Here is a 55,303-nt window from a genome sequence, read left to right as displayed (position 1 = left end):
GCTGGCGGTGGTCAAGACGGGCGCTGCCTTCGTGCCCCTGGACCGCAATCTTCCGCACAATCGCAAGGACTATATTGCCCGCCAGTGCCAGGCGCGCCTGGTGCTGTCGACCCATGATCAGGACACCGCGCCCCTATTGACGTGTGACGTGCGGACCCTCAATGGCTTGCTCGCGGCCCCTCCTGCCGCCACGTTCGAGGCCGTCGAGGTGCGGGGGGATGACGCGATGTATGTGATCTTCACCTCGGGCACCACCGGCGATTCTAAAGGGGTGATCATCGAGCATCACTCGGTCATCGAGTTGATGTTGCAGCACAATCAACACTTGCAACTGGATGCCTCCAGCCGCTCGACCTTGATGGCGGCCGTGGGCTTCGACCTGTGCCAGGCGGAGGTCTGGTCCAACCTGGTGGCGGGCGCGTGCCTGTATGTGTTGGACCAGCAGGCGCTGCTCGACGGCGACGCGTTCCTGGACTTCTGTGCAACGCATGGGATTACCCATGGGTTTGTTCCCACCCTGAAAATCTATGACGTGGTCAACGCCAGGCAACCCGCTGGCCTGCAGCTCAAGTATCTCTATACCTGTGGCGAGAAACTGCATCCGGTGGCGGTGGACCATTTGTCCTACTGCTTGCTGGACTGCTATGGCCCTACCGAAACCACCATTTTTGTCACGTCCCGCGTGGTGCCTGACAAACGCTTGCGGCGACCGGCGTCCATTGGCTGGCCCATTGGCGGCTGCGCGATCTACGTCCTTAATGAGTATCTGCTTCCTGTTTCTGCGGGAGAGGTGGGGGAGTTGTGTATTGGTGGACCGTGCCTGGCCCGGGGTTACCTGAATGCTCCCGAACTCACCGCACAGCGTTTTATCCAGTGCGAGGCCCTCGGCTGTCGGGTGTACCGCAGCGGCGATCAGGGGCGATTGTTGGACGATGGCAGTCTCGAGTTCCTCGGCCGCATGGACGGACAGGTGAAGATTCGCGGCTACCGGGTGGAGGTGGGTGAAATCGAGGCACGCCTGCTTAAGGAGCCGCAGGTCAACAACGCCGCCGTGGTGGTGGACGACTGCGGCACCCAAGCCGACAAACGGCTGGTGGCGTTTGTGGTGCGGCGCGACCCGCACACTCATCCACAACAGCTGATTGCCAGCCTGCGCCGTAGCCTGGAGGCGGATCTGCCCGAGTATATGTTGCCCGAGCACTATCAGTGTCTGGACGCGCTGCCCAGCAATGCCAACGGCAAGACCGACAAACCGGCCTTGCAGCATTTGCTGCACCACCAGCCGCCCGACACACTGGTGCTTGAGCGCTTTGCCCCAGGTGCCGAACAAGACCTGGCGCAGTCCTGGTTCGAGTTGCTGGGGCACGGCAATTTCACTGCGCATGACAGCTTTATGGCGGTGGGTGGGCATTCGCTGCGCGTTGCATTGCTCGCCAAAATGCTTTCCCAGCGGGTAGGACTGAGGGTATCGGTGCGTGACATCTACGAGCACATCCATTTCAAGGACCTGGCCGCTGAGTTGCGCCGCCGCACGGCTGAGCCCGATAGCGACACAGGTGAGACGAGCAATGCATTCGAGCGCGATGTGTTCCTTGATCCTGGCACACAGTTTCGCAGGGACTTCGACGCCGCCCAACTTACCGATCCCGCGCATATGCTGCTGACCGGCGCCACCGGGTTTGTCGGCATTCATTTGCTGGAGCGGTTGCTGGCCACCAGTACTGCTGCGATTCATTGCCCACTGCGCTGTGAACAGCCGGCGGATGGGCTGGCGCGGTTGCAGCAGATCAGCGAGCGATACGAAGTGCCGATTGCCGCGCGCGACTGGGCGCGGGTTACGGTCTACCGCTGTGACTTGCCCCAGGCCAAACTGGGGCTGGACCCCACCGTTTATGAGTGGCTGTGTGCAACGGTTGACGTGGTGGTGCATTCGGCCAGCGCGGTTAACTTCATCATGCCTTACTCCTACCTGCGTACCGATAACGTCGAGGGGCTAAGGCGCGTTCTCAGCTTTTGCAGTGCAGGCAAAACCAAGGCATTGATGCTGATGTCGACCATCTCCATCTACAGCTGGGGGCATCGTTTTACTCAAAAGCGCCGCGTGTATGAGGCTGATGATATCGACGAAAACTTGCCGGCGATCCGCCGTGACCTGGGTTACGTGCAAAGCAAATGGGTGATGGAAAAACTCGCTGACCTGGCCTGCGCGCAAGGCTTGCCACTGATGACCTTTCGCCTGGGCTACGCCACCTGTCACAGTCGCACCGGCCTGTGTGCCCATTACCAATGGTGGGGCCGGTTCATTCAAACCTGCCTCCAATACGGCGCTATGCCGGACCTGCGTAAAATGCGCGAAGGCTTGACCACCGTCGACTACATGGCTGGCGCTGTTGCCCACATCGCCCGTCAGCCCGACGCCTTGGGCAAAAAGTTCAACCTGTGCCAACCGTTGCATACCGACCCCGACCTGAAGCAGTTCTGTGCGCGGGTGGCGCATATTTATGCGCGCAAGCTGGAAGTCATACCGTTCAAGCGCTGGGTGGCGCTGTGGGAAAACGATGGGGACGCTTTGCTGTATCCCTTGCTGGGAATGTTCAAGGATGACATGTGCCAAGGCGAAACCATTCTGGAACTGTATCAGCACAACTATGCCTGGGATCGCAGCAATACCCAGGCATTTCTCAGAGACAGCAGCCTTCGTCCGGTGCCATTTACCGACGATATGCTGGGTCGTTATTTGCAGCGTTTACGGCGTTAGTCCACGCACACTGTGCCGTCGGTTTGACCTTTTTTTGCCGTCGCCGCGCGGTGCAAGGGCAATTGAACTACTTTGATTGACGAGCGATCCCCACCCGGTAATGACTCATGCGCACGTTATGGAAGCGGTATGTGGCCCTGCTGGAAAACGACCTGAGCACGCAAATTTTCGACAACGTCAAAAACCTGCTGGTGTGTGCGCTGTTGTTTGCGGCGGGCACCAATACCCTCGTGGGGCAGCAGGACCTGTTTATCGGGGTGTTTGCCTCCAGCGTGGCAGGGTGGGGGCTGATCCTTCTGTCGACAGTGCTGATGCTGTTGAACGTCAGCGATGGCATTCGTCGGCTGGCCAAGCTGCGTTATCACCTGGCATTGCAACTGTTGCTGATCCTGGTTTATCTGGTGGTGGCCGAGCGGGTGGTGGAGATTGTGTGGGGCTTCCGCGCCCATTGAAGTATCCTCCGCACCCCGCTTTCCACTGATTCAAAGACAGATGACAGGACAAGACATGCAGGCGCTGCTGGAGTCGATCCTCGACGAAGTGCGCCCCCTGATCGGCCTCGGCAAAGTTGCCGACTACATTCCCGCGCTGGCCGATGTACCGGCCAACCAACTGGGTATTGCGGTGTACGGCAATGACGGCTCGGCCTACCGCGCCGGTGACGCCGATACGCTGTTCTCGGTGCAAAGCATTTCCAAGGTGTTCAGCCTGGTGCAGGCCATCGACCACGGCGGCGAAACCATCTGGGAACGCCTGGGCCACGAGCCTTCGGGGCAGCCGTTCAACTCGTTGGTGCAACTGGAATTCGAACGCGGCCGCCCGCGTAACCCCTTCATCAATGCCGGCGCGCTGGTGATCTGCGACATCAACCAATCACGCTTTGCCGTGCCGATCCTGTCGATGCGCGACTTCGTGCGGCGCCTGTCGGGCAACCCGCAAATCCTGGTCAACAGCGTCGTCGCCGACTCCGAAGCCCAGCACGGCGCGCGCAATGCGGCCATGGCCTACCTGATGAAATCCTTCGGCAACTTCCACAACGATGTGGACGCGGTGTTGCACAGCTACTTCAACTACTGCGCCCTGCAGATGAGCTGCCTGGACTTGGCCAAGGCGTTCAGCTTCCTCGCCAACGAGGGCACGAGTGCCCACAGCGGCGAACAGATCCTCACCGCGCGGCAGACCAAGCAAGTTAACTCGATCATGGCCACCAGCGGGCTGTATGACGAGGCGGGCAACTTTGCCTACCGCGTGGGCTTGCCGGGCAAGAGCGGGGTAGGCGGCGGGATTGTCGCGGTGGTGCCGGGGCAATTTACCGTGTGCGTGTGGTCGCCGGAGTTGAACGCGGCGGGGAACTCGCTGGCGGGGATCAAGGCGTTGGAGTTGTTGAGTGAGCGGATTGGGTGGTCGGTGTTTTGAGATCGTTCCCACGCGCGTGGGAACGATCATCTGAGTGTCATGCCGCTGGATGGGCGTCATCCAATGCTTTGTCCACCAACAATTGCACACCTTCCAGCATTCGGCAGATGCCCAACGCTACATTGCGTTGCGTACCGTCGACTTCAAAGGCCAGGTGAGTGGCGATGTCGGTGATGGAGGATAGGTCCTGGGACGCGTTGACCAGCAGGGTTTCCGTGCCCAGGTCGGGGCGCACGGTGAAGAGTTTTTCTGGGGGATTGGGGGTGTCTTTAATCATGGTGAAGCTCCGTCGACAAGTGGAGCCGCCAGCGTTCGCGGTCAAACGAAGAGGGTGGCAGCTGTACGCGGGTTGACCGACCGGTTGTCAACGAACCCGGCATACCCGAAAGTATCCCGCGCACAACTGCCGCGACACGATACCTCAGGCACAAAAAAAACGCCTGGGATAGGTGCAGGGCGTAGCAGTTCGTTAACAAGGCCGGACGGTCAAATCCGGTCGCTGAATTGGCAGCGACGGCGGAGAGGTTAATCAGCGACGTTCCGAGCGACAACCTGAAACAGTCGTGGGATAAGTCCTAGGGACCTCATGGCCAGACGCTACATCCTGTGGCGAGCGGGCTTGTCCCGCGTTGGGCTGCGCAGCAGCCCCAAAACCAGGCGCAGAGGAGTGCCTGATACACCGCATTCGTCTTCATCAGGGGCGCTTCGCACCCCAACGCGGGACAAACCCGCTCGCCACAGAGGTCCCAGTTTGCTGCGCGACAGCGCTAAGTCGAAGAGGTAGTGGGGCCTCCCTCGCCACAAACGGCTATTCAGCGTCCTTTTTTGCGCGTCTTCGACCCTGGCAAAATCATGCCCACCTCCTGCTGGTACCGCCGATACCGCTCACCGAACAACGCCACCAGATCCTTTTCTTCAAAGCTGGCGCCAATGAAGAGGTAAACCGTCATCCCTGTCGCAAACAACAGGTGCCCGGCCGTCATGTACGGCGTTGCCCAAAAGGCGATCAGGAAGCCCAGGTACAGCGGGTGGCGCACGATCCTGTAAAACAGCGGAGTCCTGAATACTGGCGCCTGTGGTGTGGTTTTGCGCCAACGGTCGATGGCTTGCTTGAGTCCGAACAGCTCGAAGTGATTGATCAGAAAGGTCGACAGTAGCGCAATGCCCCAGCCCATCCAGAACAAGCCGATCAACAGGGCCTTGGCCCAGGTCTCTTCGACCTCCCACACCGTAAGCGTGATGGGTTGCCATAGCCAGAAGATCAACCCGAGCACCAGGCTGCTGAGCATTACATACGTGGAGCGTTCAACTGGCGCAGGCATGAATGCCGCCAGCCACTGTTTGAAGCCTTTACGCGCCATGACCGTGTGCTGGACGCCGAACAGCAGGATCAGTGCGCAGTTGATCAGCACGGCGATTGGCCACGCGAGGAGGGGGCCATCGTTGATGTTCTTGGGCACCGCCACGCTGCCGACGAAGCCGATCAAATATAAGCACGTGATGAGGAACACCACGTAACAGCAGGCGCTGTACACCAGTCCGATGGCACGGGCGGTGCGGTTATTGTCGAGGTGCATGAGCATGCCTTTCCCACTGGGTGAATGGGCAGCAAACCTGCAGGTCAGCCGTTTCGTGGCTAAGCCTAGCGGGTTTTGCGTGCGCGGTAAGCGGGGAGAATGGACAGCTCTTAGCGTTGCGGGCAGTAGGATTCAGCTGATAGTGGGCTGATTCGGCAAGTCATACGGCATTTCCCGAAGCTGTTCCGGACCTGGGTGTATGCAGGGCAGCAAGGGGCCCTCATCGGGGCATAGGTGTCTACACAACGTTGGTTCAACGCTGAACGCCCGGCAGATAGGGCAGTTGTGGCGAGCGGGCTTGTCGAATCGTCGCACCGCCCGCGTTGGGGGGCGAAGCGCCCCTGATGAAGACGAATGCGGTGTATCAGGCACTCCTCTGTGCCTGGTTTTGGGGCTGCTGCGCAGCCCAACGCGGGACAAGCCCGCTCGCCACAGGGGGATTTTTCAGGGTTTGAAAAGTTGTGTAGATACCCATGCTTATCGGGGTGTAGCCCCCTCCCACATTGAATTTTCAGTGTCTTGGAAATAGGTATCCGCCCAAACAAAAAATGCGCCCCTGAGGGCGCATTTTTTTGTTCGGTCAGCTATCGCCTATCAGGCAATTGCATCCCAGGCTCGATCACCGTGCTCGTCCTTGATCCGAGTCGGCAGGCCCATCACGTCCAGCGCCTTGAGGAACGGCTCCGCCGGCAGTTCCTCGACGTTGGCCATGTGTTTCACATCCCACTCGCCACGGGCGACCAGCAGCGCGGCGGCTACCGGTGGAACGCCTGCGGTGTAGGAGATGCCCTGGCTGTCGGTTTCAACGTAGGCTTCTTCGTGATCCGCCACGTTGTAGATGAACATCTCACGCGGCTGGCCATCCTTGGTGCCTTTGACCAGGTCGCCGATGCAGGTCTTGCCGGTGTAGCCCGGGGCGAGCGAAGACGGGTCGGGCAGCACGGCCTTGACCACTTTCAACGGCACCACTTCCAGGCCTTCGGCGGTGGTGACCGGCTTCTCGGAGAGCAGGCCGAGGTTTTTCAGCACGGTGAACACGTTGATGTAGTGTTCGCCGAAGCTCATCCAGAAACGCACGTTGGGCACGTCGAGGTTTTTCGACAGCGAGTGCACTTCATCGTGGCCGGTGAGGTAGAGGTTCTGCGAACCCACGACCGGCAGGTCGTCGGTGCGTTTGACTTCGAACATGGTGTTGCTGGTCCACTGGCTGTTCTGCCAGCTCCACACCTGCCCGGTGAATTCGCGGAAGTTGATTTCCGGATCGAAATTGGTGGCGAAGTATTTGCCATGGGAGCCGGCATTGACGTCGAGGATGTCGATCGAATCAATGCGGTCGAAATGCTGTTGCTGCGCCAGCGCGGCATACGCGTTGACCACACCCGGGTCGAAGCCCACGCCAAGGATGGCGGTGATGTTCTTCTGTTTGCACTCTTCCAGGTGGTTCCATTCGTAGTTGCCGTACCACGGCGGGGTCTCGCAGACCTTGCCCGGCTCTTCGTGGATGGCGGTGTCGAGGTACGCAACGCCCGTGTCGATGCAGGCACGCAGTACCGACATGTTGAGGAACGCGGAACCCACGTTGATGACGATCTGCGATTCGGTCTCGCGGATCAGGGCCTTGGTCGCTTCCACGTCCAGGGCGTTCAGCGCGAAGGCCTGGATGTCGGCGGGAACCTTGAGGCTACCCTTGGCCTTGACGCTGTCGATGATGGCCTGGCATTTGGAGATGTTGCGCGACGCGATAGCAATACGACCGAGTTCGTCGTTGTGCTGCGCGCACTTGTGGGCCACCACCTTGGCGACACCTCCTGCACCAATGATAAGAACGTTCTTTTTCAATTGCTTTATTTCTCCTATATCCGCCAGCTTACGAAAGGCTGGACAGGTAGTCGTCGTAACCAAATTCACGAACCACTTCGACTGTACCGTCGAGTTGTTTCACTACGATGGACGGCATTTTCAGGCCGTTGAACCAATTTTTCTTGACCATGGTGTAGCCCGCGGTGTCGATGAACGACAGCCGATCGCCGATGGCCAGCGGACGATCAAATTGATACTCGCCGAAGATGTCCCCGGCCAGGCAGGATTTGCCGCAGACCATGTAGGTGTGTTCACCCTCGCTTGGCGCCAGCTTGGCGTTGAGGCGATAGATCAGCAGGTCCAGCAGGTGGGCTTCGATGGAGCTGTCCACGACGGCGAGGTTTTTGCCGTTGTAGAGGGTGTCGAGCACGGTGACTTCCAGGGAGGCACTGTTGGTGATCGCCGCTTCGCCGGGTTCCAGGTAGACCTGCACGTCGTACTTCTGCGAGAACGCCTTGAGGCGCTGGCAAAAGGCGTCGATGGCATAGCCTTCACCGGTGAAGTGGATGCCGCCGCCGAGGCTGACCCAGTTGACCTTATGCAGCAGCGCGCCGAAGCGTTCTTCGATGGTGTTCAGCATCTGGTCGAACAGGTTGAAGTCGCCGTTCTCGCAGTTGTTGTGGAACATGAAGCCGGAGATCTGTTCGATCACGCCTTCGATCTTCACCGGGTCCCATTCGCCCAGGCGGCTGAACGGACGCGCCGGGTCGGCCAGCAGGTAGTCGGAGCTGCTCACCTGCGGGTTGACGCGCAGGCCGCGGGTCTTGCCTTCGCTGCGTTCGGCAAAACGCTGCAGCTGGCTGATGGAGTTGAAGATGATCTTGTCGCAGTTATCGAGCATCTCTTCGATTTCATCATCAGCCCAGGCCACGCTGTAGGCGTGCGCCTCACCTTCGAACTTCTGGCGACCGAGCTTCAACTCATACAGCGACGACGAGGTGGTGCCGTCCATGTATTCCTGCATCAGGTCGAACACCGACCAGGTGGCAAAGCACTTGAGCGCCAGCAGGGCCTTGGCGCCGGACTGCTCGCGCACGTAAGCAATCTTCTGCATGTTGACCAGAAGCTTCTGTTTATCGATGAGGTAGTACGGCGTTTTGATCATTTTTGAGAGCCTGCGGCGGTGCCTGCCAAAAAAGGACACGCATTGTGCCCGCACTTGGATCGAATCGAAAGGTTAGCCGGCGGATTTCGCACGCCGGTTTTTCAAGCATAGCCCCGGAGTATGACTATCTAAGGATATGCACCGTCCCACATTTTGGCCTATGTGACTTTGTTGCATTGCCATCAAACCGTCATCTTCCCACCACCTTCCTGCCACATTCCGCCGTTACTGTCCTCGCCAATGAGATCGATCTCAAGCGAGTAAACATGACTGACCTGAAAGACGTCGCGCGACTGGCCGGAGTATCCCGCGCTACCGCCGCCCGCACTTTTGCCTCCCCCGACCAGGTGCGCCCGGCGACCCGTGAGCAGGTGTTCGCCGCCGCCCGTGAGTTGGGGTTTCGGCCCAACCTGCTCGGCCGCCAACTGCGCCTGCAAACCACCCAGTTGATCGGCGTGGTAGTGCCCAACCTGCTCAACCCGGTGTTCGCCGAGCAGTTCCAGGCCATGGAGCGTGCCGCACGCTTGCGTGGCTACAGCCTGGTGCTGGCGACCACCGACTACAGCAGCGAGCGCGAGTACATCGTAGTGGAAGAACTGCTGCGCCAGCGCGTCGATGGCCTGGTGCTGACGGTCACCGATGCCGAAAGCAACAGCGTGCTCAGCAGCCTGAATACCGAACAAACCCCGTTCGTGCTGGCCTATCACCAACCGAGCAACCCCAACTACAGCGCCGTGTCGGTGGACAACCGCGCGGGCATGGCCTTGGCCACGCGCTACCTGCTGGAGGCCGGTCATCGACGCATCAGCATGGTCGCCGGCCCCGCCTTGCAGTCCGACCGCGCACGCCTGCGCTATGCCGGTTACTGCGACGCGATGAAGGAATACGGCCTCAACAGCCGCGCGGTGATCGAAATGCCCGCGCATACCCAGGCCGAATTCGCCGCCATCGAGCCGTACCTCAACGGCCCCGACGCCCCCAGCGCGCTGGTGTGCTCCAACGATTTCCTGGCCATCAGCTTGATCGCCGAGCTGCGCCGCAATGCCTGGAATGTACCCGGGCAGTTGTCGGTGATGGGCTTTGACGGCATCGCCCTCGGCACCCAGATGCACCCGACCCTGTGCAGCGTGGTGCAGCCCATCGCGCTGCTGGCCAGCACGGTGATTGACCAACTGCTGGCGCAGATCGCCGGGAATGACCCGGTTTCCCATTGCCTGCCTTGCCATATCCGGCCGGGCGAAAGTACCCAACCGTTTGAGGAGTCCCTTGATGCGCGCATTCAGTAAAACCCTGGCAGCCGTGCTGCTGTGCGGTATGGCCAGCCTGGCCCAGGCCGCCGACACCGCGATTTGCTACAACTGCCCGCCGGATTGGGCCGACTGGGGCACCCAGCTCAAGGCCATCGCTGCCAGCACCGGTGTGCAGGTGCCGCTGGACAACAAGAACTCCGGCCAGTCCCTGGCGCAACTGGTGGCCGAAAAGGCCGCGCCGGTCGCGGACGTGGTGTATTACGGCGTGACCTTCGGCTTGCAGGCGCAAAAGGCCGGCGTGGTCGATGGCTACAAACCCAAGGGCTGGGAACAGATTCCCGCCGGGTTGAAAGACCCCGCCGGCCAGTGGTTTGCGATCCATTCCGGCACCTTGGGCATCATGGTCAACGTCGATGCATTGGGTGGCCTGCCGGTGCCGCAAAGCTGGGCCGACCTGCTCAAGCCGCAATACAAAGGCATGGTCGGCTACCTGGACCCGTCCAGCGCCTTCGTCGGTTACGTCTCTGCCGTGGCGATCAACCGCGCAATGGGCGGCGACCTGGACAACTTCGCCCCGGCCATCGACTACTTCCAGAAACTGGCGAAAAACGCGCCCATCGTGCCCAAGCAGACCGCTTATGCGCGGGTGCTGTCCGGCGAGTTGCCGATCCTGGTGGACTACGACTTCAACGCCTACCGCGCCCGCTACAAAGACAACGCTAACGTCGCCTTCGTGATCCCCAAGGAAGGCAGCATCAGCGTGCCTTATGTGATGAGCCTGGTGGCCAACGCGCCGCACCGCGCCAATGGCGAGAAGGTGCTGGACTTCGTGCTGTCGGACCAAGGCCAGGCACTCTGGGCCAAGGCGTACTTGCGCCCCGTACGCCCGGTGACCATGCCGGCCGACGTCGCCGCGCAGTTCCTGCCCGACAGCGATTACGCCCGCGCCGGTGTGGTGGACTATCAGAAAATGGCCGCTGTGCAGGAAGCCTTCGCCGCCCGTTACCTGAACGAGGTCAAGTAAGTGGCTGCATCGGCAAAACAGGCGGCCTGGGCGCTGGCCCCGGCCTTTGCGGTGCTGTTCGCGTTCTGGCTGCTGCCGCTGGCGCACTTGATGGTGCTCGGCGCCGACAGCCGCGACAGCCACGGCAGCGGCTATTGGCAGGTGCTCAGCAGCGCGCAGTACCTGGGCAGCCTGGCGCAGACCTGCGTGCTGGCCATCGTGGTGACGTTCACCGCGTTGTTGATCGGTGGCATCAGCGGCGTGTTTCTTGCGCGCCAGCAGTTTTTCGGGCGCTCGGCGTTGGTGGCGTTGCTCACGTTTCCCCTGGCGTTTCCCGGGGTGGTGGTGGGCTTCCTGGTGATCCTGTTGGCTGGGCGCCAGGGGCTGCTGGCGTCCCTGGGCCTGCAATTGGCCGGTGAGCGCTGGATTTTTGCCTACTCGCTGGCCGGGCTGTTTGTCGGTTACCTGTACTTCTCGATTCCGCGGGTGATCCTCACGGTGATGGCTGCGTGCGAAAGCCTCGACCGCAGCCTGGAAGAAGCCGCGCATTCGCTGGGAGCAGGGCACTGGCGGGTGGTCTGCGACGTGATCGTGCCGGGCCTGGCGCCGGCGTTGGCGTCCTGCGGCGCGATCTGCTTCGCCACGTCCATGGGCGCCTTCGGCACCGCGTTCACCTTGGGCACGCGCCTGAATGTGACGCCAGTGGCGATCTACAATGTATTCACCAACTACGCCAACTTTGCCGTCGCCGCCGCGTTGTCGGTGGTGCTCGGCGCGGTGACCTGGGCGGTGTTATTGCTCACGCGACGCCTGGTGAAAAATGCGGGGACTGTCTTGTGAAACGCTCATCGCTGTTTGTGATGCAACTGCTGTTCACCTTGCTGGTGTGCGCGTTCATGTTGGTGCCGGTGCTGATGTCATTGCTGGCCGGGTTGACGCGCAATTTCTTCGTCGGCGTGTCCAGCGGCCTGACCTTCGACTGGTTGATCCAGGTCTGGCAGGCCTATTCGCCCACCGTATGGCTGTCGTTGCAATTGGCGCTGGCGTGCGCGGTGTGTGTCTGCGTGATCGGCGTGCCGGCGGCCTATGCGCTGGTGTGCATGAACAACCGCTTCAGCCGTGCCTTCGAAGAACTGATGGTGCTGCCGGTGGCGATGCCGGGGCTGGCCAGTGCGCTGGCGTTGCTGCTCACCTACGGCCAGTTCGGCACGTTTCGCAGCAGCTGGTTGTTCATCCTGGTCGGCCATGTGTTGTTCACCTTGCCGTTCCTGGTACGTCCGGTGATGGCGGTGATGCAACGCCAGCAACTGCCGGTGCTGGAAGAGGCGGCGGCCAGTCTGGGCGCCGGGCCGATCAAGCGCTTTTTCAGCGTGGTGGTGCCCAACTGCCGGGCGGGGATTCTGGCTGGCGTGCTGATGGTGGTGACCTTGTCGTTGGGCGAATTCAACCTGACCTGGATGCTCCACACACCGATGACCAAGACATTGCCCGTGGGCCTGGCCGACAGCTACGCCTCGGCGCGCCTGGAAATCGCCAGCGCCTACACCCTTATCTTTTTGCTGATGATCGTGCCGCTGCTGATTGCGTTGCAGGCCATCAGCGCTCGTTTGTCCCGTGGAGAGCGTCGATGACCGCTATCACTATTCGCCTGCAAGGCTGTCGCAAGGCGTTCGCCGACGGCACCGTGGCTGTGCATGACTTGAACCTGACCGTAGAAGGCGGTGAAACCCTGGCGATCCTCGGCCCGTCCGGCTGCGGCAAGACCACCACCTTGCGCCTGATTGCCGGCCTGGAACGCCCGGATGTGGGCCAGGTTTTTTTCGGCACCGACGACGTCACCCGCCTGCCCATCGAGCGCCGCGACGTGGGCATGGTGTTCCAGAACTACGCGCTGTTTCCCAACCTCGACGTGGCCGGCAATATCGTCTACGGCTTGAAGATTCGCGGCATGGCGCCGCTTGCGCGGAACAAGCGCTGCGAGGAACTGCTGGAGCTGGTCGGCTTGCAACAGCATGGCAAGCGCAGCATCCATGAATTGTCCGGTGGTCAGCGTCAACGCGTGGCCTTGGCCCGCGCCTTGGCGCCGCGCCCTAAAGTGCTGTTGCTGGACGAACCGCTGGCCGCCCTGGATGCGCAATTGCGTGAGCGCTTGCGCAGCGAGCTGAATGAGCTGCTGCGCAGCCTCGGTATCACCTCGGTATTTGTCACCCACGATCAGGGCGAAGCCATGGCCCTGGGCGATCGTATCCTGGTGATGGAGCACGGCCGCGTCGCGCAACTGGCCAGCCCACGGGAGATCTACCAGAAACCGGCCAATGCGTTCGTCGCCGGTTTTGTCGGCAACCTGAATGCCTTTGCCGTCAGCTCGCGAACAGCCCATGGCCTGAAAGTCTGCGGCGGCGAGTTGCCGTGGCAGGCCGCCGACGTGCCCAACACGGTGTACTGCCGCCCCGAACACCTGCGGGTGATGGAGAGCGAAGGGCACTTGCACGGCCATCTATTGGCGCAGTTTTTCCAGGGCGCCCAAAGCCGCCTGCTGGTGGACGTGGGCGGCCCGCAACCGCTGCTGGTGGACAGCAGCGACAACCACCTGTACGCCGTCGGCGCGCCCATTGCCCTGGCAATCGCACCGCACATGTTGTTCACCCTGAATGCTTGAGAATTTGCTTGTGAACCGTCCGTTTCTTGTTGCGCAAATCAGCGACCTGCACCTTAAAGCCGGCCAGCGCCTGACGTATGGGGTGGTCGATACCTTGGGCGCGCTGCGCTGTGCCGTCGACCATTTGAACGCCAGTAAGCCTCGGCCCGATATCGTGGTGGTCAGCGGTGACCTGGTGGACTTCGGTCGCGCCGATGAATACGCCGTGCTGCACCCCGAACTCGCGCGCCTGCACATGCCGTGCTACCTGGTGCCCGGCAACCACGACACGCGCGGGCCGTTGCTCGAAGCATTCCGTGATCACGCCTATTTGCCGTCGTCGGCAGAGGGGCCGTTGGACTGGGTGGTGGACGAGCATCCGCTGCGCTTGATCGGCCTGGACTCGACTATTCCGGGTGGGCACGGCGGCCAGCTACTGGACAGCCAACTGCACTGGTTGGACGCGCAACTGGCACGACGCCCGGACGCGCCGACGTTGCTGATCCTGCACCATCCGCCGTTTATCAGCGGCATCGGCCATATGGACCGCGAACCCTTTATCAACGCTGCGGCGCTGGAAGCAGTTGTGTCTCGCCATCCGCAAGTGGAACGCCTGCTGTGCGGGCACCTGCACCGGCCGATGCAGCGACGCTTTGGCGGCAGCTTGAGTTGTGTGTGCCCCGGCACCTCCCATCAGATTGTGCTGGACCTGCAAGACGCCGCGCCCGCGCATTTCAACCTGGAACCGGCGGGGTATTTGTTGCATCGCTGGGATGCGCAACACGGCTTGATCAGCCACAACGGCGTGTTCGGGGATTACCCGGGGCCGTATCCGTTTTATGACGCTCATGGATTGATTGACTGAGGTTTACGGAGGTTTCACTTCACTCAACCAGCTAACTAAGCAACTGAGTAACTTAGCAACTAGGCAACTGAATAACCGTTAACGCCGCGGCCAACGTCACGTTTGGCCGACGGCATCCTGCTGCCCATTTTTTGCGCCCGGAACTTGGATTCCGCGCCGGAGTTCGTCCTGATGAAAGCCACGTTGAATGTATTAAGTGTATTGACCGGCGGCCTGGGCATTGCCCTGAGCCCCTTGGCGTCTGCTGACTTTTTGAGCGACAGCAAAGCCAACTTGAGCATGCGTAACTTTTACTTCAATAACGACAACCGCGACGGCACGGCGGCACCGTCGAAGACCGAAGAGTGGGGCCAGGCCTTTATCCTCAACTACCAGTCGGGCTTTACCGACGGCACCGTCGGCTTTGGCCTGGACGCCATCGGCATTCTCGGCGTGACCCTCGACAGCAGCGCCGCGCGCCATGTCGGCAGCTCGATGATCCCCACCGAAGACGGCAAGGCCACGGACAACTGGGCCCGTGGCGGCGCCACCGCCAAGGCGCGGTTTGCCAAGACCGAAGCGCGCTACGGCTACCTGCGCCCGAACCTGCCGATCCTGGTGAGCAACGACGGCCGCCTGTTGCCGCAGTCGTTCGAAGGCGGGCAAGTCACCAGCAAGGACATCGACAACCTGACCCTGGTCGGCGGCCAGCTTGAGCACACCACCGGTCGCGGCTCCAGCGACCGCAGTGGCCTGGCAGCGGCGGGCGGTACCCAGGAAAGCAATAAATTTACCTACGCCGGTGCGGACTACCAACTGACCAAGGACCTGATGGTCCAGTACTACTACGCCAACCTCGAAGACTATTACCAACAACACTTCGCCGGGTTGATCCACGTATTGCCGTTGGGCGAATACGGCTCATTGAAAACCGACCTGCGCTACTTCAAGACCAGCTCCGACGGTAAAAACAGCAGCGCCGCCGGCCGTGCCGAAGGCTACAAGCTGGGCGGCTATACCAAGAACGGTAACGGTGAAATCGACAACAACACCTGGAGCGCCGCGTTCATCTACTCCCTGGGCCCGCACGCGATCACCGCCGGCTACCAGCAAGTCTCGGACGACAGCAACTTCGCCCAACTCAACCAGGGCGGCCTGGTGAACAAAGGCGAGGGCGGTGCCAGCCTGTACCTCTACACCGACCGCACCGTGCAGACCTTCATCCAGGCCGGCGAACGCACCGCCTTCGCCCAGTACGCCTACGACTTCGCGTCGCTGGGTGTACCCGGCCTGAAGGCCTCGGTGATGTACCTCAAGGGCGAGCACATCCTTACCACCAGCGGCAACGACGCCAGCGAGTGGGAGCGCGACATCTCGTTGGATTACGTGGTGCAGAGCGGCACATTCAAGAACGTCGGGTTCGGCTGGCGTAACGGCGTGTCACGCAGTGAAGTAGCGCGGGACCAGGACCAGAATCGGGTGTTTGTGAGTTATTCGATTCCGTTGATGTAGCACCGCTGAGCCCCTCACCTCTGTAGGAGCGAGCTTGCTCGCGAAAAACGTCAACGATAACGCGCCTGTTCAGAATGCCAGCGGTGTCCTTGGGTTCTTCGCGAGCAAGCTCGCTCCTACAGGGGGGCTTGCTCACGCCACCCGGTTCCTGCCCGCGCCCTTGGCCTCATACAAGCGCATGTCCGCGCGCTTGAGCAATGCCAGGGAGTCGCGGTCAGAAGGCTCTGCCACGCCCACGCCGATACTCACCGTGACCTGGCCCACGGTCGGGAACTTCGCGGCCGCCACGGCCGCGCGGATTTTTTCGGCGACCACGTCGGGGCTGTCCGGCTCTTCGACTTCCGGCAGCAGCACGGCGAATTCTTCCCCGCCATAACGCGCGACGAAGTCGGTGGCGCGCGTGGTGTTTTCTATCAGTGCCGCGAGTTGGCACAGCACATCATCGCCAACGGCGTGGCCGTAGGTGTCGTTGACGCGCTTGAAGTAGTCGGCATCGATCAGCAGCAGGGCAAAGGTGCGGCCGGTACGCTGGAACAACAGGCTGTTTTCGGCGAGTTTCTCGTCGAAGCGGCGCCGGTTGAACACGCCGGTGAGGGCGTCGTGGGTGGCCAGCTTGAGCAGGTCGGCGTTGGCCTGGGTGAGGTCGGCGGTGCGTTGCGCCACGGTAGCTTCCAGGGACGCGTTGGCTTCTTGCAGTTCGCGTTCCTTGGCGAGCAGCGAGTGCATCATGCCGGTGAGCGATTGCCCCAGTTGGGCGATCTCCAGCACCGGGTGTTCCTGGGGAAAGACCGCGCCGGGCTGATGGTCCTGCACCTGTTTGGCGGACCTGGCCAGGCGCTCGATGGGACGGCTGAGTGATGAGGCAAGGTAATACGCGGCCACGACAAAGCTGATCGCGGCCAGCAGCCCGAGCACCAGCAATTTGTCCAGCAGGCTGCGCGCCGGTTGCAGGGCCACGTCCAGCGGCTGGCGCACCATGATGTACCAGCTCACCCGCGCGTTGGACGGGCTGGGCACGGCGACCGAGGCGGTGACGTAGCCGTTGCCTGTGAACCAACCGGTTGGCGTCACCAGTTTGTCCTTAGGCATTTGCTCACCGGCGAGGACTTCGGGGTAGAGCACCTTGCCATCGAAGTCGACAATCAGCGCTTCAACGTTGGGTATGGCGTCTTTTTGCGTTACGGCGGAATCGACGATCTGTGTCACCCAGCGCCAGTGGGCATGAGCGCCCAGCACGCCGATCGTCTCGCCACGGGCATTGTGAATCGGTGCGGCAAAGTCGATAAAGCGCAGCGGCTCGCCATTCGCCGCGCCGGGCAGCAGTTTGGCCAGCAACACCGCCTCGTGGGGATCGCCGGTGTACTCGCCGCGCAGGCCGGCCTGGAACCAGGGGCGTTGCTGCACCGATTGGTTGACCAGCAGCCCGTTGACCGCCTGGCGCACACGCCCCTCGGCGTCGGCAACCCCCATCCACGCGTACTCGGCGCGCGATTGCGTGCGCAGTTCCATCAAGGCCAGGATATCCGGCGCATCCAGGTCACCACGGCGAAACAGCGGGGCCTTGCTGAGCAAGGACACTTCCAACTGCCGTTCGCGCAATTGCACAGCCAACAGTGCCGCCGTCGAGCGCGCAGTGCTCAACAGCGTGTTGCCACTGGCCTGTTTCATCTGCTCAGTGGCGATGTGCCCCACGTAAAAACCCACGCCCATCAAGATGAGCAGCGATAACCCGGCAAACCACAGGGTCAGGTGACTACGCAGGCTGGCTTTGATCATGAGTGCTCATTTGAAGGGTTATTTCGGGCCATGGTATGCGTAATAGATAGGCCGCGACCAGCGGTGGGTTGACCTGATCAGGGCTATCAACATGAGAAAATTTTGTGATCGTCTGGAATAAAATGAGTTTGTCTCACTATGCTCGTGTGTCGACAATGGCTGCCATTGAATACCTACTCTGGAGTTGTAAGTCATGGCAGTCGCTCATTCCCTCGGATTTCCGCGCATTGGACGCGATCGTGAACTGAAAAAAGCGCAGGAAGCGTTCTGGAAGGGCGAACTTGACGAAGCCGGCCTGCGGGCCGTCGGCCGTGAATTGCGCAAGACCCACTGGGATCTGCAGAAACAGGCCGGTATCGAGTTGCTGCCGGCCGGCGATTTTGCCTGGTACGACCAGGTGCTGACCCACTCGCTGATGTTCGGCGTGATTCCCGAGCGTTTCCGCCCGGCCGACGGCAACGCCACCCTGCACACGTTGTTCGCCATGGCCCGGGGCGTCAGCGACAGCTGCTGCGGCGGTGCCCATGCCCAGGAAATGACCAAGTGGTTCGATACCAACTACCACTACCTGGTGCCTGAATTCAGTGCCGACCAGCAGTTCCACCTCGGTTGGGACCAACTGTTCGACGAAGTTAAGGAAGCCCGCGACTTGGGTCACACCGTCAAGCCGGTGGTGATCGGCCCGCTGACCTACCTGTGGCTGGGCAAGGCCAAGGGCGGTGACTTCGACAAGCTCGACCTGCTTGAGCGCCTGCTGCCGTTGTACGGCCAGATCTTCCAGCGCCTGGCCGACCTCGGCGTGGAATGGGTGCAGATCGACGAGCCGATCCTGGTCCTCGACCTGCCGCAGGAATGGAAGAACGCGTTCGAGCGTGCCTACAACCTGATCCAGCGTGACCCGCTGAAAAAACTGGTGGCGACCTACTTCGGTGGCCTGGAAGAGAACCTCGGCCTGGCCGCGAACCTGCCGGTGGATGGCCTGCACATCGACCTGGTGCGTGCGCCGGAGCAGTATCCGACCATCCTCGACCGCCTGCCCGCTTATAAAGTGCTGTCCCTGGGCGTGGTCAACGGCCGTAACGTCTGGCGTTGCGACCTGGAAAACGCCCTGGCCACCTTGCAGCACGCCCATGAAAAACTCGGTGATCGCCTGTGGGTGGCGCCATCCTGCTCGCTGCTGCACAGCCCGGTGGACCTGGGCCGTGAAGACCAGTTGGATGCCGAGCTGAAAAGCTGGCTGGCGTTCGCTGTGCAGAAGTGCGCCGAAGTGGCGGTGCTGGCGCAAGCCGTCAACCAGCCTGAAGCGCCCAACGTCCTCGCCGCCCTGGCCGAAAGCCGCGCCGTGCAGGCTGCCCGCGCTGCCTCGCCGCGTATCCACAAGCCTGCGGTACAGGCGCGTGTGGCGGCGATTACCCGCCAGGACAGCCAGCGCCAGTCGCCGTTTACCCAGCGTATCGAGCGCCAGCGTGCCGGCCTGAACCTGCCATTGTTCCCGACCACCACCATCGGCTCGTTCCCGCAGACCGCGTCGATCCGCCTGGCGCGTCAGTCCTACAAGCAGGGCAAGTTGAGCCAGGCCGAATACGTCGAAGCCATGCACAGCGAGATTCGTCACGCCGTCGAGGTGCAGGAAAACCTCGGCCTGGACGTGCTGGTGCACGGTGAAGCCGAGCGTAACGACATGGTCGAGTACTTCGCCGAGCAGTTGGACGGCTACGTGTTCACCCGTTTTGGCTGGGTGCAGAGCTACGGTTCGCGTTGCGTGAAGCCGGCGGTGATCTTCGGCGACCTGAGCCGCCCGAAGGCGATGACGGTGGAGTGGATCCGCTATGCCCAAGGCCTGACCCGCAAGGTGATGAAGGGCATGCTGACCGGCCCTGTGACCATGCTGATGTGGTCGTTCCCGCGCGAAGACGTGAGCCGCGAAGTGCAGGCCCGCCAACTGGCCTTGGCGATTCGCGACGAAGTGGTTGACCTGGAAGCCGCCGGCATCCAGATCGTGCAGATCGACGAAGCCGCGTTCCGCGAAGGCTTGCCGTTGCGCCAGGCGCACTGGCAGGGGTACCTGGACTGGGCCACCGAAGTGTTCCGCCTGTGCGCCTCGGGCGTGCGGGATGAAACCCAGATCCACACGCACATGTGCTACAGCGAGTTCAACGATGTGATCGAGTCCATCGCGGCCATGGATGCCGACGTGATCACCATCGAGACGTCACGCTCGGACATGGAGCTGCTGGATGCGTTCGAAGCTTTCGCGTACCCCAATGACATTGGCCCAGGCGTCTACGACATCCACTCACCACGCGTGCCGGATGCCTCGGAAATGGCCAACCTGCTGCGCAAGGCCGCCCGGCGGATTCCTGCCGAGCGCTTGTGGGTAAACCCGGATTGCGGGTTGAAGACGCGGGGGTGGCCGGAAACGGAAGCGGCGTTGATCCATATGGTCACCGCAGCTCGCCAGCTACGGGCTGAGTTGGCTTAACACCGTACTAAGGGTGGGAGGGGGTAAGCCCTCCCACATTTAATCCATGTCAGGTCAGAGGTATTTAAGCCAGGCCAGGTCGCGCCGCCGCGCTTTGAGCGCGGCGAACCAGCGCACCGGCGGGTAGAGCGCCAGGGGTAATACCAGGGCCATCAGCCACACCGCGCCCATGCTGTCGAAGCCAAAGTAGTTGCCATGGTTAAGGCCAAACAGCGCCACACAGGCGACATACAGCACTTTCAGCACATACAGGTGCAGCAGATAAAAGAACATCGGCACCGAACCAAACACCGCCAACACGCCGATCCAGCGTCGATGCCCCGCGCGTTCAAACGCCAGCAACAGCAACAACCCAATTCCCAGCGTCAATGCCAGGAACAACAGCGAAGGCGGGTACTTGGTGACGTTGAAAAAACTCATCAGCGTCTGCATGCCGCTGTCATACGTCTGCCAGGGCTTCTCGCCGTAGCCATTGAGCGCACGCAACAGCACAAACCCCACCAACGCACTCACACCGCCGACCAGCAAATAGCGCTGGCGCACGGCAGGCAGCGTGGCATTGGCAAACCACGGGCCCAGGCCGTAACCGAGGGCAATCACGCCGATCCACGGCAGCACCGGGTAAGTCGTGCGCAGGCGCAGGGTGTCAGACACGTCAATCCAACTGCGTTCATGCAGGATCGTCCACGGAATATGCAGCGCCGAGCCTGGATCGAAATGCAGCCCATCCAGCAGGTTGTGCCCGCCGATGATCACCAGCGCCAGCACGATCAACAGCGGGCGCGGCAACCACACCAGGGCGGCGAGGGCGAGCATGCTGATGCCAATCGCCCAGATCACCTGTAGATAGATCACGCTGGGCGGTATCTGGAAGGTCCAGGCGAAGTTGACCAGGGTGAGCTCCAGCACCACCAGGAACAACCCGCGCTTGAACAGGAACGCCGACACATCGCGGCGGCCCTGGTATTTCTGGCCGTATAAAAATGCGGACAAGCCGGTGAGCAGCACAAACACCGGCGCACACAGGTGGGCGAGGGTGCGGCTGATAAACAGTGCGGGTTCGGTGCTGTCGATGCTCATGGGATCGCTGACTTGCCGATGCAACAGGAAGGTCTCTCGCACGTGGTCGAGCAGCATGAACAGGATCACCAGCCCACGCAGGGCGTCGATGGAGAGCAGGCGTTGGCGCAGGGGAACGGCATCGGTCATGGGCGGAATCACAGGGCAGGGTGGAAAATTGGCGTTATCTTATAACAATAAGCAGCCGCTTGCCGCGACGCTCTAAAGCCCGACGCAAATCAATGTGGGAGGGGGCTTGCTTCCACATTGATTCGCCCAGATCGTGGATTCTGATACCGTCAGTGAAATCGTTTTCGTAGGCCCTCAGCATGAGCACCCCCCAAGCCGTCATCGACTTCTGGCAGCACGCCGGTCCCAAACGCTGGTTCGCCAAGGACGATGCCTTCGACGCAAACTTCCGCGAGACCTTCCACGCTACCCACCTGCAAGCCGCCCGGCGTGAGTTGGAAGGCTGGCTGGATTCAGCCGAAGGCGCCTTGGCCTTGCTGATCCTGCTCGACCAATACCCACGCAACGCCTTTCGCGGCACCGCGCACATGTTCGCCACCGACCCGCTCGCGCGCCTGTATGCCCAGCGCATGGTGGACGCCGGGCTCGACCAGCAGGTTGAGCCGGCATTGCGGGCGTTCTGTTATTTGCCGTTCGAGCACTCGGAAGACCCAAAAGACCAGCAACGCTCCTTGACCCTCAACCAGCAGCTGGATGCCAACACTTACCGCTGGGCCAAGGAACACGCGCAGATCATCGAGCGTTTCGGGCGTTTCCCCCATCGTAATGCGGTGCTGGCCAGGGTCACCACGGCTGAAGAACGCGCGTTTCTGGACCATGGCGGGTTTGCCGGTTAACCCGGTATTCCGCCCAGGAATGCCCCCATAAAAACCGCGCATTGTCTTTCTTGGCGTGCATCTCGTAGCGTAGGGCTTCACCCAAGGAGCCCGTTATGAACCAGCCCCCGTTGCGCCTCTACGTTGATTCGCTCTACACCAGCCCGTACGCGATGTCGGTGTTCGTTACCCTGCGGGAAAAAGGCCTGGCCTTCGACCAGGTCACCCTGGACCTCGACGCCGCGCAGAACCAGACGGCCGACTTCGCCCACCTGTCCCTGACCCAGCGCGTGCCGACCCTGGTAGAAGGCGATTTTGCCCTGTCGGAATCCTCCGCGATTACCGAATACCTGGACCAGGCCTACCCCGAGATCAGCGTGTATCCTGCCGACCCAAAACAGCGGGCGAGGGCGCGACAGGTACAGGCGTGGCTGCGCAGCGATTTGCTGCCGATCCGTCAGGAACGCTCGACGATGGTGGTGTTTTACGGGCAGAAGATGCCCCCACTGACCGCCGTGGCTGAAGCGGCTGCTGCCAAGTTGATCAATGCGTCGCAGGCGCTGCTGGCGGGTAATCCGCCGTACTTGTTCGGTGAGTGGTGCATTGCTGACGTGGACTTGGCGGTGATGCTCAATCGTCTGATTCTTAACGGTGACAGCGTGCCCGCCGAGCTGGTGGCCTACGCACAACGCCAATGGCAGCGGCCGTCGGTGCAGGAATGGGTCAACCAGCCACGTCCTGCGCTGTAGCGTTTGCAGTCATTTGCGCCACGCGCCGGTCCAGGTCTTCCCAATCGGCCATGCCCAGCACCCGGGTGGTGTTCAAGCCACGCAGGTAACCGCGCAATTGCTGGGCACTGGCGTGCACCTGGTCGGCCTCTGACGCCTCATCCAGCAGCACCTGTTCATAGTCGACCAGGTAGTCGGCGACCCGCTCACGAAACTCCGGCAAGACGGCTTCGCGGATGCGATCGAAGGTTTTTTGGTGGGGCTTCATGGCGGGATCCTTATAGATTTTATGTGAGCACTATCGCTTCAGATAATAGTCACCATCACGCAACGCAAGTTCTGTTTTTGCAGGGAAAGCGCAAAATTGCCCCATCGAGACGCTGTTCAAGGAAATGCGCGATGAGGACGATTATTCAGCTTGGTTTAATGATTCTGATGCTCGCCACGGTGGTGGTGAACAATGCAGCCATCGCCGATGAACTGCGTGCAGGCCATTTGCTACCTATCGTCGGTAGCGTAAACTCCCTGCAGCATGCGCAATCGGTGGGCGTGTTGTTAAGCGATAACACCCGCGACAACCTCAGCTACCTTGAACGCTACCACGACATGGCCATGAACGGCGCCAAGAATGCCCTTGACGGGCGTATCCGCGAGGCGTTCGTCAACAGTTCCGACCCGGAACTGGCGATTGATTGGTTGATGAGCTCGCTGCAGGGAACCTTTCTGTCGGTGACGGTCTACGACAACCTGGATGCCCTGGTGCAGGCTCACCCGGATGTGGTGGTGATGCTCGATACCCATAACCAACTGCTGACCCAGCGTAACGATCAGGTCGAGGCGCGTTTTATTGCGCGGTTCTATGACGCCGATCTGCAATACATCGCCAAGGCCGAAGGCTCCGTGCGCAAGCAGCTGCCATCGGTGTGGGTGCACGACAAGGCCGCACCGGAGATTGCCGCGCGGATCGAGCAGCAGCGGGATGTGCAGCTCGACGCCCTGAAGCAGTTCGATGCCTCGCTCAAGGCGCTGGTGCGTGCGGGTTGATGTGAACCTTTATTTTTATACTCAGGATTTTTTCATGCGCTCTTTTTTTGTACCGGCCGCGGCCCTGATGCTGGCCGGTTGTGTTTCCGCCCCCAACGACCCGACCTTGATCCTGCAAACCAGCAAGAGCCCGGAAGTCTATGTGCAATGCGTGCTCCCCAAGCTGGAAAAACACGGGATCACCTCCACCGTGACACAGAACTCGCGCCACGCCAGGCTGGTGTTGACCAGCAAGATTGCCGCCGATGACGTGCTGGAAGTCTACAAAGCCGGGGACGGCGGCAAAGTGTTTTTGTATGAGCGCAAGCCGCTGGCGTCGACCATCACGCCGTCGCGGCTTGAACAGGTTGCGCAGGACTGCAGATAACCAATGTGGGAGGGGCTTGCGCCCTCCCACATTTATGTCTGCATAAAGCCTAAGGTCTGGCTTCGTTGCTGAAGCTGTTAACGGTTTTGACCAGCCCTTGAGCTGCCAATGCCACCAACTCCCCACCTTTCTCCACCGTCGCCAGCGCCGGGTCAGAGCCCATGCGGCCGTCGGGGAAGCGTGCGCGGAAGTCCAGGGCCTCACGGATCGGCCCGGTGTTGGCGATTTGCGGGGAGTAGTCGGCCGACTTGATCGCGTGCGGGTACGCCCACTGCGTCACCGCAATCTCCGAAGGCGTCGCATGGCTGCCATGGCCCACCGGGAATTGGCGGTGCGCCAGGTCAGTGACGCCTTCCAGGTCCCACCAGTTCACCAGCTTCAGCGCAAACCCTGCAGGGCGGCGGCCAAAGCTCGCCTCGGCGTACAGCTCGGAAAACGCCGCTTCAATCGTGGCGATATTGCCGCCGTGACCGTTCAGAAACAGGATCTTGTCGAAACCATGCCCGGCCAGCGAGCGCACCCAGTCGCCAATCGCAGCGATAAAGGTGGAAGGGCGCAGGGAAATGGTGCCGGGAAAGCCCAGGTGATGCTGGGCCATGCCGATATTGAAGGTCGGACCGATGAGAATGTCGGCGTGCTTTTGCGCCTCATGGGCGATGATTTCCGGGCACATCCAGTCGGTGCCCAGCAGGCCGGTGGGGCCGTGTTGTTCGTTGGAGCCGATGGGGATCACCACCGTACGGCTGCGTTCCAGGAACTGCCCGATCTCGATCCAGGTCGATTGATGTAGAAGCATGCGAAGCTCTCTTTTATCTGTGGGGACAGGCTAACCGCCACGGATTGTACGACTACTCGCCACCTGTTGGGGTTTGCAATTGAGGTACGTCGAGGACTTCAACCAGCGCTGGTCGGGGTACCACGAAAACATGAACTGCCCATCCTTGAGCTTGTCCACTACCTGGCGCGCCACCTGCGGACGCACGGCCGGGCAACCCTGGCTGCGGCCGATGCGGCCTTCGCGCTTGCTCCACAGCGGGCTGACGTAGTCGGCGGCGTGAATCACGATGGCGCGGTCGCGGGCCTGATCGTTGAACCCCGGCTCCAGGCCGTCCATGCGCAGCGAGTAGCCATGGGTGCCGAGGTAGCTCTCCTGGGTGCGGAACAGGCCCAGGCTGGATTGATGGCTGCCTTCCAGGTTTGAGAATTGGGTGGCGAAGTTTTCCCCGGATTTGGCGCCGTGGGCCACCAGGTCGCGCAGCACCAGGGTTTTCTTGCGTAAATCGAAGATCCACAGCCGACGGGCGGTTGAAGGCTGGGAATAGTCAATCACGGCCAGGCGCTCGGAGCGTTCCTCGCCATTGTTGACAGCGCATTGCACGGCGTTCAGGGCGCTTTTGAGTACCGTGGGATTGAGTTCTGGAGCCGAGCGCGCCAGGCTGCTATACAAGGAAGGAGGGTTGCCATTGGCGGCGAGCGTAATAGTGCTCAGTAAAGCCAGGCCCACGGTGACCAAACCGAGGCGGCACATAAAAGTCAGCATCTACAGTACATCCCCCCACTGTGGATTGGAGCAAAGCTATTGTTCAAAAAACACGCATGTTACTTGAGCATTTGCCTGCTCGTTGCACCATTGGTCGCCGTAGCCGACGTGCTGCCGGTGGAGCCGTTGCCGGTCACCACGCCGGCGCCGGTCGAACTGGCCCCCGTGCAACAGGCGCTGGCGCAACTGTCCAGTGTCTGTCCCGGCCTTGCGGCGCAGATAGACGCCGCCGCGCAATTGCGTCTGCAAGCGTTCTACCAGCAGCAGGGTAATGGGCCGCTGTGGTCCGCCGATGGGCGTCGCGAGGCACTGCACACCCAATTGCAGCTGCTTGCCGACGACGGCCTGGACCCCACCCACTATAGTCTGCCTGCGACGGATGCCACGGCCAATGTGCTGTGCAGCGACATCGACATCAGCCAGCACTACCTGCAAGCCCTGCAGGATCTGCATTACGGGCGTCTGCAGCAATCGCGCTTCGAACCGTTGTGGCATTCACAGCCGCCGACCCGTGATCCCAACACCGAAGTGCTCGCATTCGCTGCCCTCGGCCTGCGCGACATGGCCCAAGCCTTCGACCAGGCGCGACCCAGCGCCGATCTTTATCGCAGCCTGCGCAACGCCTATGCCAGCGTCCGCCTGCAACCCTTGCCGCATTGGGATCCGGTCGGCAGCGGCCCGTTATTGCGTCCCGGCATGGACGACCCGCGCGTCCCGGAACTGGCCCGTCGGCTCCACAGCGGTGGCTACCTGTCTGCAGAACCCAAGGGCGCTGGCAAACAATACGGTCCGGAACTGGTCACGGCGGTGAAGGCCTTCCAGCTCAGCCACTCCTTGCAGTCGGACGGTGTGATCGGCGCCGGCACCGTGGCCGAACTCAATATCAGCCCGGCCATGCGCCGCGAACAACTGCGCATCAACCTCGAGCGTTTCCGTTGGCTGGCCCAGGACTTGGAGCCCGAAGGCGTGCTGGTCAATGTGGCCGCCGCGCAACTGAGCGTGTACCAGAGCGGCATCCCGGTGTGGCAAACGCGCCTGCAAGTGGGCCGCGCCGAACGCCAGACGCCGCTGCTCAAATCTCGCATCACCCGGCTGACCCTCAACCCCACGTGGACCATCCCGCCCACCATCATGCGCGAGGACAAACTCCCGGCCATCCGCCTCAACCCCGAGTACCTGCGCCAGCAAAACCTGCAGGTGCTCGACGCCGAAGGCCACCCGCTGGCGCCGGAAAATATCGACTGGGCGCGCCCCGGCAACATCCTGCTGCGCCAGGAGGCCGGCCCGCGCAACCCGCTGGGCAAGATCGTGATGCGCTTTCCCAACCCCTACTCTGTATACCTGCACGACACCCCCAGCCAACCGCTGTTCACCAAAGGCCCACGGGCCTTCAGTTCGGGTTGCGTGAGGGTCGAACAACCGTTACTGCTGCGCGACCTGCTGGTCAGCCCGGCCGAACGCGCGCGCACCGATGAACTGCTCGCCACCGGCGTGACCCATGAATTCAGACTCGCCACCCCGGTGCCGGTGCTGTTGGGCTACTGGACGGTGCAGGTCGATGGCCAGGGTGACCTGGTGTATGCGCCGGATATTTATGGGCGGGACTTGGTGTTGATGAAGGCGATGGGGAGTGTGCTCTGAGGCCCCCATTGCAGAAGCGGTTGATTGTTTCGTTAAGCCGAATCAGTTTCCCCTGTGCCTTTACCTCTGGATGAGACCTTATGCAGACCTCGCTGGATCATCTGGTTATTGTCGCGCCCACGTTGGAAGCGGGTGACGAGTTCGTGAGTCAGCGACTGGGTGTGCCACTTCAACCAGGTGGTTGTCATCCGCTTATGGGAACCCACAACAAATTGCTGCGACTGGGCCCGGATTGCTACCTGGAAGTGATCGCGGTTAATCCTGCGGCCCCGCCTGTGGATCGGCCGCGGTGGTTTGACCTGGACAGGCTGGCGCACAATGCTTCTGCTCGGCTGGCTCATTGGGTCGCGAAGACCGACACCTTGAAAACGCTTGACCCGATGCTGGCAACGCTCGTCGGCCAGGCGCAGCCGATGAGTCGAGGGGAGTTGCGTTGGGATATTACAATTTCAGCAGACGGCAAACTGCCTTTGGAGGGAGCCGCGCCCAGTTTGATTAAATGGAGACAGCCGGCACACCCTGCGACGATGCTTGAAGATAAAGGCTGCTTATTGCAAAACCTGGATATTTTTCATCCTGCACCCGAGAGGATCTATCACCTGCTGGATGCCATGAATTTTTCCGGGCCGGTGCGACTTCATCGGTGCGACAGCGTCGAGGCGTCACGTTTGGTGTCTTGTATCCAAACGCCAAGCGGCCTCATAAGTTTATAAGGTGCGTCTAGGGTAAACCCCAGGGCCAGGTGTTCATTTCGGCGTGTCGGACGCAAGGTTCAGGTGTGCCAGAATCATTGCGACTGACTCGGCCGCCCCTGAAAGTGTGGTGTCGATTGTCAACGGCGTTTTTTTCCAACGCTCATATTCATGCGTCGATACCGATTGCCAAGTCGGCGGGGCCAACCCAGGAATGTCGCCCGTACGGGTTTCCACCCGGCGCCGGTGTTCCTGCGCGTCTGTACACACCACCTGAATATTGAACAGCGCCACGCCTGCTGTCGCGGCCGTGGCTGTCCAGGCTGCCCGGCTTTCCTGTACCGGGTTCACGCAATCGGCCACTACCCTATGACCCAACTGCAAGTTACTCAGCGCCAGCGCATTCGCCACGCCGTAACCGCTGGCACCGACATCACCCGCCAATACGCCCGCGTCGCGAATCGCCTGTTCGATCACATCGATGCGCAGGTAAACCGCACCGGTCTGGCGCGCCAACTCGCGGGCAATCGTGGTTTTGCCGGTGCCGGGCAGGCCGCTGAAGACGATAAGCATGTGTGGAGTTCCGTTCTGTTTTTAGATTGAGGCGGGGTTACTGCTATTTGGCGGGCTTGCACCCGTGGTCTTCGAGGTGGAAAAGCTCACGAGGCTGTTGCTTCATTCATAGGTTTCTCGATCACGATGGAACTGAGGGATACGACCGTTAAGAGAGGCCAGATAACGCCACCGGAGGGAGCGAATCGACGAGGCGGGCTGTCGACGCAGCCAGGTCATAATCGCTTCAGCCGCGATAGCTAATGCAAGTTGCTGGCCTGGGCATTTATGCCTTCCCGCGCCAAAGCTGAACGTTCTTCGCCGAGTGCGTTTGAGCAAGAAGCTATCGGGGTTTGGGTTAGCAAACGGATCTCTATTGGCAGAAGCCAGTAAAACTAAAACGGTATCGCCCGCCTCAAGGACGTTATCCCCAATCGTGCATCGCTTTACGATGAATCGGCGGGTGTTTTGCACAGGCGAGTCGTAGCGTGCCACCTCTGCCACCAAGTCTGCAACGCGCAGCGGCGTCGCGCGTATGTCTTCAACCAGTTCAGGCTGCCGATGAAGCGCTACGAGGGTGTTGCCGATCAGGCCGGCGGTGGCTTCGCACGTCTGTGATAACAGGCCGATCAGGTTGGCGATCAACGCCTTTTGATCGCTCCAGCCGATGGCTTCGCATCCGCGCAGGATATGGCTGAGGAAGTGGTTTCCTTCATCAGCATTGCCCAGTAAAACGCTGAATAATTGGCTTAGCCGAGTGGCCGCCTCATTGGCTGCACCGAGTTGAATGTCGTTGCTTAATGGCGACAGGCACGCGACGAAATCCCGTGTCAGCTTCGCAACCTCGTGCTGCTGGCTGGATGGGATACCTACCAAGGTTGCAATGACACAAACCGGCAACGTGAACATCAACTCATCCAGGTTTTTCCCGCTGTTATCGAGGGCTTCTGCCACGTGCGACACGACATCTGCGATGTTTTTCGTACCTATGGAATTCAAGGCGGGTTCGATAGCCTGCCTGGGGCATAGGTGCTGCGGACCGTCGTTCATGCGCATCAAACGGCCGAAAATCATCCCGGCACTGCTTTGTGCAATGGTAGGCGGAACCGCTTCGTTCATTGGCCGTACTCTGCAGTCGGGATGCCCCAGAACGGCCTCGACAGCGTTGGCGCTACTTGCAATCCATACACGAAGATCTGCATCGAATAGCAAGCCGTTTTGCTGCCTGAGACCTGAGTAATAATCATAGGGGTCAGCATGGGTAGCTGCATCAAGCGGTGTCATTGCGTGAGTCCTGTTCACAAAGAACGGCTACTATCCATCACCTTTCATGGCGACGATTCGTCCAGGAACGAAATATGGAAGTTCAAAGCAATGACACCGCCATTTCCAGAGTGGCCAGCGCTATTGCCGAACCTGCAAGGACAAAAATGTTGTGTTCGCTGATGGACGGCCACGCCCGCACCAGTACCGAAATGGCTGTCATCGCCGATGTGAGTGCATCCACGGCGAGCGCGCATCTGGCAAGACTGAGGGACGACGGGTTGGTCAGGCTGCACACGCAGGGCAGGCATCGCTACTACAGCCTCGCGGACACACACGTCGCCCAGGCCATCGAGGCGCTTATGGTGATCAGCCAACAGGTAGCGACACGGTATGTTTCAACGACCCCAACCCGATTGCAGTTCGCGCGCACCTGTTATGACCACATGGCAGGTGCATTGGCTGTACGCCTGCACGACCATTTCATGGCGTCAGGCTGGTTGATCGTGCCAGCCGCCGAGGACGGCCTGTACACACTCACGGTGAGTGGCGAGAAAGCGATGGCCGATCTCGGTATCGAGATAGAAAAAGTCAGTGCCCAGCGACGTCGCTTCGCCTGCCCATGCCTGGACTGGAGTATGCGCCGCCCGCATCTTGCAGGAGCACTCGGAGCGGCTTTCCTGCAGGTGTTCATCAGCCGCAAGTGGGTGACTCAAGACCTTGACAGCCGGGCGCTGGCATTGACATTGAGCGGGCGCAAGGCCCTGTCGGGTCGATTCGGAATGGTGTTTGAAGAGCAAGAAATGGAGGTGCCTTTTAGTGCGAAACCTGAAACGGCCCGGATACTAAAGACACGACAGGACGCTTTCCCATGACCTTGCCGTTCACAAAAATGCACGCCCACGGCGACGACTTCATCATCATCGACCGCCGTGGCCTGGACGACCCTGTCACCCCCGAGGTCGCGCGCCAACTGGGCAATCGCCACACCGGCATCGGCTTCAATCAATTGGCCGTGGTGCTCGACTGCGAAGACGCCGCCGCGCGCGTCAAATTCTGGAACCCCAACGGTACGCCGCTCGCAACCTGCGGCAGCGCCACGCGCGGGGTGGCCGACCGCTTGATGCATGAAACTCGCAGCGATTCGGTTGTGCTGCGCACCGACCGGGGCCTGCTGACCTGCGTGCGGGTAGCGGATCGCCAAGTGTCGGTCAACATGGGCGAGCCGTCGCTGGACTGGGCGGCGGTGCCGCTGGCCGAGGCCATGGATACGTGTACGTTACCGCTGGCGGGCAATCCGGCGGCGTGCAGCATGGGCAACCCCCATTGCACGTTTTTCGTGGAGGACATTGCCGCCATCGATGTGGCCGCTGTCGGTCCGGCCCTGGAAATTCACCCGTTATTCCCGGCCAAGACCAATGTGCATTTTGTGCAGGTGCTCGACCGTGGGCATATCCGCCTGCGCATCTGGGAACGTGGCGGCGGCGTGCCGTTGGGGTCCGGTTCGTGTTGCTGCGGCGCGGTGGTCAATGGCATCCGCCGCGGTTTGCTGGATGCCACGGTGCAGGTGCAGTGCGACGGCGGTACGGTCACGGTGTGTTGGGACGGGCAGGGCGGTGTGGTCTTGACCGGCAGTGTGGAGCCGGTGATGCAGGGCAGCGCCTACCTGCCCTGAAATGTCACCGTAAAGCAGGTGCCGTTGGTGGCGCAGGAACTCACCGCCACATCGCCGCCATGCACCTTGGCCAACTCCCGCACGATATACAGGCCCAGGCCCACACTGCGCACGTCGCTGCCCTGGTCGGTGCCACGGGTCATGGGCTCGAACAGCCCGTCCAGCAGCGCTTCGGGGATCGCCGTGCCGTGGTTGTGCACCGACACTGCGCAAGCGCCATCCCCCAGGCGCGAGGTAATGGTGATTGGCCGTTGCAGGTCGCCATACGCCACGCTGTTGGCGACCAGGTTGCCGATGATTTGCTGCACACGGTCGGCATCAAGGTTCGCGTCGCCATGGCCTTCGGCGTGATGCTCCAAGGTTGCAGCGGGGAATGCGACACGCAGCTCATCCACCGCGCGATGAATCACCCCGTGCAGGTCCAGTGGTGCCGCCTTGATGGTGATGCCATGGCCGACCCGCGCCTGGGTGAAGTCCAACAGATCGGCGATCATGCGTTGCGCGCGCTCGGACGACTGGCCGATATGCCCGAGCAGTTGGCGCTCCTTGGCCGTGCGCTCGCCACGGCTGAGAAAGTCCGACGCCATGCGGATCGCCGTGAGCGGATTTTTCAGGTCATGACTGACAATCGCGACCATCTGCTCGGCAAATAGGGCGCGCCGCTGAGCGATGGCATAGGCCTCGTTCAGATCGGCCTGGGCTTGTTGCAGCGCAACTTCGGTGGCGGTTTTTTCCTGCAACAGCGCTTCGGCCAGGTTGCGCGCGTTGAGCAGCTCGCGTTCGTACTTGTCGCGGTCGGTGGTGCCGAACAGCGCCAGGTCGTACACCACGGCATCGGCGTGCTCACGTTTGTTGCCGTTGAGCAGGACGGTCAGCTTTTGCCCGTCGCGGTGCAGCATGTCCAGTTTCACTTCGGTGACGCTGCCGTGCATGCGCAGCATCGGCGCCAGGTGGGTCTGGTGGAAAATTCGCCCGCCGATGGTCAACAAGTCCTGGAAGCGCCGGCCACACAGCTCGGCGACACTGAACCCCAACCACTCGCTGAAGCGCGCGTTGGCCTGCAGGATCGTGCCGTCTTCGCTGGCGACGGCCAGGGCGCAGGCGGCGTTGTCGAACAATTCAGCCGGCACAGGCAATCGCCCAGGGCGCGAGGAAATCCTGCATGGCTGCCGCACAGGCCTGCGGTGCGCTCATGTGCGGGCAATGGCCGACGTTGTCCACCAGGCAATAGGTGCTGTTGGGCAGCACGCTGTGCAGGTATTCACCCACGGCTACGGGGGCGATCAGGTCGTCACTCGATTGCAGGATCAGCACCGGGGTCGTCAGGCCGATCACGTCCTGGCGGTTGTCCGACAGAAAGGTTACCCGCGCGAACTGCTTGGCGATGTCCGGCTCGGTGCGGCAGAAACTGTCGCTGAGGGTTTCGCTCAATGCCGGTTGCTCGGGCGCGCCCATGATCACCGGGGCCATGGCGCTGGACCAGCCGAGGTAGTTGCTGTCGAGGGTGTCGAGCAGGTCGTCGATGTCGGCGCGTTTGAAGCCGCCCACGTAGCCGTCGGCGTCGATATAGCGCGGCGACGGGCCGATCATCACATGGGCTGCGACACGGCCGGGGACCAGGCGGTCGGCGAGGGTGCCGATCATCGCACTGACCGAGTGCCCGACCAGAATCACCGGGCCCTCGGCAAAGGCATCGATGATCTCGTTCAAGTCGCGGGCATAGCCGTCCAGCGCACTGTACTTGGCCTTGTCGAAGGCGCCGAGGTCGGAAAGACCGGCGCCCACCAGGTCATACAGCACCACGCGAAAGCGTTTCAGAAACTGCGGCGCCAGGTCGTTCCACATCGCCTGGTTGCAGCCAAAGCCATGGGAAAACACCAGGGTCGCGGTGCCGTCGCCCAGGACGTTAACGTTGTTGCGGTGACGTAGGTCCATGGGCTTCTCGGTTATGGCGTTTTGCTATAAATGCGCGCAGTTTAGCATCGCGCGTGATCACGCGTTATAGCTTGGATAAGGTAAAGTCGACACCTTCAGGAAGAAACTTCAGGTAACAAAACATGATGCGGTGGTTGCGGCAATCCGTCTTGAGTCTGCTGGTGTTGATGTCTACCGGCCTGTTTATCGTGGCCCAGGCGGACACCTCGCCCATCGGCGTGGCCCTTGACCAGCGGGTCATCGACCTCACCAACACCCTCGATGCCGACACCACCACCCGTCTGAAAGACCAACTCGCCGCCCTTGAGCAACGCAAAGGCGCCCAGGTGGCAGTGTTGCTGGTGCCCACCACCCGTGGCGCCAGCATCGAGGACTACGCCAACCAACTGTTCCGCGCCTGGAAGCTGGGGCGCAAGGACGTCAACGACGGCATCCTGCTGGTGGTGGCCAAGGACGACCGCAAGGTGCGCATCGAGGTGGGCTATGGCCTGGAGGGCACGGTGACCGACCTGCTGGCCCATCGGATTATCGAAGAGCACATCACCCCGGCGTTTCGCCAGGGCGACTATGCCGGTGGTGTGGCCCAGGGTGTGAATGATCTGGTGGTGCTGGTGGACGGTGGTGACTTGCCCCAAGTCGCCAAGCCAGACCTTAACCCCCAGATCATCGCGCTGTTGCTGGCATTTATCGCGGGCGCCATCGGCGGCGTACTGCTTGCCGCCGGCAAGCTGCACTGGCGCCGTGCCTTGATCGCCGCAGTGGCGGTTACTGTGCTGCTGGCGGTTTTTGGTGGCGGCCGCGACGGGTTGATGTTCCTGCTGGTGATACCGCTGGTCATGCTGATCGGCGGCGCGATATTCGGTGCATTGTGGCTGGCGCGCGCGGTGTTTTATTGCGTTATCGGGCTGCTGGTTTACATCCTGGGGTTGGTCGTGGTGAATCATCGGTACGCCGACGTCGACTTTATCTATTGGCTGGCGTATCCCCTGGGCGCGTTGCTGGTGCTGGGGTTGTACCTGGTCCTGTTCGCGGTCATGAGGATGGCGTGGCAGCAAAGTCGCGTGGGATTTATCGCGCGGTTGCTGGCGGCGGTGGCGGTGTATGTGGCGGCGGGAATGTTGATGGAGCTTGGGCGCAACAGCTGGCTGTTTGCATTCCCTATCGCGTCGTTTGCGGCGCTGTTTATCTTCATCAAGACCAGCGGCGGGTCGGGGTCGAGTTCGGACTCAGGTTCAAGCTCGAGCTCAGATTCAAGCTCAAGCTCAGACTCCAGCAGCTCTTCCGGCGGCGGTGGTTCCAGCGGCGGCGGCGGGGCTTCGGGGAGCTGGTGACGGCGGGCTTTTTGGAGAGGGGGCAAGCCCTAATGCCCGTCAGTTAAGCTTACATCGCCTCCTGTAGGAGCGAGCTTGCTCGCGAAAAACGTCAACGATAACGCGTGCTTCCTGAATGAACGCGGCGCCCGTGAGTTTTTCGCGAGCAAGCTCGCTCCTACAAAAAGCCTTGTCTCGTTTACAGCCGCTTAGACAGAAACACGCGGCTGCTGCCCTGCGGCGCACAGGGTATTTCCCCGAACCGCACCCAGCCGTACTTCTCGTAAAAACCCGGGGCCTGGAAACTGAGGGTGTACAGCACGGCATTCAGGCAACCCCGGCGTCGGGCTTCATCCTCAAAGGCTTGCAGCAACCGGCTGCCCAGGCCTGTGCCGCGCAGGTTCTCGGGCAGGTGGAACAGGTCGAGAAAGGCCATGCCCAGTGTGGTTTTGCCGGTGATGCCACCGACGATCTGCCGGGTGTCGGGGTCTTTGATCAATACCGTCAGTGGCAGGCGGTCGTTGTAGCCGGCGATACCTTCGTTGAACGCCGCGAGGCCGTTGCCGAGAATGCGCTCGGCGTCGGGGTTGGGTTGGTCGCTGATTTCTATAAGCGCTGCGGTCATCGCAAAACCCTCCGTTGGTTAAAGCGTCATCAGCATTTCATGCCACGCCATCCCGCCATGCTCCGAGGGTGAAGGGCGCACATAGGTGTAGCCCATGCGGGTGTACAACGGCACATGCTGTTCCTTGCACATCAGGTGAATCGTGCGCTTGCCCATCGCGCGCATGCGCTGCACGAACTCGGTCATCAGCACCTTGGAATACCCCTTGCCCTGATGCGCCGGGTCGACCACCACCGACATGATCACCACATTCGGCGCCTCGGCCGAATGCCCCACCAGTTCCTTGAACGCCTCGTCCGACATCACCACTTCATGGGCGCAGCCGCCGTTGATAAAACCCACCACCTCGCCATCGGCCTCAAGGATCAAAAAGCCTTGCGGGTATAGCGCAATGCGCGTGGCGATCTTTTCCAGGGTCGCGGCTTCGTCGCCCTCGTAGGCGGTGATTTCAATCGCGTAGCAACGGGCAGCGTCGGCGGGGAGGGCGTTGCGTAAGGTGAGGGCGGGCATGGGCGTTTCCTGGGGCGTTGAGCGAAAGGCCACATCATAACGGCCTCGCTGGGACTCTGCGCTGAACACAGAACAAAATGTAGGAGGGGGCTTGCACCCAATGCCGGTCAGTTAAGGGACAGAACGGGCAACCAGTCACCTGTGGCGAGCGGGCTTGCCCCGCGTTGGGCTGCGCAGCAGCCCCAAAACCAGGTGCAGTGGAGTGCCTGATACACCCCCTTCCTCTTCATCAGAGGCGCTTCGCCCCCCAACGCGGTCGGTGCGACGATTCGACAAGCCCGCTCGCCACAGATTTACCACTCGCCGTCGGGGTTGCAGTTGGCGTGTATTCCGATGAAAAAACCGCTGCCGCGCTGACGCACCGACTGTAGGAGCCGGCTTGCCGGCGAAAAGCCCGAGGGCAATGCGCTTATTCAGAATGGCCGCGTCATCGTTGACGATTTTCGCTGGCAAGCCAGCTCCTACGGGTGGGCTTGTTCAGTGGAAAAAGTGGGTTCGCAAGGTTGCGATCACTTGTGTAACGGACGGCCCGTGGATCGGTGGAGGCATCAGGCTCTCACCAAACTCCCGCCACACAAACAGCGTCAGTTCCGCGCCATCGGTGAGCGTTTTTGCCAGGTCCTGCGAACCCAAACCCTGCAACCGCCGATAGCGCTCATCCCGCCAGAATGCTTCCTCCACCCAGTCATACACCGGGATGAAATGAAAGTGCAGCGGGAACCCCGGCATATGCCCATAGCGGCTGATATACAACCACTTGGGCTTGAGTTGCGCGTCCATGACCCGCTGGGTTTTTGCCAGCAGTCCACCCAGTTCGGCCAACGCTGCCTCCGGCATATCGGCGAGGGAGTCAATCGGCGCCTTGGCGCCCAGCATCAGGTAACCCGGCAGCTTCGAAGCCAGGTGATGGTTGAGCAGCCAGTGCTCGGTCTCAAACAGGATGTAGGCGGGGTCGATCTGCATCAGTGCGCGTCCTTGGGAGCAGGGTGGGCAGGATAACAAGCACGCGCGCCTGTATCCCACAAAACCACGGGATCTGTGTCTATCGCGCACGTTGTCGGGTGGATAGCCTCAGGCCACGTTAACTGACGACCGAGCACGCCATGGAACTCACCGCTGTCCCGTTTGGCATCACCGACTGGTCCACCGTCGAACCCGAGCTTCACCCCGGCGTTACCGGCAGTGCCTCATGGCGCACCTGCCACTTCGGCACCACCCGCGTGCGCAGAGTGGATTACAGCCCCGGCTACCTGGCCGATCACTGGTGCACGCGCGGGCATGTTCTGCTGTGCCTGGAAGGCGAGCTGCACACGGAGCTGGAGGACGGCCGCCAGTTCACGCTGACGGCCGGGATGAGTTACCAGGTGGGCAATGACATGGAGGCGCATCGTTCCTCGACGAGTGTCGGGGCGAAGCTGTTTATCGTGGATTGAGGAGTGATCTTTGTGGCGAGCGGGCTTGTCCCGCGTTGGGCTGCGAAGCAGCCCTGAAACCTGCCGACGAGGTCTGTTTGAAGGAACTTCATGATCTTATTGGGGCTGCTTCGCAGCCCAACGCGGGACAAGCCCGCTCGCCACAAAAACAGAAACAGCCACAGAAACAGGCACAACCCCCCAATCCGCTGCATCAATGCATCTTGCTATGGTCCATGCCATCCAGCCCACGCGCCTTGGCCTGAACCTCAACGGTCTGCTTCTCGCCCTTGGCGTTCTCCACGGTCAACGTCAGCGGCACCTGGTCGCCTTCCTTGATCTGACCGGTCAGGCCCATCAGCATCACGTGATAACCGTCCGGGTCGAGCTTGACCGCCTTGCCCGCCGGCAGGGCCACCGAGTCCACCGGACCCATGCGCATCACGTCGTCCTTCATGCTCATTTCATGGATCTGCACGTCCTTGGCCACCGGCGAGGCCACGCTGAGCAGCTTGCTGTCGCTGTCGGCGGTCACGGTCATGAACGCGCCGCTGGACGGTTGGCCCGGCACCGAGGCGCGCACCCAGGCGTCGGTCACTTGCACCTGGGCGCTGGCGTGGGCGGCGAAACCCAGCAGGGCGAGGCTGAGGGTGAAGCGCTTGAGGTGTTGAACGGCAGTCATTAGCAGACCTCCATGACGGTGAGCAGGTCTTCTGCGCACTCTTTAGCGGTAAGGGATGCCTGCAAACCCAGGCGCAGGTTGCCACGGGTGTCGAAGACAAAACTGGTGGCCGTGTGGGACAGGGTGTAGGTGTCGCCGGCGGGGATCTTTTCATAAAAGATCCCGAACTCCTTGGCGGCCACGGCGATTTCTTCCGGGGTGCCGTACAGCGCTTCAAAGCTGGGGTCGAAGGCCTTGACGTACTTGTCGAGAATCTCCGGCGTGTCGCGTTCCGGGTCCAGGGTGATAAAGATCACCTGCATGATCTCGCTGTCACGGCCCATCAGCTTCTTGGCCTGGGCGGCGCGGGCGAGGGTGGTCGGGCACACGGCCGGGCACTGGGTGAAACCGAAGAACACCACCGGCATCAGGCCGCGGTAGGAACTGAGGGTGACAGTGTCGCCCTCGGTGTTCTTGAGCTTGAAGGTGCGGCCCATGATCTTGTCGCTCAAGTCCTTGCCGTACTTGAAGTTCAATTTCGGGCTGTTGTCACAACCGGCCAGCAGGCCCAGACCCAACAGGCCCATGCCGGTCAGGACCTTGCGGCGGGTGAATAACGTACTCATCAACTGTGCATCCTGTGAAACGCCCGCATTGCGCGAAATCAACTCGGCAGGCTTTGAAAAGGAGTAAAGAAGGAGGGCGCCAAGTCTACCAACCCTGGCCAGCCCGCGTAATCTGCGACGTTCTGCCACAGGGGCACGCCGCGCTTCATCCTTTTGCGGCTCTGATGGTAGAGTCGCCGCCATGAAATTGAGCCACCCCGACCGTTCCCTGATCGTCTGGACCCTGTACTTCTGCGTGCTGATGAACCTGTTCGTGTGCGGTTTGGGCCATGGCCAGATGATGGGCCAGCAGCTCAACGGGATCGGTGGCGCGTTCTGCGCGGTGGATGGCAAACAGGCGCCACTTTCCGACAAAGGGCTGGGCGCGCCGTCTTCCAGCAACATCTCGAACTACTTTGCCTGCCCGGTGTGCAACGCCTTGACCGTTGCGCTGGTGTTCCTGATCGGCCTGGCCTGGCTGTTAGGCCTGGGGCAAACCCCGCGCCCGGCCCATGAACGGCGCAACAAGGCACCGCCGCGTTATTCCTGGCCCTCGGCCAACCCCCGCGCATCCCCCGCATTCTGACGTGTGCCTTGGGCCCCCTGTGACCAGGGGGCGTTCTATCGTCACGACTGTGAGTGCGCTTTATGAACCATCACTTGCCTGCAGGCGCCAGCCGCCTGGTCAGCCAGGCGTCCCGTCGCCCGCGCGCGGAACCGGCACGCCCGGACTACCCCAGCAATGCCCGCTGCTTTGTGCACCTGGATGCGCGCCTGTTGCCGTATTGGCACACCCTGTTCGACGTCTGCCCAATGCTGCTCAAGCTCGACCCGCCCGAAGGCCTGAACCTGTTTCGCAGCTTTATGACCTGGGCCTATCGCAACCGCCCGGCCCAGGACTGGACGTATCACTTGAGCGTCTGTCGTTGGCTGCTGGGCTCGGCGTATCGCGCGCAGATTGGCGACGAGCCCATCGAGGCCTTCATGGCCGCCGCCGCCGCGCGCTGGATCAGTACCGATCAGAGCCCTGCGCTGGGCATCGTCCTGGCGTGGCGCGGGTCGAAGGTGTTCGATTGGAAGGACGCTCGGTTCGCGGCTGCCGAACAACAGGTGCTGCCCGCTCCAGCGTGGGAGTTTGCCTGGAGCCCGCTGACGCACCTGGGCGAATTCAACCGCTGGTTGCCGCTGCCGTGAACCGCGCTTGATCGGCATCAAGGCCACGGCCTGCGCAAGTCCGCACACTGAGGGTCCTCACTGGCCGGTCCCTCTGCGAGGCCTCCATGCTCTACCTCCTGTTGCTATTGGCCCACCTGTTCGCCGCGCTGATCTTTATCGGCACGGTGTTTTTCGAGGTGCTGATCCTGGGGCACCTGCACCAGCATTTGCCGATTCGGGTGATGGTGCTGGTGGAGCAGGGCGTCGGCCGGCGCGCCCGGGTAGTGATGCCGTGGGTGTTGCTGGTGCTGTTCGGCGCCGGGCTCGGCATGGTCTGGCTGCGTTACCTGCCGGCGTTGGCGGCACCGTTGGCGTCCTCGTTCGGCACGTTGCTGGGCCTCAAGTTGATCCTGGCCGCCAGCGTGTTGCTGCACTTTCTGGTGACCATGGCGCGGATGCGCTGGGGCAAGGTCAGCGCGCGCTATAGCCGCTTCATTCACCTGAGCCTGTTCGCGCACATGGTCGCCATTGTGTTGCTGGCCAAGGGCATGTTTTACCTCAGCTGGTAACGACCTTGATGCATATCAAGGTGCGCCGACCAGTCGCACCGGACAATGCACCACCGCCGCCCGCTCCGGAGTCCGCCATGCGCACCCATCTTCATCCCACCCGCTTTCGTCAGGGCCAGGGCGTGCTGGACCTGGCGTGCGATGCGGACACGCGCCGCTTCCATGGCGGTGTCGGTTCCCTCGACCTGTTGCGTGCCCTGCGCGACAGTCGCCAGCGCCAGCGGCCCCTGGCGTTGAACCTGCAGTGGCCGGCGGTCGACGGCGGCGCCGACTACCTGCGCAGCCTCACCGAGGAAATCCAGTTGATCGGCTGCCATCTCGGCCCGCGCCAGCCGGTCGAGCACTTTCACCTGCGCGGCACCACGCCGACCATCGAGCAGGTGTGTACGTTGCTGGAACACCTGCACAGCCGCTTCAACTTCCTCGACCACGACCGCGGCGACTACCGTATCGACCTCGACCCCTGGCACACCGACTGGGCCACCATGGGCCTGCTGCGCGACCAGGGCTTCAACCATGCCAGCATCGGCGTGCCCGACGTCAGTCGCGAGGGACCGCTGTGCCAGGCGCGGTACCAGGACCCGGCGCCTATCGAATCGCTGGTGGATGCGGCGCGCACCTTCGGCTTTCGCTCGGTGAACATCGACCTCGGCTACGGCCATGCCTGGCAGACGCCGGCCAGTTTCGAGTTGAAACTGGCCAGCCTGATTGCCCTGGAGCCGGATCGCCTGCAACTGTTCGATTACGCCCAGCCACCGGTGCGCTACCAGGGCCGGCAACCCCAGGCGTTTTGCAGCGCGGCGGATAAGATCGTCATGCGCCGCAGCGGCTTTGAACACCTCACCGCCGCCGGGTATCACTACATCGGCCTGGGCCAGTTCGCCCGCGCCGACGATGACCTCAAACAGGCCCAGGAGCGCGGTCGCCTCAGCTGTAACTGCGAAGGCTTTACCCTGCACGGCTACTGCGATCACATCGGCTTTGGCCTGGGCGCCATCAGCCAGATCGATACATTGTGCGCGCAGAACACGGCGGTTCTGCCGCACTACCGTGAGCAGCTGGCCAGTGGTCAACCGGCCACGTGCCGAGGCTGGTTTCGCGAGGCGGCCGACCCGGTGCGCCTGCATGTCGCCGAACGCCTGGCCTGTGACCTGGAACTGAATATCCAGGCCGTGGAGCGCCGTTACGGCCTGGTGTTCAGGCGTTATTTCGCCAACCTCTGGCCGCTGCTGGAGGCGTTGCACCGCGACGGTCTGGTCGAGTTGTCGCCTACGTTTATCTGGCTGCTGCCTGCGGGCCTGCCCCAGGTGGATGCCATCTGCGCATTGTTCGAACGGGCGGTGCTCGCCACCCCCGTCAGCGCCAACGACGAGGTGATCGACCATGACGGCGTTTGAATTCGACCGTGCCCTGGTGCACAAATACGACCGCCCGGGGCCGCGCTACACCTCGTACCCGACCGCGCCGCAGTTCAACAGCGCGTTTGCCCTGGACGACTATCACCAGGCCGTGCGCGCCAGTCACCAGCTCGCCGCGCCCAAGGCGTTGTCGGTGTACATCCACGTTCCGTTCTGCCAGAGCCTTTGCTACTACTGCGGCTGCCACAAGATCATCACCCGCAAGACCCACCGCGCCGTCGAGTATGTGGCGTACCTCAAGCGCGAGATCCAGATGCAGGGCGCGCTGTTCGAGCGCTCGCGACGCCTGACCCAATTGCACCTTGGCGGCGGCACACCGACGTATCTGGACGACGCGCAACTGGCCGAACTGATGGCCTGCCTGGCGGACAACTTCAGCCTGGATGACAGCGACGCCCATGAGTTCTCCATCGAGGTCGACCCGCGCACCATCAGCGTCGAACGCGTCAACACCCTGCGCCGGCTGGGCTTCAATCGCCTGAGCTTCGGCGTGCAGGACTTCGACCCCGACGTCCAGGCCGCCGTCAATCGCCAGCAAAGCGAAACGCAGATCCTGCAACTGGTGGCAGCGGCCCGCGAGGCACGCTTCAAGTCGGTGAGTGTTGACCTGATCTACGGCCTGCCCCTGCAAACCGTGGCCAGCTTCGACGTGACCTTGAGCAAGCTGATCGCCCTGCGGCCCGACCGCGTGGCCGCCTACAGCTACGCACACTTGCCGAGCCAGATCCGCGCCCAGCGCATGATCCGTCCCGAAGACATGCCACCGCCGGCACGCAAGCTGGAACTGCTGGAACTGACCATCCGCCGCCTCACCGAGGCCGGGTATGTCTACATCGGCATGGACCATTTCGCCCTGCCCGACGATGAGCTGGCACTGGCGCGCGTCAATGGCAGCCTGCAACGTAACTTCCAGGGCTACTCCACCCATGCCGATTGCGACCTGATTGGCCTGGGCGTATCGGCCATCGGCAAGGTCGGCGACAGCTACAGCCAGAGCGTCAAGGAGCTGTCCCAGTACTACGCGCGCATCGATGCGGGCATGTTGCCGGTGCAACGCGGTTACCGGCTCAACCCCGATGACGTACTGCGCCGCGAGGTGATCAACGGCCTGATGTGCGACGGCCGCGTCGATGTCGCCCAGGTCGAAGCGGCCCACGGCATTCGTTTCAACGACTATTTTGCCGAAGCGTTGACGCAGTTGGACGAGCAAGTGGCGGACGGGCTGTTGCTGGTCCGGGACGACGCACTGCAACTGCTGCCCAAGGGCCAACTGATGGTGCGCAGCGTGGCCATGGCCTTCGACGCCTACCTGGGCGGCGCCCACAAAGGCCAATTCTCCCGCACCGTCTGACCGAGCACGCACCCCGATAGCAGTGTGTCAGCCAACACCTCTACCAACCTGCCGCCGCCATCGAAGCCTCGCTGAAGCTCGACATCTCCCACAGGGGATCAGCGGTGCCCACGAGGTCTACAGCCGGGCAACTTCCCACCTGCCAACCGAGCTCAAATGTGGGAGGGGGCTTGCTCCCGATGGCGGTGGGTCAGCCAACACCTCTACTAAGCATGCCGCCGCCATCGAAGCCTCGCTGAAGCTCGACATCTCCCACAGGGGATTAGCGGTGCCCATCAGACCTACGGCCGGACGTTTTCTACCTGTCAACAACATTCAAATGTGGGAGGGGGCTTGCTCCCGATAGCGTTGGGTCAGCCAGCACCTCTATCAACTGTGCCGCCGCCATCGAAGCCTCGCTAAAGCTCGACATCTCCCACAGGGAATCAGCGGTGCCCATCAGACCTACGGCCGGACGTTTTCTACCTGTCAACAACATTCAAATGTGGGAGGGGGCTTGCTCCCGATAGCGTTGGGTCAGCCAGCACCTCTATCAACTGTGCCGCCGCCATCGAAGCCTCGCTAAAGCTCGACATCTCCCACAGGGAATCAGCGGTGCCCATCAGACCTACGGCCGGACGTTTTCTACCTGTCAACAACATTCAAATGTGGGAGGGGGCTTGCTCCCGATAGCGGTGGGTCAGCCAGCCCCTCTATCAACTGTGCCGCCGTCATCAAAGCCTCGCTAAAGCTCGACATCTCCCACAGGGGATCAGCGGTGCCCATGCGCTCTACGACCTGGCTGCTTCCAGCCTGTCGCCAGTGTTCAATGCGACGTCCCTTCCGCAAACTCCACCTTATTGCCCACGTTGTACTTGCCCGACGGTTTATTCATAGGGATACGCTTCACCTCCTCAAGCGTCCGGCTGTCATACACAATCAACGCCCCCTCCGTGGCCCAGATGCTCAGCACCACATACCGCCCATCCCGGGTGAATTCCACGTGGGCCGCCGTCTTGCCTGGCATCGGCCGCAGGGTGTGGGCGATCTCCAATGTCTGCTTGTCGATCAAGTGGATCGCATCATTGTCTGGCCCAAAAAACACGTCGCTCCACACATAGCGCGAGTTCACATGGCTGCGCATGAAAAAGCCCGGTCCAAGGGTGGGGATCTGTTTGATCAGGCTCCAGGTCTTGAGGTCGATCACCGAGATTTGCCCCTTGCTGATATTCGGCGTGGCAAACACCCATTGCCCGTTGCGTTGCCAATACGTCCCCGAACCCAGGTGCGGCATGCCGGAGAGCGGGATGTCGGTGACCACGCGGCCGCTGTCCAGGTCGATCACCTGGCCGCCGCCGGCCTTGCGTGAGGTGGCGATCAGTTGCCGGTAATCGGGTGAGAACGAGAAGTCATCGAGCACGTCCTGGGCCTGGATACGCCGGGGTTCGAAGCTGGGGCGGGCAGCGGCATAGGACAATTCCCAGACCTCGTTCACATCCTTGAGTGCGACGATAAAGCTGTTGCGCGGTGGCGCGGTGTACACCGCACTGACCCGTGAGCCGGTGTCCAGGGTCTTGACCAGCGACAGGTCGCGCGCATCCAGCAGCACCAGGTTGCCCGGCAGGTAATTGCCCGCCAGCACCCAGCGCCCATCCTTGCTCACCGCCAGGTTGCGGGTGTTGAGGCCCACGCGGATCTCGGCGATCAACTTGAGGTTGTGCAGGTCGTATTGGCTGATCCAGCCGTCCCGCGAGGCGAAGTACACAAAGCGTCCGTCCGGGGAGAATTTCGGCCCGCCATGCACCGCGAAGTGGGTGGGGAAACGGTCCAGCACGGCAAAGGTGTCGCCGTCGAGAATATCCATGTGATGGTCGCCGGACTCCACCACCACAAACAGGTTGAGCGGGTCGGCGTGATGCTGTGGCGTGCTCGGCAATTGGCGCAGGTCCGCCAGCACGCTGTGGCTGGTGCGGATGTCATGCTCGTTCCACGTCGCCGGTGAGTCAGGCGGCTGTTGCAGAAACTGCGCCAGCCCATCCATCTGCGCGGCGCTCAGTTGCGGCGCGAACGCGGCCATCTGGCTGGCGGGCCGGCCGTGTTCGATGACCTTGCACACTTCTTCCGGCTTGATCCGCCCCAGGCTTTCCGGGAGCAGCGCCGGGCCGGTGGCACCGATGCGATTAAGCCCATGGCAGCTTTCGCAATACTGGCGGTAATCCTGCGCTGGCGTGCCGTGCGCGGCCGTCGCCCAGAGCAGCGGCACCAGCAGCAGGCGTTTCATATCGCCACCGCTTCACGGGCCGGTGCCAGGCTGGCCGGGAAGTGCAGGGCGGCGCCGGCAAACAGGCTGACGACGTGGCCGATCACTGTGAGGGTGGGCACGCCCGGTGCACAGTCGGCGGCCAGGGTGGGCAACTGGCGCAGGGTGCCACGGGCGACGTGCTGGTCGGCGCGCGCGCCATTGCTGATCAGGGCGGCCGGTGTATCCCCCGGCAAACCGGCCGCCACCAGATGTTCGGCGATCAGCGCCAGGTTCGACAGGCCCATGTAGAACACCAGCGTCTGGCTCGGCTCGGCCAGGCTGGCCCATGGCAGTTTCAAGGCGCCGTCGCGCTGCAGGTGGCCGGTGACGAAACGGCACGAATTGACCAGGTCGCGGTGGGTCAGCGGGATGCCGGCATAGGCGCTGCACCCGGAGGCGGCGGTGATGCCGGGCACCACCTGGCACGGGATGCCGCGCGCGAGCAGGTACTCCAGTTCCTCGGCGCCGCGCCCGAAGATAAACGGGTCGCCGCCCTTGAGGCGCACCACCCGTTGGCCCTCGTCGGCCAGCTCGGCGAGCAGTTCGTTGAGTTGATCCTGGGGCAGGCTGTGACAACCGCTGGCCTTGCCCACGTAATGGCGGGCGCAGGTCAGTGGGATCAGCGCGAGCAATTCGGCGCTGATCAGTCGGTCGAACACCACCGCGTCGGCCTGCATCAACAGGCTCCAGGCGCGCAGGGTCAGCAGGCGCGGGTCACCGGGGCCGGCGCCCACCAACGCGACTTCGCCGGGGTGCAAGGGACTGTGCAAACTGGCCGGCAGGCCAGTGGAGTAGTGGGCAGTTGAAGTGTGCATGAGACGTCCTTGGTTCTTCATCAGGTAGGCGGCCCCCGGTTGTGTCACCGGGTGGTCGAGCAAGGGATCAGGGTGGGCGGCTGGCAGGCAATCTCGGCGTCGCTGAAGTAGCAACCGGGGTCAGGGCCCCAGAGGTCGCCATCGGCCCAGGCGCGGGTGCGCGTATTGCCATTGCAGATCGGCAGCCAGCGGCACTCGGCACACCGCCCGCCGAGGCTGCGCGGGTGTTCGCGCAGGCGCAGCAGCAACGGGTCGGGCTGCTCCAGCCAGAGCTGGCGGAAGGTGCTGTTGCGCACATTGCCCACCGACTGCTGCCACCAATAGGTGTCCGGGTGCACCTCGCCGGTGTTGTCGATATTGGCGATGCCGCTGCCCGAGGCATTGCCGCCCCAGGCATGCAGCAGGTGCTCAAGCTGCGGGTAATGTTCGGGCAGGTGCTGGTGCACCCATTGCAGCAACAGCACGGCGTCGGCGTCGTTGTTGCCGCTGACGAAATCACTGTCCACGCCGTGTTGAATATCGCTCCAGGCCTGCTGGAAAATCAGCGCCATGGCCTCGCGGCTCATCTGCCGGTGCGCGTCCAGCTGGCGGCTGCGTTTGCCGCGCCCGCTGTAGTTGAGGTGTGACAGGTAGAACTTCTGTACATCATAGGTGCGCATCAGCGTCAGCAGTTGCGGTAGCTGCCCATGGTTGTCCTGGGTCAGGGTGGTGCGCAGGCCCACGCGAATCCCGGCCTCGCGGCACAGGCGAATGGCGTGCATGGATCGCTGGAAACTGCCGTGCAGTTGGCGAAAGGCATCGTGGGTCGCTTCCAGGCCGTCGATGCTGATGCCTACGTAGTCGAAGCGCGCGTCGGCGATCTGCTGGATGTTGTGCTCATCGATCAGCGTGCCGTTAGTCGACAGTGCGACGAAAAAACCTTTATCGCGGGCATAGGTGCTGAGCTCGAAGAGGTCTTCGCGCAGCAGCGGCTCGCCCCCGGACAGGATCAACACGCGAACCCCAGCGTCGTGCAAATCGTCGATCACCCGCAGCGCTGCCGGGGTGTCGAGTTCATCGCGAAACACGCTGTCGGCGCTGGTGGCGTAGCAGTGCTTGCAGGTGAGATTGCAGCGCCGCAGCAGGTTCCAGATCACCACCGGCGGCCGCTCACTGCCGGGAGGCGAGGTGCGCGGCGGCGGGCATTGACCGGCGAGGGTGCGCAGGTACTGACTGATTCGCAGCATGGGCTAATCCTTTGAGTGCGCCGGCGTCAGGCGCAGGCCGGTCTTTTTCAGGATGCGGCTGCTCACCAGCATCTCGTCGGCGTGGCAGGCATCCCCCAGCAGGAAACGCAGGTGCTCACGGTAGCTGTCGATTTCTTCGCGGCTGCGGCCATGCACCATGGCGAACAGGTTGTAGGGCCAGTCCGGGCGCCGGGGGCGACGGTAGCAATGGCTGACAAACGGCTGGGCGCCGATCAGTTCTCCCAGGCGCGGCATGTGCACATCGGCCACGTCCCATACGGTCATGCCGTTATGCCGATAGCCCAGGCGGTAGTGGTTGGGCACGGCGGCGATACGCCGGATCGCGCCTTCGGCTTGCAGGCGCTTGAGCAGGTCGAGGGTCGATTCGACGCTGATGCCCAACTGCTCGGCGAGCCAGGCCCAAGGGTCCTCCACCAGCGGCAGGCCGCTTTGGGTGAGGGCGACCAGGTGCAGGGCCAGGGTGTTGTCAGACCGGGAAATACAGACCGACATGGTAGGTGTGCTCCTTCGGCAGATTGAGCACCGCCAACCCGGTCAGGGCCTCGATGCGCGATAGGGTGGCGGCCAACTCCTGCTCGGTGGCGCAGGCCAGCACGAACCACATGTTCCAGCGGTGTTCGCGGCGGTAGTTGTGGGCCACCTGGGGCAGGGCGTTGAGCTGTTCGGCGACGGCGTCAAACTGCGCTTCGGGTACAGCCAGCGCGGCCAGGGTGAAGGCGCCGCCGAGACGCTCGATGTCGAACATCGGGCCGAAGCGCGTGAGCACGCCGTCTTTGAGCAGGGCATACAAGCGGTCGAGCAGTTCACTCGGATGGCTGTGCAGTTCCTCGGCCACCTGTTGCCAGGGCTGGCGCACCAGCGGTAGGCCGTGTTGCAGGCGGTTGAGCAATTGCCGATCCAGTTCATCCATGGGCCCATACCTGCGATGGCGGCGGTGCAAAACGCCCACCGCATTGTTTGAAGGCGCGGGTGCTGAACAGCAGTTGGTGGGGCAGGTCGCTGAGCAGATGCTGCTCCAGCAACGCCTGGATCTGCGCCTCGACCACCGCGCGCTCGCGGCCGTGGACCATGCAGAACAGGTTGTAGCGCCACTGCGGCAGGCGTCGCGGGCGCTGGTAACACAGGTTCACGCCGGGCGCGCGGCCCAGGCGCGCACCGACTTCATCGACCAGCGCATCCGGCACATCCAGCACCAGCATGGCGTTGGCCACAAAGCCCAATGCGCGGTGGTTGAGCACCAGGCCGACGCGACGGAACAGGCCCTGGCCATGCCATTGCTGCATCTGTTGCAGCACCTGATCGTGGTGGGCGCCGATCTGCTCGGCGAGCTCGTCGTAGGGCCGCGCGACGATGGGCAAACCGCGCTCCAGGCACTGGCGCAGATCGAGCATCTGCTCGTGGTTCAGTGGCGCGATCACGGCTGCTCTCCGAGGGAAAATCCAAGGTCGATGCGATAGGCGGTGAGCATCGGCAGGTCCAGGGGAGTGAGGCCGGTGTCTTTCTCCAGCTCGTCGAGGATTTGCTGCAGGTGTTGGCGATGGGGCCCGGTGAGCACGAACCACAGGTTGTAATGATGCTCGCGGGCATAGTTGTGATTGACCTCCGGGTACTGGCTGACGCGCGCGGCTACTTGTTCCAGGCGCTCGATCGGCACTGCCAGGGCGGCCAGGGTGCTGGCGCCGGCGCGGGTGTGTTCGAACACCGGGCCGATGCGCGACAACGCGCCGGCCAGTTCCAGGCGTTGCAGGCAGGCCATCACCTCGGCCGCGCTGCAGCCCAGTACCTGGGCCATTTCGCGGTAGGGCTCGGCGCACAGCGGCATGCCGTGCTGGAAGCGTTCGATCAATTGCTGGCTGAGCGAATCAAGGTCCATTTCAATACCCCATTTTTTGCGCGCGCAGGCTGAAGAAAATCCCGCTGGGACTCTTGGCCGGTAAGGTTTTCAGCAGGGTCAGGCGGTACGGGTCCCACACTTGCAACTGTTCGTCGTCACGCACCGACAGCCACAGTTGCTCGCCGCGCCCCGTGAACTCCATGTGCAACACGCCGGGGCCGGGACGCAGGTCGGCGACCACCTGATGGGTTTCGGTGTCGAGCACCTGCACCCGGTCGTTGTCCGGGTAGGCGAAGTTGACCCACAGCTGGCGCCCGTCGGGGCGTGCAGTGACGAAAATCGGCTGCCCGGCCACCGGGATCGCCGCCGTCTGCTGCCAGGTGCGTGCGTCCATCACCAGCACCTGGTGACGTCCCACCGCCGGCACGAACGCCTGGTCATCGGCGACGGCCCAGCCCTCCAGGTGCGGCATCTTGTACACCGGCAGCTTGGCCTGGCCGCGCCCATAGTCCTTGAGCACGCGCACCACGCCGCGCTCCGGGTGCCACAGGTCGAGCTGGGCCATGCCGTCTTCACCGAACAGCCCGGCCATGTAGTAGCGGCCGTCGGCGGTGATCAGCGCGTCATAGGGTTGCTCGCCGACGTCCTTGAAGCGGGTGATGCGCGGCGGGTTGCCGTGGCTGAAGTCGGCGCTCCAGATCTCGCCGGTGTCGAACAGGCTGAACACGAAGCGCTGGCCGGGCGCATCCACCAGGCCGACCACCCGCGAGCGCTTGCCATCGGCCATTGCGGTCGCGGGGATGTCGGCGATGAGGGTCAGGTCTTCTGCATCGAACACCTTGACCCCGCCCGGCACGTAATTGGACACGGCGATCAAGCGCCCATCCTGGCTGATGGCGCCGCCGATGCTGTTGCCACCCTGGACGATGCGCCGCTCGATGCGTTGGCGCAGCAGGTCGATCTTGGTCAGCCCGCCATCGCGGGCAAACACATACGCGTAGCGCTGGTCGCGGGAAAACACCGCCGAGGCGTGGGACAGGTCGCCCAGCCCCTCGATACGGGCCAGTTCGGTCATGCCGGTGCTCTCGATAATCTGCACGCTGCCACTGGCGCGTTCGATCACCAGGCCCAGGTCGCCGCTGCCGCGCAACGCAGGTTGGGCGCAGGCGCCCAGCAACAGGCACAGGGATAACAAGGTGGGTCGCATCATGGTGGGGGGCTTCCTTGCAAAAGGCGGTCGACCAGCCAGGCAATATCGCCGGCACTGAGCAGCGGGCCCCAACCAGGCATGGCGCGGGCATGGCGGCCGTAGGTCACAGTGGCGATCAAGCTGTCGCGGCTGTGGTCGGCGAGGGCTTGCGGTGTGAGGGCCGGGCCCAGGCCGCCGGTGAGGTGCAGGCCATGACAGGCCCCGCAATCCTGGGTCAACAGGTGTTCAAGGCGGGCAGCGTCCGGGGTGGCTGCTGCCCGCGCGGGAATCAGCAGGAGCAGCGCCATGGCCGTACCGATCATCGATGCTTGCATGGCGTGCTCCTTGTGCTTATTTCAAGGTCAGGACCCAATCGGCCAACACCTTGGCTTCATCATCGGTGATCTGGTTCGGCGGCATCGGGACCGGTCCCCAGTTGCCCTGGGTACCGCTCTTGATATGGCTGGCCAGGGTGGTGGCGGCGTCCTTCACACCGGCATTCTTGGCCGCGACGTCCTTCAAGGCCGGTCCCACCAGTTTGCCGTCAATCATGTGGCAGCCCACACAGGGTTTGCTGTTGAACAACCCAGGACCGTCTTGTGCCAACACCGGTTGCAGGCTGAGCGCAGCGGCGGAAGCCAGCAGTGCGAGGAGAATATTTTTCATTCGGTGACCTCGTGTTGATGGGGCTCAATAAATGTCGTGTTGGGTGTTGTAGACGTTGAATTTTCCAGTCGGCGTGATCAGGCGCTTGTCGCGGATCACTTGCTTGAGCTTCAAGGTCTTGTCGTCGATCACCACCAGCGCCGACTCTTCGGTCTGGCCGTTCCACACCGAGAACCACACCTCGTCACCGGCCTTGTTGTATTCCGGTTGCACCACCCGCAGCGCGCCTTGCTTGATGCCCGAATACTCGGCAATCGGCAGCACGGTGTAGCCCTTGTCCAGCTGGTTGATGTCGAACACCGCCACCGACTGGCTGAGCTTGGCGTCGGGGTTGAGGGTGGTGTCGACATACAGGTGATGGGAGTTGGGGTGGGTCTTGATAAACAGCGAACCACCGCCCTGGCCCTTGAGGGATTCCACCTGTTTCCAGGCGTATTGCGGGTGCTTGATCGGGTCGGTGCCGATCACCGAAATACCGCCGTCGCCCAAGTGGCTGGTGGCCCATACCGGCCCGTATTTTGGGTGATTGAAGTTGGCGCCACGGCCAGGGTGCGGGGTCTTGCCGACCTCTACCAACGCGGTGAGCTTGCGCTCCTTGGAGTCGATCACCGCGACCTTGTTGGAGTTGTTCGCGGCAGTCATGAAGTAGCGGTGGGTGCTGTCCCAGCCGCCGTCATGCAGGAACGGCGCGGCGTCGATGGTGGTGATGGTGAGGTTCTTGATGTCCTGGTAATTGACCAGCATCACCTTGCCGGTTTCCTTGATATTGACGATGAACTCCGGCCACTCGTGGGAGGCGATGATTGCCGCCACGCGGGGTTCCGGGTGGTATTCCTGCTTATCGACGGTCATGCCCCGAGTGGACACGATCTGCTTGGGCTCCAGGGTTTCGCCATCCATGATGGTGAACTGCGGCGGCCAGTAGGAACCGGCAATCGCGTATTTGTCTTCATAGCCCTTGAACTTCGAAGTCTCCACCGAGCGGGCCTCGATGCCCACCTTGATCTCGGCGACTTTGGTCGGCTCCAGGGGCCACAGGTCGATCATGTCGATCTTGGCATCGCGGCCGATCACCAGCAGATAGCGGCCGGAAGCGGAGATACGCGAGATATGCACGGCGTAACCGGTGTCGATCAGCTTGATGATCTGCTTGGTGTCGCCGTCCACCAGGGCGATCTTGCCGTCGTCGCGCAGGGTGACCGAGAACAGGTTTTGCAGGTTGAGCGTGTTCAGTTGTTTTTTTGGCCGGTCTTCGGGCTTGACCAGCACTTTCCAGGTTTTGAGGGTTTCGGCCATGCCCCATTCCGGCGGGGTGGGCGCGGTGTGCTGGATGAAGGTGGCCATGCTGCTGATCTGCGCCTTGGTCAGCGCATTGGACGTGCCCCAGTTGGGCATGCCGGCCGGGGAGCCGTAGGTGATCAGCGCTTCCAGATAAGCCTGGCCACGGGCCTGGGTGATGTCCGGTGTCAGCGGCTTGCCGGTGGCGCCTTTGCGCAACACACCGTGGCAGCCGGCGCAGCGTTCGAAGTAAATCTGTTTGGAGGCGTCGAACTCAGCCTGGCTGATGTCCGGCGCGCCGGGGCTTTTCACCATCCCGGCCGGCGCGTCGCCATGGGCGTTGATGGGCAATGCGAGGGCCAGGGCGCAGCTCAGGCTGGCAAGACTCAGGACCCAGGGTTTTCTGTTGCGAGTCAGCATTCCGTATCTCCTCAGGCAAGACCTTTGCGATGCCCGGCGAAGGCGGGGTAGAGCGCAGGTTCTTAGTGCCAGGCAAGACTATGTTGCAGTGGCGCGATGCTCGCTTGACGGCGATCAAGTTTGCCGTTGTACGTGCTTGCCAGGTTGTCGCAGGGGCCCTTAGCGTGGGGGCCGAACCCGTTGCGAGTACGCGTAATGACCGAGCCCTTCTACCAACCGCAGGACAACGAACAGCAGCTGTTCGAACACGCCTGGCGCCACCACCTGCCGGTGCTGATCAAAGGCCCCACGGGCTGTGGCAAGACGCGCTTCGTGCAGCACATGGCGCATCGCCTGAACCTGCCGCTGTACACCGTCGCCTGCCACGACGACCTCAGCGCCGCCGACCTGCTCGGCCGCCACCTGATCGGCACCGACGGCACCTGGTGGCAGGACGGCCCACTGACCCGCGCCGTGCGCGAAGGCGGGATCTGCTACCTCGACGAAGTTGTCGAAGCACGCCAGGACACCGCCGTGGTGCTGCACCCGATTGCCGATGAACGCCGCGAACTGTTCCTGGAACGCACCGGCGAAGTGCTCAAGGCGCCGGCCTCGTTCATGCTGGTGGTGTCGTACAACCCCGGCTACCAGAACCTGCTCAAGGGCATGAAACCCAGCACCCGCCAGCGCTTCGTGGCGATGCGTTTTGGTTACCCGCCGGTGGCCGACGAGGAACGCATCGTCGCCCGCGAGGCCGGTGTGGATGTGGCGCTGTCCGCCCAGGTCGTGCGCCTCGGCCAGGCGCTGCGTCGGCTTGATCAGCATGACCTGGAGGAGGTGGCTTCGACGCGGCTGCTGATCTTCACCGCACGCTTGATCGGCGCCGGCATGAGCCCGCGCGAAGCCTGCCTGGCGTGCCTGGCCGAACCCTTGAGCGACGACCCGCAGACCGTCGCCGCGCTGATGGACGTGGTGGATGTGCACTTTGCCTGAACCGCGCCGCCTGCCAGGCGACCTGGCGATGTGGTTCTTCATCCTCGCCGAGCTGTCGGTGTTTGCGATCCTGATCCTGGCATTTGCCGTGACCCAGGTGCTCAAGCCCGAGCTGTTTGCCGAAGGGCGCGCACAGCTGCATACCTCGACCGGGTTGGCGATGACCTTGAGCCTGCTGACCGCAGGCTTGTTGGCAGCGTTGGCTGTACAGCAGGTGCGTTTGGGGCATTCGCGCCGGGGCGCTTGCTTGTTGTGGGGGGCGTTGTTGGTGGCGCTGGTGTATGTGGGGATCAAGCTCACCGAGTATGCCCACCTGGGCGCTGCCGGACTGGGCCTGGAGCACAGCACGTTTTTTACCTTGTACTGGATACTCACGGGGTTTCATTTCCTGCATGTGCTGCTGGGGATGGTGATTCTGGGGTGGCTGGCGCTGGCCTGCTGGTGCGGCGGGCTGTCAGTCGACGGGCTGGAGTCGGGGGTGCTGTATTGGCACATGGTGGATCTGGTGTGGGTGGTGCTGTTTCCGTTGGTCTATGTGATTCGCTGAGGTGGGTATGACGGATTCCCAGACGCTGATCCTGTGTTGGCTGATGTTGGTGGTGCTGAGCGTTGGCACTGTACTGACGGGGGCCTCCGGGTTGTGGTGGGGGGTGTTGTTGCTGGCGGTGGTCAAGGGATGGGTGATTGTGGATGGGTTTATGGACTTGCGGCGTGGGCCAGTGTTGTGGAGATTTTTGATGCTGGGGTGGGGGGTGGTTGTGGTCGCTTTACTGAGTACATATCCGTTATTTGCGTAGCGGCTGCTTACGAGGCTCGGTATGCCCTCACTCCAGATCAAAAGCCAAGCCGCGGCGGCCTTAGAGCCGACCGGTGTTGGGTCTGGTGTACTCGGTAAATGTGGGAGGGGGCTTGCCCCCGATTGCAGTGGGTCAGTACCAAATCCATCAACTGACACTCCCTCATCGGGGGCAAGCCCCCTCCCACATTTGGATCTCCATCCAGCAGGTAGGCCTCAGCCTGCTTTTGCTCTGGCTTTTGCTCTGGCTTTTGCTCTGGCTTTTGCTCTGGCTTTTGATCTTGATCTTAGGCGCCCCGTCAAACACGCTGGCCGAACGCAGGCTTGAATCCGTGGGTAACCCGGCAGGACGCCGGGTTAGCCGTCCTGGGCCAAGGATGGCCCATGACGGCGGCCCACGGATTCAAGCCTGAGTGAGGGCACACCGAGCCCAAGCGAGGTGCCGAGTGGTGGGGCAAGAGCCCTTTGGTTACTTGGGGGCTCTTTTCCAAAGTGACCCGCCGTAAGGGCGGAACCAATATCAGCCGTTACCGCAGCAACGGATATGTACACAAACAAACTCACCCCGCCTGCCGCAAATGCTCCATCGCCCAAACCGCCGCCTCCACCCGCGACCGTAACCCCAAC

At 62.1% G+C, this 55,303-nt stretch carries 58 protein-coding genes (1 of these 58 cut by a window edge); 29 read left to right on the top strand and 29 right to left on the bottom strand.

Translation table 11 applies throughout. The annotated features are described in order from the left end of the window. From AD670_RS16320 to glsB, 3 genes are all read left to right on the top strand, one after another. Nucleotides 1-2,758, top strand: the 3' portion of a protein-coding gene (locus AD670_RS16320; RefSeq protein ID WP_053134346.1) for an amino acid adenylation domain-containing protein. 212 nt of this gene lie to the left of the window's left edge; the window shows 2,758 of its 2,970 coding nt (coding positions 213-2,970); its start codon lies off the left edge, out of view; it ends in the stop codon at nt 2,756-2,758. A gap of 107 nt (nt 2,759-2,865) precedes the next feature. Further along, nucleotides 2,866-3,210 (top strand): hypothetical protein, encoded by a 345-nt coding sequence (locus tag AD670_RS16315; RefSeq protein WP_053134342.1) that lies wholly within the window; start codon nt 2,866-2,868, stop codon nt 3,208-3,210. 55 nt (nt 3,211-3,265) lie between these two features. Next, entirely contained in the window at nt 3,266-4,174 is a 909-nt protein-coding gene (glsB, locus tag AD670_RS16310) for a glutaminase B (protein ID WP_027607252.1), read from the top strand. Between the two features lie 37 nt (nt 4,175-4,211). On the opposite strand, the gene AD670_RS16305 is transcribed toward glsB, so the two are convergent. From AD670_RS16305 to AD670_RS16290, 4 genes are all read right to left on the bottom strand, one after another. Continuing rightward, nucleotides 4,212-4,451: a DUF6124 family protein gene (locus tag AD670_RS16305; protein WP_053134339.1), complete on the bottom strand. Its 240-nt coding sequence runs from the start codon at nt 4,449-4,451 to the stop codon at nt 4,212-4,214. Nucleotides 4,452-4,986: 535 nt separating this feature from the next. Then, entirely contained in the window at nt 4,987-5,751 is a 765-nt protein-coding gene (gene mddA / locus AD670_RS16300; RefSeq protein WP_156338252.1) for a methanethiol S-methyltransferase, read from the bottom strand. 594 nt (nt 5,752-6,345) lie between these two features. Next, a complete protein-coding gene (locus AD670_RS16295) occupies nt 6,346-7,590 on the bottom strand; it encodes a saccharopine dehydrogenase family protein (RefSeq protein WP_032889518.1) in 1,245 nt (414 codons plus the stop codon). 28 nt (nt 7,591-7,618) lie between these two features. Further along, a complete protein-coding gene (locus tag AD670_RS16290) occupies nt 7,619-8,716 on the bottom strand; it encodes a carboxynorspermidine decarboxylase (RefSeq protein WP_027607243.1) in 1,098 nt (365 codons plus the stop codon). Nucleotides 8,717-8,982: 266 nt separating this feature from the next. Between AD670_RS16290 and AD670_RS16285 the strand changes: the two genes are divergently transcribed. The 7 genes from AD670_RS16285 to AD670_RS16255 all read left to right on the top strand — a co-directional run bounded on the left by AD670_RS16285 (nt 8,983) and on the right by AD670_RS16255 (nt 15,963). Next, on the top strand, nt 8,983-10,002 hold the full coding sequence (locus AD670_RS16285; RefSeq protein WP_053134333.1) for a LacI family DNA-binding transcriptional regulator: 1,020 nt from the start codon (nt 8,983-8,985) through the stop codon (nt 10,000-10,002). Continuing rightward, nucleotides 9,986-10,990 carry an ABC transporter substrate-binding protein gene (locus AD670_RS16280; RefSeq protein ID WP_053134330.1) on the top strand — a complete coding sequence of 335 codons (1,005 nt, stop codon included), beginning with the start codon at nt 9,986-9,988 and terminating at the stop codon, nt 10,988-10,990. Before AD670_RS16285 ends, AD670_RS16280 begins: the two co-directional genes overlap by 17 nt. Beyond that, nucleotides 10,991-11,809, top strand: coding sequence for an iron ABC transporter permease (locus AD670_RS16275; protein ID WP_053134326.1), 819 nt, complete (start codon nt 10,991-10,993; stop codon nt 11,807-11,809). It abuts the gene before it with no gap. Next, on the top strand, nt 11,806-12,600 hold the full coding sequence (locus AD670_RS16270; RefSeq protein WP_053134324.1) for an ABC transporter permease: 795 nt from the start codon (nt 11,806-11,808) through the stop codon (nt 12,598-12,600). The genes AD670_RS16275 and AD670_RS16270 overlap by 4 nt, the downstream gene beginning before the upstream one ends. Then, nucleotides 12,597-13,628 (top strand): ABC transporter ATP-binding protein, encoded by a 1,032-nt coding sequence (locus tag AD670_RS16265; RefSeq protein ID WP_053134321.1) that lies wholly within the window; start codon nt 12,597-12,599, stop codon nt 13,626-13,628. The genes AD670_RS16270 and AD670_RS16265 overlap by 4 nt, the downstream gene beginning before the upstream one ends. Before the next feature lie 10 nt (nt 13,629-13,638). Then, nucleotides 13,639-14,472 carry a phosphodiesterase gene (locus AD670_RS16260; protein ID WP_053134318.1) on the top strand — a complete coding sequence of 278 codons (834 nt, stop codon included), beginning with the start codon at nt 13,639-13,641 and terminating at the stop codon, nt 14,470-14,472. Nucleotides 14,473-14,643: 171 nt separating this feature from the next. Continuing rightward, nucleotides 14,644-15,963, top strand: a complete 1,320-nt coding sequence (locus tag AD670_RS16255) for an OprD family porin (protein WP_053134382.1) — start codon at nt 14,644-14,646, stop codon at nt 15,961-15,963. Between the two features lie 132 nt (nt 15,964-16,095). Here AD670_RS16255 and AD670_RS16250 read toward each other — a convergent pair whose 3' ends face one another. Continuing rightward, nucleotides 16,096-17,739: a GGDEF domain-containing protein gene (locus AD670_RS16250; protein WP_053134315.1), complete on the bottom strand. Its 1,644-nt coding sequence runs from the start codon at nt 17,737-17,739 to the stop codon at nt 16,096-16,098. Nucleotides 17,740-17,932: 193 nt separating this feature from the next. Between AD670_RS16250 and metE the strand changes: the two genes are divergently transcribed. Further along, nucleotides 17,933-20,221, top strand: a complete 2,289-nt coding sequence (gene metE, locus AD670_RS16245) for a 5-methyltetrahydropteroyltriglutamate--homocysteine S-methyltransferase (protein WP_053134313.1) — start codon at nt 17,933-17,935, stop codon at nt 20,219-20,221. Nucleotides 20,222-20,275: 54 nt separating this feature from the next. Here the strand turns inward: metE and AD670_RS16240 are convergent, their stop codons facing one another. Continuing rightward, the gene (locus AD670_RS16240) at nt 20,276-21,430 is read right to left on the bottom strand and encodes a DUF1624 domain-containing protein (RefSeq protein ID WP_053134310.1); all 1,155 of its coding nucleotides are present in this window, start codon (nt 21,428-21,430) and stop codon (nt 20,276-20,278) included. Nucleotides 21,431-21,609: 179 nt separating this feature from the next. Between AD670_RS16240 and AD670_RS16235 the strand changes: the two genes are divergently transcribed. Both AD670_RS16235 and yfcF read left to right on the top strand, forming a co-directional pair. Continuing rightward, nucleotides 21,610-22,146 carry a DUF924 family protein gene (locus tag AD670_RS16235; protein ID WP_053134307.1) on the top strand — a complete coding sequence of 179 codons (537 nt, stop codon included), beginning with the start codon at nt 21,610-21,612 and terminating at the stop codon, nt 22,144-22,146. A gap of 95 nt (nt 22,147-22,241) precedes the next feature. Then, nucleotides 22,242-22,874 (top strand): glutathione transferase, encoded by a 633-nt coding sequence (yfcF, locus tag AD670_RS16230; protein WP_053134304.1) that lies wholly within the window; start codon nt 22,242-22,244, stop codon nt 22,872-22,874. Here the strand turns inward: yfcF and AD670_RS16225 are convergent. After that, nucleotides 22,849-23,121 carry a hypothetical protein gene (locus AD670_RS16225; RefSeq protein ID WP_053134301.1) on the bottom strand — a complete coding sequence of 91 codons (273 nt, stop codon included), beginning with the start codon at nt 23,119-23,121 and terminating at the stop codon, nt 22,849-22,851. The genes yfcF and AD670_RS16225 overlap by 26 nt on opposite strands. A gap of 131 nt (nt 23,122-23,252) precedes the next feature. On the opposite strand from AD670_RS16225, the gene AD670_RS16220 reads away from it, so the two are divergent. Next, nucleotides 23,253-23,897: a hypothetical protein gene (locus AD670_RS16220; protein WP_053134298.1), complete on the top strand. Its 645-nt coding sequence runs from the start codon at nt 23,253-23,255 to the stop codon at nt 23,895-23,897. 34 nt (nt 23,898-23,931) lie between these two features. Next, complete coding sequence (locus AD670_RS16215; RefSeq protein ID WP_053134295.1) at nt 23,932-24,264, top strand: hypothetical protein; 333 nt, start codon at nt 23,932-23,934, stop codon at nt 24,262-24,264. 49 nt (nt 24,265-24,313) lie between these two features. On the opposite strand, the gene AD670_RS16210 is transcribed toward AD670_RS16215, so the two are convergent. Next, entirely contained in the window at nt 24,314-25,060 is a 747-nt protein-coding gene (locus AD670_RS16210; protein ID WP_053134292.1) for a creatininase family protein, read from the bottom strand. Nucleotides 25,061-25,090: 30 nt separating this feature from the next. Continuing rightward, a complete protein-coding gene (locus tag AD670_RS16205) occupies nt 25,091-25,804 on the bottom strand; it encodes a murein L,D-transpeptidase catalytic domain family protein (protein WP_053134289.1) in 714 nt (237 codons plus the stop codon). Between the two features lie 39 nt (nt 25,805-25,843). Between AD670_RS16205 and AD670_RS16200 the strand changes: the two genes are divergently transcribed. Continuing rightward, nucleotides 25,844-27,445, top strand: coding sequence for a murein L,D-transpeptidase (locus AD670_RS16200; protein WP_053134286.1), 1,602 nt, complete (start codon nt 25,844-25,846; stop codon nt 27,443-27,445). 80 nt (nt 27,446-27,525) lie between these two features. Beyond that, nucleotides 27,526-28,158 (top strand): VOC family protein, encoded by a 633-nt coding sequence (locus AD670_RS16195; protein WP_053134284.1) that lies wholly within the window; start codon nt 27,526-27,528, stop codon nt 28,156-28,158. 33 nt (nt 28,159-28,191) lie between these two features. Here AD670_RS16195 and AD670_RS16190 read toward each other — a convergent pair whose 3' ends face one another. After that, entirely contained in the window at nt 28,192-28,710 is a 519-nt protein-coding gene (locus AD670_RS16190; RefSeq protein ID WP_053134281.1) for an AAA family ATPase, read from the bottom strand. Nucleotides 28,711-28,812: 102 nt separating this feature from the next. Then, the gene (locus tag AD670_RS16185) at nt 28,813-29,973 is read right to left on the bottom strand and encodes a cytochrome P450 (protein ID WP_053134277.1); all 1,161 of its coding nucleotides are present in this window, start codon (nt 29,971-29,973) and stop codon (nt 28,813-28,815) included. A gap of 74 nt (nt 29,974-30,047) precedes the next feature. Here AD670_RS16185 and AD670_RS16180 point away from each other — a divergent pair, with 74 nt between their 5' ends. Both AD670_RS16180 and dapF read left to right on the top strand, forming a co-directional pair. Next, nucleotides 30,048-30,827, top strand: a complete 780-nt coding sequence (locus tag AD670_RS16180) for a helix-turn-helix transcriptional regulator (protein ID WP_053134274.1) — start codon at nt 30,048-30,050, stop codon at nt 30,825-30,827. Then, nucleotides 30,824-31,627, top strand: coding sequence for a diaminopimelate epimerase (gene dapF / locus AD670_RS16175; RefSeq protein ID WP_053134271.1), 804 nt, complete (start codon nt 30,824-30,826; stop codon nt 31,625-31,627). The genes AD670_RS16180 and dapF overlap by 4 nt, the downstream gene beginning before the upstream one ends. Here dapF and AD670_RS16170 read toward each other — a convergent pair. After that, complete coding sequence (locus tag AD670_RS16170; RefSeq protein ID WP_053134268.1) at nt 31,615-32,757, bottom strand: PAS domain-containing sensor histidine kinase; 1,143 nt, start codon at nt 32,755-32,757, stop codon at nt 31,615-31,617. The two genes, dapF and AD670_RS16170, sit on opposite strands and share 13 nt — an antisense overlap. Further along, nucleotides 32,747-33,562 (bottom strand): alpha/beta fold hydrolase, encoded by an 816-nt coding sequence (locus tag AD670_RS16165; protein WP_053134266.1) that lies wholly within the window; start codon nt 33,560-33,562, stop codon nt 32,747-32,749. Before AD670_RS16165 ends, AD670_RS16170 begins: the two co-directional genes overlap by 11 nt. 122 nt (nt 33,563-33,684) lie before the next feature. On the opposite strand from AD670_RS16165, the gene AD670_RS16160 reads away from it, so the two are divergent. Then, nucleotides 33,685-34,893: a YgcG family protein gene (locus AD670_RS16160; protein ID WP_053134262.1), complete on the top strand. Its 1,209-nt coding sequence runs from the start codon at nt 33,685-33,687 to the stop codon at nt 34,891-34,893. Nucleotides 34,894-35,071: 178 nt separating this feature from the next. On the opposite strand, the gene AD670_RS16155 is transcribed toward AD670_RS16160, so the two are convergent. From AD670_RS16155 to AD670_RS16145, 3 genes are all read right to left on the bottom strand, one after another. Then, nucleotides 35,072-35,497: an N-acetyltransferase gene (locus AD670_RS16155; protein WP_053134257.1), complete on the bottom strand. Its 426-nt coding sequence runs from the start codon at nt 35,495-35,497 to the stop codon at nt 35,072-35,074. A gap of 18 nt (nt 35,498-35,515) precedes the next feature. Further along, on the bottom strand, nt 35,516-36,007 hold the full coding sequence (locus tag AD670_RS16150) for a GNAT family N-acetyltransferase (protein ID WP_053134254.1): 492 nt from the start codon (nt 36,005-36,007) through the stop codon (nt 35,516-35,518). Nucleotides 36,008-36,484: 477 nt separating this feature from the next. After that, nucleotides 36,485-36,970, bottom strand: a complete 486-nt coding sequence (locus tag AD670_RS16145) for an HIT family protein (protein ID WP_053134251.1) — start codon at nt 36,968-36,970, stop codon at nt 36,485-36,487. Between the two features lie 140 nt (nt 36,971-37,110). Here AD670_RS16145 and AD670_RS16140 point away from each other — a divergent pair, with 140 nt between their 5' ends. Then, a complete protein-coding gene (locus AD670_RS16140; protein WP_053134248.1) occupies nt 37,111-37,440 on the top strand; it encodes a DHCW motif cupin fold protein in 330 nt (109 codons plus the stop codon). Between the two features lie 193 nt (nt 37,441-37,633). Here the strand turns inward: AD670_RS16140 and AD670_RS16135 are convergent, their stop codons facing one another. Continuing rightward, nucleotides 37,634-38,101 (bottom strand): copper chaperone PCu(A)C, encoded by a 468-nt coding sequence (locus tag AD670_RS16135; RefSeq protein WP_053134245.1) that lies wholly within the window; start codon nt 38,099-38,101, stop codon nt 37,634-37,636. Then, on the bottom strand, nt 38,101-38,706 hold the full coding sequence (locus AD670_RS16130) for an SCO family protein (RefSeq protein ID WP_053134242.1): 606 nt from the start codon (nt 38,704-38,706) through the stop codon (nt 38,101-38,103). The genes AD670_RS16135 and AD670_RS16130 overlap by 1 nt, the downstream gene beginning before the upstream one ends. Before the next feature lie 181 nt (nt 38,707-38,887). Here AD670_RS16130 and AD670_RS16125 point away from each other — a divergent pair, with 181 nt between their 5' ends. The 5 genes from AD670_RS16125 to hemN all read left to right on the top strand — a co-directional run bounded on the left by AD670_RS16125 (nt 38,888) and on the right by hemN (nt 43,178). Further along, a complete protein-coding gene (locus AD670_RS16125; RefSeq protein WP_053134239.1) occupies nt 38,888-39,271 on the top strand; it encodes a DUF2946 domain-containing protein in 384 nt (127 codons plus the stop codon). 62 nt (nt 39,272-39,333) lie between these two features. Continuing rightward, nucleotides 39,334-39,879 (top strand): putative natural product biosynthesis protein, encoded by a 546-nt coding sequence (locus AD670_RS16120; RefSeq protein WP_053134237.1) that lies wholly within the window; start codon nt 39,334-39,336, stop codon nt 39,877-39,879. Nucleotides 39,880-39,965: 86 nt separating this feature from the next. After that, complete coding sequence (locus AD670_RS16115; protein ID WP_053134234.1) at nt 39,966-40,409, top strand: CopD family copper resistance protein; 444 nt, start codon at nt 39,966-39,968, stop codon at nt 40,407-40,409. Between the two features lie 77 nt (nt 40,410-40,486). Continuing rightward, the gene (locus tag AD670_RS16110; RefSeq protein WP_053134229.1) at nt 40,487-41,806 is read left to right on the top strand and encodes a coproporphyrinogen III oxidase; all 1,320 of its coding nucleotides are present in this window, start codon (nt 40,487-40,489) and stop codon (nt 41,804-41,806) included. Beyond that, complete coding sequence (gene hemN, locus AD670_RS16105; protein ID WP_053134226.1) at nt 41,793-43,178, top strand: oxygen-independent coproporphyrinogen III oxidase; 1,386 nt, start codon at nt 41,793-41,795, stop codon at nt 43,176-43,178. The genes AD670_RS16110 and hemN overlap by 14 nt, the downstream gene beginning before the upstream one ends. Nucleotides 43,179-43,983: 805 nt before the next feature. Here hemN and AD670_RS16100 read toward each other — a convergent pair. The 11 genes from AD670_RS16100 to nirS are packed head-to-tail and all read right to left on the bottom strand — an operon-like array spanning nt 43,984 to nt 52,803. Continuing rightward, a complete protein-coding gene (locus AD670_RS16100; protein ID WP_053134223.1) occupies nt 43,984-45,438 on the bottom strand; it encodes a cytochrome D1 domain-containing protein in 1,455 nt (484 codons plus the stop codon). Further along, a complete protein-coding gene (cobA, locus tag AD670_RS16095; RefSeq protein WP_053134221.1) occupies nt 45,435-46,274 on the bottom strand; it encodes a uroporphyrinogen-III C-methyltransferase in 840 nt (279 codons plus the stop codon). Before cobA ends, AD670_RS16100 begins: the two co-directional genes overlap by 4 nt. Before the next feature lie 44 nt (nt 46,275-46,318). Next, a complete protein-coding gene (nirJ, locus tag AD670_RS16090; RefSeq protein WP_053134218.1) occupies nt 46,319-47,500 on the bottom strand; it encodes a heme d1 biosynthesis radical SAM protein NirJ in 1,182 nt (393 codons plus the stop codon). Nucleotides 47,501-47,503: 3 nt separating this feature from the next. Then, nucleotides 47,504-48,013 carry an Lrp/AsnC family transcriptional regulator gene (locus tag AD670_RS16085; protein ID WP_053134215.1) on the bottom strand — a complete coding sequence of 170 codons (510 nt, stop codon included), beginning with the start codon at nt 48,011-48,013 and terminating at the stop codon, nt 47,504-47,506. Continuing rightward, the gene (locus AD670_RS16080) at nt 47,988-48,431 is read right to left on the bottom strand and encodes an Lrp/AsnC family transcriptional regulator (protein ID WP_053134212.1); all 444 of its coding nucleotides are present in this window, start codon (nt 48,429-48,431) and stop codon (nt 47,988-47,990) included. The genes AD670_RS16085 and AD670_RS16080 overlap by 26 nt, the downstream gene beginning before the upstream one ends. Further along, complete coding sequence (locus AD670_RS16075; RefSeq protein ID WP_053134209.1) at nt 48,424-48,939, bottom strand: Lrp/AsnC family transcriptional regulator; 516 nt, start codon at nt 48,937-48,939, stop codon at nt 48,424-48,426. Before AD670_RS16075 ends, AD670_RS16080 begins: the two co-directional genes overlap by 8 nt. Then, the gene (locus AD670_RS16070; RefSeq protein ID WP_053134206.1) at nt 48,936-49,394 is read right to left on the bottom strand and encodes an Lrp/AsnC family transcriptional regulator; all 459 of its coding nucleotides are present in this window, start codon (nt 49,392-49,394) and stop codon (nt 48,936-48,938) included. The genes AD670_RS16075 and AD670_RS16070 overlap by 4 nt, the downstream gene beginning before the upstream one ends. Before the next feature lies 1 nt (nt 49,395). Beyond that, complete coding sequence (locus AD670_RS16065; RefSeq protein ID WP_053134203.1) at nt 49,396-50,565, bottom strand: cytochrome D1 domain-containing protein; 1,170 nt, start codon at nt 50,563-50,565, stop codon at nt 49,396-49,398. Next, a complete protein-coding gene (locus tag AD670_RS16060; RefSeq protein ID WP_172681486.1) occupies nt 50,562-50,879 on the bottom strand; it encodes a cytochrome c in 318 nt (105 codons plus the stop codon). The genes AD670_RS16065 and AD670_RS16060 overlap by 4 nt, the downstream gene beginning before the upstream one ends. 16 nt (nt 50,880-50,895) lie before the next feature. Next, nucleotides 50,896-51,210: a c-type cytochrome gene (locus tag AD670_RS16055; protein WP_053134200.1), complete on the bottom strand. Its 315-nt coding sequence runs from the start codon at nt 51,208-51,210 to the stop codon at nt 50,896-50,898. Between the two features lie 24 nt (nt 51,211-51,234). Next, nucleotides 51,235-52,803 carry a nitrite reductase gene (gene nirS, locus AD670_RS16050; RefSeq protein WP_256243913.1) on the bottom strand — a complete coding sequence of 523 codons (1,569 nt, stop codon included), beginning with the start codon at nt 52,801-52,803 and terminating at the stop codon, nt 51,235-51,237. Nucleotides 52,804-53,103: 300 nt separating this feature from the next. On the opposite strand from nirS, the gene AD670_RS16045 reads away from it, so the two are divergent. From AD670_RS16045 to AD670_RS16035, 3 genes are read left to right on the top strand one after another with little or no spacing between them, the layout of a single operon-like run. Continuing rightward, on the top strand, nt 53,104-53,880 hold the full coding sequence (locus AD670_RS16045; RefSeq protein WP_053134195.1) for a CbbQ/NirQ/NorQ/GpvN family protein: 777 nt from the start codon (nt 53,104-53,106) through the stop codon (nt 53,878-53,880). Further along, nucleotides 53,864-54,427: a cytochrome c oxidase subunit 3 gene (locus AD670_RS16040; protein WP_053134190.1), complete on the top strand. Its 564-nt coding sequence runs from the start codon at nt 53,864-53,866 to the stop codon at nt 54,425-54,427. The genes AD670_RS16045 and AD670_RS16040 overlap by 17 nt, the downstream gene beginning before the upstream one ends. Before the next feature lie 7 nt (nt 54,428-54,434). Beyond that, nucleotides 54,435-54,677, top strand: coding sequence for a cytochrome C oxidase subunit IV family protein (locus AD670_RS16035; protein WP_053134187.1), 243 nt, complete (start codon nt 54,435-54,437; stop codon nt 54,675-54,677). The last annotated feature ends 626 nt before the right edge of the window (nt 54,678-55,303 follow it).

Source organism: Pseudomonas sp. MIACH (assembly GCF_001269925.1).
Lineage (GTDB): Bacteria > Pseudomonadota > Gammaproteobacteria > Pseudomonadales > Pseudomonadaceae > Aquipseudomonas.
Note: the sequence above shows the minus strand (reverse complement) of the source record. Positions and strands in the feature narration are given on the sequence as shown.

What these genes read in the sequence shown, in the direction of transcription:
- yfcF (WP_053134304.1), top strand. Translation starts at nt 22,242, where the DNA reads ATGAACCAGCCCCCGTTGCGCCTCTACGTTGATTCGCTCTACACCAGC.
- hemN (WP_053134226.1), top strand. Translation starts at nt 41,793, where the DNA reads ATGACGGCGTTTGAATTCGACCGTGCCCTGGTGCACAAATACGACCGC.
- AD670_RS16070 (WP_053134206.1), bottom strand. Translation starts at nt 49,394, where the DNA reads ATGGACCTTGATTCGCTCAGCCAGCAATTGATCGAACGCTTCCAGCAC.
- AD670_RS16160 (WP_053134262.1), top strand. Translation starts at nt 33,685, where the DNA reads ATGATGCGGTGGTTGCGGCAATCCGTCTTGAGTCTGCTGGTGTTGATG.
- nirS (WP_256243913.1), bottom strand. Translation starts at nt 52,803, where the DNA reads ATGGTGAAAAGCCCCGGCGCGCCGGACATCAGCCAGGCTGAGTTCGAC.
- AD670_RS16215 (WP_053134295.1), top strand. Translation starts at nt 23,932, where the DNA reads ATGCGCTCTTTTTTTGTACCGGCCGCGGCCCTGATGCTGGCCGGTTGT.
- AD670_RS16045 (WP_053134195.1), top strand. Translation starts at nt 53,104, where the DNA reads ATGACCGAGCCCTTCTACCAACCGCAGGACAACGAACAGCAGCTGTTC.
- dapF (WP_053134271.1), top strand. Translation starts at nt 30,824, where the DNA reads ATGACCTTGCCGTTCACAAAAATGCACGCCCACGGCGACGACTTCATC.
- AD670_RS16210 (WP_053134292.1), bottom strand. Translation starts at nt 25,060, where the DNA reads ATGCTTCTACATCAATCGACCTGGATCGAGATCGGGCAGTTCCTGGAA.
- AD670_RS16110 (WP_053134229.1), top strand. Translation starts at nt 40,487, where the DNA reads ATGCGCACCCATCTTCATCCCACCCGCTTTCGTCAGGGCCAGGGCGTG.
- AD670_RS16190 (WP_053134281.1), bottom strand. Translation starts at nt 28,710, where the DNA reads ATGCTTATCGTCTTCAGCGGCCTGCCCGGCACCGGCAAAACCACGATT.
- AD670_RS16265 (WP_053134321.1), top strand. Translation starts at nt 12,597, where the DNA reads ATGACCGCTATCACTATTCGCCTGCAAGGCTGTCGCAAGGCGTTCGCC.
- AD670_RS16080 (WP_053134212.1), bottom strand. Translation starts at nt 48,431, where the DNA reads ATGGATGAACTGGATCGGCAATTGCTCAACCGCCTGCAACACGGCCTA.
- AD670_RS16145 (WP_053134251.1), bottom strand. Translation starts at nt 36,970, where the DNA reads ATGCAGATCGACCCCGCCTACATCCTGTTTGAGACCGAGCACTGGCTG.
- AD670_RS16115 (WP_053134234.1), top strand. Translation starts at nt 39,966, where the DNA reads ATGCTCTACCTCCTGTTGCTATTGGCCCACCTGTTCGCCGCGCTGATC.
- AD670_RS16235 (WP_053134307.1), top strand. Translation starts at nt 21,610, where the DNA reads ATGAGCACCCCCCAAGCCGTCATCGACTTCTGGCAGCACGCCGGTCCC.
- glsB (WP_027607252.1), top strand. Translation starts at nt 3,266, where the DNA reads ATGCAGGCGCTGCTGGAGTCGATCCTCGACGAAGTGCGCCCCCTGATC.
- AD670_RS16285 (WP_053134333.1), top strand. Translation starts at nt 8,983, where the DNA reads ATGACTGACCTGAAAGACGTCGCGCGACTGGCCGGAGTATCCCGCGCT.
- AD670_RS16185 (WP_053134277.1), bottom strand. Translation starts at nt 29,973, where the DNA reads ATGACACCGCTTGATGCAGCTACCCATGCTGACCCCTATGATTATTAC.
- AD670_RS16085 (WP_053134215.1), bottom strand. Translation starts at nt 48,013, where the DNA reads ATGTCGGTCTGTATTTCCCGGTCTGACAACACCCTGGCCCTGCACCTG.
- mddA (WP_156338252.1), bottom strand. Translation starts at nt 5,751, where the DNA reads ATGCACCTCGACAATAACCGCACCGCCCGTGCCATCGGACTGGTGTAC.
- metE (WP_053134313.1), top strand. Translation starts at nt 17,933, where the DNA reads ATGGCAGTCGCTCATTCCCTCGGATTTCCGCGCATTGGACGCGATCGT.
- AD670_RS16315 (WP_053134342.1), top strand. Translation starts at nt 2,866, where the DNA reads ATGCGCACGTTATGGAAGCGGTATGTGGCCCTGCTGGAAAACGACCTG.
- AD670_RS16120 (WP_053134237.1), top strand. Translation starts at nt 39,334, where the DNA reads ATGAACCATCACTTGCCTGCAGGCGCCAGCCGCCTGGTCAGCCAGGCG.
- AD670_RS16155 (WP_053134257.1), bottom strand. Translation starts at nt 35,497, where the DNA reads ATGACCGCAGCGCTTATAGAAATCAGCGACCAACCCAACCCCGACGCC.
- AD670_RS16250 (WP_053134315.1), bottom strand. Translation starts at nt 17,739, where the DNA reads ATGATCAAAGCCAGCCTGCGTAGTCACCTGACCCTGTGGTTTGCCGGG.
- AD670_RS16255 (WP_053134382.1), top strand. Translation starts at nt 14,644, where the DNA reads ATGAAAGCCACGTTGAATGTATTAAGTGTATTGACCGGCGGCCTGGGC.
- AD670_RS16220 (WP_053134298.1), top strand. Translation starts at nt 23,253, where the DNA reads ATGAGGACGATTATTCAGCTTGGTTTAATGATTCTGATGCTCGCCACG.
- AD670_RS16165 (WP_053134266.1), bottom strand. Translation starts at nt 33,562, where the DNA reads ATGGACCTACGTCACCGCAACAACGTTAACGTCCTGGGCGACGGCACC.
- AD670_RS16240 (WP_053134310.1), bottom strand. Translation starts at nt 21,430, where the DNA reads ATGACCGATGCCGTTCCCCTGCGCCAACGCCTGCTCTCCATCGACGCC.
- AD670_RS16290 (WP_027607243.1), bottom strand. Translation starts at nt 8,716, where the DNA reads ATGATCAAAACGCCGTACTACCTCATCGATAAACAGAAGCTTCTGGTC.
- AD670_RS16195 (WP_053134284.1), top strand. Translation starts at nt 27,526, where the DNA reads ATGCAGACCTCGCTGGATCATCTGGTTATTGTCGCGCCCACGTTGGAA.
- AD670_RS16055 (WP_053134200.1), bottom strand. Translation starts at nt 51,210, where the DNA reads ATGAAAAATATTCTCCTCGCACTGCTGGCTTCCGCCGCTGCGCTCAGC.
- AD670_RS16100 (WP_053134223.1), bottom strand. Translation starts at nt 45,438, where the DNA reads ATGAAACGCCTGCTGCTGGTGCCGCTGCTCTGGGCGACGGCCGCGCAC.
- AD670_RS16130 (WP_053134242.1), bottom strand. Translation starts at nt 38,706, where the DNA reads ATGAGTACGTTATTCACCCGCCGCAAGGTCCTGACCGGCATGGGCCTG.
- AD670_RS16040 (WP_053134190.1), top strand. Translation starts at nt 53,864, where the DNA reads ATGTGCACTTTGCCTGAACCGCGCCGCCTGCCAGGCGACCTGGCGATG.
- cobA (WP_053134221.1), bottom strand. Translation starts at nt 46,274, where the DNA reads ATGCACACTTCAACTGCCCACTACTCCACTGGCCTGCCGGCCAGTTTG.
- AD670_RS16135 (WP_053134245.1), bottom strand. Translation starts at nt 38,101, where the DNA reads ATGACTGCCGTTCAACACCTCAAGCGCTTCACCCTCAGCCTCGCCCTG.
- AD670_RS16150 (WP_053134254.1), bottom strand. Translation starts at nt 36,007, where the DNA reads ATGCCCGCCCTCACCTTACGCAACGCCCTCCCCGCCGACGCTGCCCGT.
- AD670_RS16305 (WP_053134339.1), bottom strand. Translation starts at nt 4,451, where the DNA reads ATGATTAAAGACACCCCCAATCCCCCAGAAAAACTCTTCACCGTGCGC.
- AD670_RS16140 (WP_053134248.1), top strand. Translation starts at nt 37,111, where the DNA reads ATGGAACTCACCGCTGTCCCGTTTGGCATCACCGACTGGTCCACCGTC.
- AD670_RS16125 (WP_053134239.1), top strand. Translation starts at nt 38,888, where the DNA reads ATGAAATTGAGCCACCCCGACCGTTCCCTGATCGTCTGGACCCTGTAC.
- AD670_RS16280 (WP_053134330.1), top strand. Translation starts at nt 9,986, where the DNA reads ATGCGCGCATTCAGTAAAACCCTGGCAGCCGTGCTGCTGTGCGGTATG.
- AD670_RS16225 (WP_053134301.1), bottom strand. Translation starts at nt 23,121, where the DNA reads ATGAAGCCCCACCAAAAAACCTTCGATCGCATCCGCGAAGCCGTCTTG.
- AD670_RS16180 (WP_053134274.1), top strand. Translation starts at nt 30,048, where the DNA reads ATGGAAGTTCAAAGCAATGACACCGCCATTTCCAGAGTGGCCAGCGCT.
- AD670_RS16065 (WP_053134203.1), bottom strand. Translation starts at nt 50,565, where the DNA reads ATGATGCGACCCACCTTGTTATCCCTGTGCCTGTTGCTGGGCGCCTGC.
- AD670_RS16060 (WP_172681486.1), bottom strand. Translation starts at nt 50,879, where the DNA reads ATGCAAGCATCGATGATCGGTACGGCCATGGCGCTGCTCCTGCTGATT.
- AD670_RS16035 (WP_053134187.1), top strand. Translation starts at nt 54,435, where the DNA reads ATGACGGATTCCCAGACGCTGATCCTGTGTTGGCTGATGTTGGTGGTG.
- nirJ (WP_053134218.1), bottom strand. Translation starts at nt 47,500, where the DNA reads ATGCTGCGAATCAGTCAGTACCTGCGCACCCTCGCCGGTCAATGCCCG.
- AD670_RS16205 (WP_053134289.1), bottom strand. Translation starts at nt 25,804, where the DNA reads ATGCTGACTTTTATGTGCCGCCTCGGTTTGGTCACCGTGGGCCTGGCT.